Genomic DNA, 57,671 nt, shown 5'->3' with positions numbered 1-57,671 from the left:
AAGAAAAAAATTCTATTGACAAATTTAAAAAAAACTATTGAAAATTTTGTCGAAATGGTGTATAGTATAAATAGTTAATAAAAGTAGTATTTGTAAAATTAAAAAATAACATATGAAAAGGTAAACTTACTGAAAGGTAAGGACACAAAGCCATGAGTCTAAAGTGTGAATGCACCATGATCGTCAGGTTGCCAAATGTTAAACGTATATAACGTTTTATTTAGCTGTGGCAACTTTGTGTCACAGCTTTTATTTATTTAAGTTTATCCTTAAAAAACGTTCTTTACATAAATTTAACTAAAACTGCATAGAAGACTTAGTACTAACAACATAGTAGGTTTATAGTTATTATTTAATGTGGTTGGAGGTGGATTTAGGTGAACAAGCATACAAGACTTATTGATAAGGATGTATTACTTAAAAATGTTAATCTAGGTAATTTTGTAAAAATAAAGAGAAATTCTGTTTTAGAGGAAGTTGAAATTGGTGACTTTTCTCAAGCAGCAGAATATAGCAATATATATAATACAACAATTGGTAAACATTGTTCAATTTCACCCTTTGTTAATATAAATCCAGGTGATGAGCGTGTGGAGATTGGACATGATGTAAAAATAGGTTTGAATGTTTTAATTATGTCAGGAGTAAAAATTGGTAATGGTGCAATTATTGAATCAGGCAGCATTGTTACGGAAGATGTTGAAAGCTACAGTGTTGTAAGTGGAGAACCTGCTAGAAAAATAAGAATGAGATTTTCTGATGAAATGATTGCTGAGATAGAGAAATTGAAATGGTGGGATTGGGATTGCAACAAAATTATGTCAATGTTTAATACCTTTAGGAATTTTGATGAATTTGTAGGTAAGTATTCACATTCAGGATTCAAAAATGATATTGAAAAGGTAGCTTGTTTGCAATAGTAAGTAGTTATAAATTAATTAAGCAAAATTCTAATTCTAATAAAAAACTTTCCTAAATTCTATGTTATGTGTAAACCAAAAAAGGTATTTGCTATTTTAGCAAATACCTTTTTTGGTTTACACATATTAATTAAACACATTAATTAGAACGCAAGCATTTTTGCCAATGTGTGTGGTATTAACATATTTCCTAAAATGAGTTTTTTAGTTTATAAATGTTTTAAGCAGACTTTCCATACTTACCATCCATGGTTCATAGTGTGCTTAAAGATATACTTAAAACAAGAAATAATATAATCAACAGCAAACTGCTTAAATAGTACTCTCGTGAATATAATCTATGGATTGCTTCCGAAATAGTACTTCCGTGAAAATAATCTATGGCTTACTCCCGAAATAGTACTTCCCTGCAGATAATCTATGGCTTGCTTCCGAAATAGAACTTCCCTGCAGATAATCTATGGCTTACTCCCGAAATAGTACTTCCCTGCAGATGATCTATGGCTTGCTTCCGAAATAGAACTTCCCTGCAGATAATCTATGGCTTACTCCCGAAATAGTACTCCCCTGCAGATAATCTATGGCTTGCTTCCGAAATAGTACTTCCGTGAACATGACCTATGGCTTGCTCTGGAAATAGTACTTCCACGAATATGAACTAAGGCTTGCTCCCGACATTGAAACTGAAATATTCTCTATATTGTTTTTTTACATGTAAAACATGATATGCTTTATAAAAAGTCATATTTTTGATGATGTTGTATTGTTGATATAATTTCAACATTAAATTTATGTAATATAATAGTCGATTTTGTTGAGAGATTATTTACTTAATATTAGATGAAAGTAAAAAATCAAACTAAAATAATAAAAAATTAAACTATACAATATGAAATCAAACAAATTTAATAAGTAAACAAACCAATTCAATAAAACATCTTATTGTAAATATTGTACAAAGTGTATATAATGTGGTTACGGCTATATTTGATAAATTTTGACAAGGTATTTATATCTGTTTTTCAACAGACTGGTTATTTGAAAATTATTTTTACTCTAAATAAATAAACCATTATTCATTAACTTATGACCCATTGTACAGCTATTATCTTTTGTATTGCTGGTCTGATATATTACAATTTTCATGAAATAACTAACATATTATCTATCTTTAAAATACTTTATTAATTTTATTTGGTGAAGAGAGAAGGTAATGTGTTATTTTTTTAATGAAAGGAGGGAGTATAAACAAATTAAGACCAAAAGCTGTTTTAAATACGAGAATTTAAAATTCGTATTAAGACATGCTAGGATTTTGGTTAACCTCAAATCAAATGATATAATTAGATGATTTTTTGAAAAACAGGATAAGTAATGTTCCTTGCATAATAAAAATAATAGGAGTGTGCTAATAATGAGTATAATAGGCAAATTCAAAATGAAAAAGGCTATAAGCTTACTTTTAAGCGGTGCTATTGCGCTATCATTGCTGGTTTCCCCTATAGCCAATGTATCGGCAGAAAGCTTACAAGTCAATAATTATCAGTTTGATAACAGAATCAGATTGAATTCTATTGGATTTTTACCAGAACAAGTAAAGAAAGCAACAATTGCATCAAATTTTTCTGAATTTAAACTTGTAAAAGATAACGGTGAAGTAGTGTTTACAGGAAGACCAACTTCAATGAGAAATTCAGATACTAATGAGCAGGTGTATATTGCAGATTTCTCACCGGTTACACAGGAGGGCTCTTATATACTTATAGTTCCAGGTATAGGGAAAAGTACTACTTTTAAAATTGGAAAGGATATCTATTTAGAACCATATAAGGCATCCATGCTTGCAATGTACTTGGCACGCTGTGGAACATCAGTATCTGCAAATTATAATGGAAAAACATTTTCTCATGGCGCATGTCATACAAATGACGCATATTTAGATGCTATAACAGGACAGCATACAAGGGCGAACGGAACAAAAGGCTGGCATGATGCTGGAGACTACAACAAATATGTAGTTAACGCTGGTATTACTGTAGGTTCTATGCTTTTTGCATGGGAGCAGTTTGGTGACAGTCTTAAAGACATTAAACTTACAATGCCTGAGAATAATAATTCATTGCCAGATTTCTTAGATGAAATAAAGTATGAAATTGATTGGCTTTTTACTATGCAGTACCCAGATGGCAGCGGTAAGGTAAGTCATAAGCTAACAACTAAAGGCTTTGGCGGTTTTATTCCACCAGAACAAGAATCAGCTGAAAGATTTTTCACACCATGGGGAAGTGCTGCAACAGCGGATTTTGTAGCTATGATGGCAATGGCATCGAGAGCATTCAGACCATATGATGCACAGTATGCAGATAAATGTTTAAATGCTGCAAAAGTAAGTTATCAAGCTTTGAAAGCAAATCCTAATAATGTGAAACCTGAACAAAGTGCTTACGGCACTGGAGAATATGATTCAAATGACTCTGACGACAGACTTTGGGCAGCAGCAGAAATGTGGGAAGCTACAGGTGATAGTACTTATTTGAATGACTTTGAATCAAGGGCAAATTCATTCTCTCCTAAAATTGATGCGGATTTCGACTGGGCAAATGTTAATAACTTAGGAATGTTTACATACTTACTTTCAACAAGATCAGGTAAAAATGAATCCCTCTATAATAATATAAAGAACTCACTTTTATCATGTGCATATACAATATCTAAAACGGCTAGAGATCATGGATATGGAAGGACTCTTGGAAGCACTTACTATTGGGGCTGTAACGGTACAGTAGCTAGACAGACCATGATTTTGCAAATTGCAAATCAAATTTCTCCAGACGAGGATTATATAAATGCTTCACTTGATGCGCTGGGACACCTATTTGGAAGAAATTATTTCAATCGCTCTTTTGTAACAGGCTTAGGTATCAATCCTCCTAAAAATCCTCATCACAGACCTTCTGGAGCAGACTCTATAGCTGAACCATGGCCAGGTTATCTAATTGGCGGAGGTTGGCCAAGTGCAACAAGCTGGGTTGATAATCAAGACAGCTATGAAACAAATGAAGTTGCTATTAACTGGAATGGGGCACTTATATATGCATTAGCAGGTTTCGTAAATGGATATCCAACATCACAACAACTATATGGTGATGTTAATGGTGATAATACAGTTGATGCAATTGACTTTGCATTAATTAAGCAGTATCTCATGGGACAGATAAGCAATTTCCCTGGAAAAGACGGAATGAAATTAGCTGACGTAAACGGTGATAACAGTGTTGATGCACTTGATTTCGCAGTTATTAAGAAATATTTATTAGGTCAAGTAACAAAACTGCCGGTTTAAGTATTTAAAAGCGGTGAAGAACAAGTACTTTAGCCGACCGTATTACCAAGACATCCTGTCTTGGGCTAATACTCACAGTTACTTACTTCCGCTGTATCGGATGTAATACTTGTTCTTCACCTATTATATCTAACAACAATTATCAATTTCTTACCGAGCTTCGCAATAATATATATTACACTCACGTGCTATTTTATAGAAATAAGACTTCGGTATACAGAAAATGTTGTTTTTAGAAGTTTATTTTTGAACTACAAAGTATATAAATTTATTAAAAAACTCCAGTTGCGTAATATCAGCAGCTGGAGTTTTTTCGTAAAGAACAAACAAAATATGTCATTTTGCTTGTTCTAGAACTCTATTACCGTACATTGATGTAAAATGCTAGATTTAACTATATAAGATTATCAGATTTATACTTGTTACACATAATAATGTAAAAATAAAGAAGTTGTTCCTTAAAAACAAAGTAATGTATAATTATACAAAAAAACGGGGAGGAACACAAAATGAAAAAGTTAGTAAAATTATTAACCAGCATAACAATTATATTTATGCTACTATTGCCAACAAGTGTATTTGCAGATGCAAGATTAAGTATTACTGCTACACCAATTGCAGGTGAAAACTATATGAAGCTCAATTGGACAAACCTTGGAGCAGGTTATACTTATACTGTTTATGCAAAAGGGCAAGATGAAGAAATTTATCAAAGTATACCTGCAAAATGTGATGTAAAAGTATTGAATGTTTATCCAGATGTGGGTAATAACTTAAAAACATGGATGGAAACTAATGGGTATGGCAGAGGTCTTATTTCAGTTGATGAAGTTAGTATTACTAATTTCAATAATAATCCTGAAATATATATGAAGGATACTAATGGTAATTGGAAATATGATGTTATTTATTTCGGAGCATGGAATTGTAATAATGAAATAAATTTCAATGATTTGGCATTAATATATATAGAAGACTTTATTAAAACTGGAAGAGGAGTTTTAGCGGGACATGACACAATAGGTTATCATTGGAATAACTCAGGTCTGAACAAACTAAGAGCTTATTTTAATATCAAGGTGGGCAACTGGGAAAATAACTATTCAGGAATAGATGAAGGCTATAATTATTATGCTGGATTTGCTGGAACTGAAATTACAGTAAAAAAGAAAGGGTTATTAACAAATTATCCTTGGAATATAGGAGATGTGGGTACAAAGCTAACTGTTCCATTGTCACATTCTACATCAAATTTTGCTTTAGGTGATATATGGATGACTTATCCGGATGATTCGTTATATGTTTGGAATGCTCCAGAAAATCTAAAGAAATTTAGTAATTTTTATTTAACTACATGGAATAACTGTGCAATGATACAGACAGGTCATTCAAATGGAGAGGCAACAGAAGATGAACAAAAGTTAATAGCGAATACCTTATTCTATCTAGCTCAATTAACAAGTGAAAATTCTTGCGATGACCACAAGTCCCAAGATATTTCAAATCCTGATAAAGTAATAATTAACAAAATATCTGATGACAATAAAAATTTGACTGTAAATTATTCAAAAAGTAAGGATAATGGAACTGAGTATAAATACTATGTAAAGGCAACAAATTACATAGCTCCAGAAATAATTTCTGATACTGTTTCAGCTATAAACACATCTGGATTAGCAGGATATTCATATGTGATAGATAATATAGAAAATACTGAACCTGATAATGTGGTTGATACAACTGATTTATCAATATCAGTTCCACTTTCTGATTTAGATGTAAATAAGCCTATATACATTCATATCAAAGCTATAGACAAGGCTGGAAACTATTCAGAAACTACTCATAGTACATATATGTATTCGAGCAAAATAGAATTAGACCAAAATTCAATTGTTTTGGCGGAAGGCAGTACCGCTAAACTAAATGCAACAGTAACAAGCATTTCTTATACAAATTCAGATATCAAATGGACATCAAGCGACGAGCTAGTAGCAACAGTAGACAATGCTGGAAATGTAACAGCGCTTAAAACAGGAAAAGCAATAATAACAGCACAATTAGCTGATACAGATACTATTTCTACATGTGAAGTTAATGTAGTTAATGTAGGTATGAATAAAGAAAAAATAAACCTTGCAGTTGATGAAACTACCGCTCTTGAGGTAATTGCTTCATACCCTATAACAACAGGCATTGATTGGAAGTCGAGTGATGAATCAATAGCTACTGTGGATTCAGAAGGAAATGTAAAAGCAGTAGGAACGGGAAATGCAGTAATTTCAGCGCAAATACGCGGTACTGGCATTAAAGTGTATTGCAATGTAAGCATTTATAGCATTTCATTAGATAAAACAGAACTAAGTCTAATACAAGAAGAAACGCATCAGCTAATAGCTACAGCTTCCTCAAGCATAGTATGGAAGTCTAGTGATGAAACAATTGCAGTTGTTGATGTAGCCGGAAATGTAACAGCTATTGGTGTAGGTACAGCCATTATAACTGCTCAAATAGCAGGCACAGATATATCAGCTAATTGCTCAGTTAATGTTTCTGCTTTGCTGCCTGTCTTATACATAGAACCAGAATTAGAAAATGCAAAGCTAAATCATATTGTATCAGTAAACTTGATTATTGATAATATAAAAGAAATAGCAGCAGAGGATGTAATAATAAAATACGATAGTTCAAAGCTGCAGTTTATAAATGCAGAAGAAGTTGATGGTATTATGTTAATTAAAAATGATATTCAATCAGGAGAGTTAAGATTTATATTAGCAAGTAAAGGTCTAGAAAATATTATCAATACTAAAAAAACATTGTTAAAGCTGAACTTCAAAACAATAGAAGTAGGAGAAGCTTTAATTGATATAACCAAGGGTAGAGTATCCGATGGTATAGAAATGGAGAAAAGCCTGAAAGACTCAGAATGTGGACAAGCTACAATAATAATATTGGATCCTAAATTAGGAGACGTAAATAGAGATGGAGAATTCACTCTTTTGGATTTGGCAATTGTTGCAAGACATTATGGAGAAGATCCAGCTGCGCTTCCTCAATATAATACAGATATAGACATAAATCAAGCAATAGATAAAGGAGATCTGACTCAAATAGCAAGGTATATGCTAGCTAACCCAAATTATAAAGTATAGCATTAACAGTATATAAATATAAGTCACATATTGCCCCGAATATTTTAAGGTTATACTTACGTATAGCATCAAGACATATAAATAAAAAATGCCATTAAAATTTAAAGAGTGTTTTAATGGCATTTTATTATTAATATTTTTGCACTATTTAAACTACTCAGTTAACTAATAAAACAAGTTGACCTGTGAAATAGTAATTCTTTTAACGATCTAATTCGCCTTTACTCTTATTGTTGTATTCTGGATTGGATGGATTTTGCGTTATAGCTTGTTCTGACTTGTTTTGCGAATTTGGTTTTGAGGTTGTTTTGTTCTTTTTTCCTTTATTCATTAAAATTAACTCCTTTCACAAAAGCCGATTATTATTGGCTAAAGTCTCGTATTATAATATCATATCATTTCAAAATTAGAAGGATTTTATTCAAGTTATATTTTATAAACTTAATCTATTATAACAGCATTTATTAAAGGTTAATTTTGGGAGCAAGCCATTGACACATTATGCATTTTAATGCTGATTAAGAGGCTTGTTGTCGGAATATAATATTTCTTGCTTTCTCCAGCTTCTTTTCAGACTAATTATGCTTTTTAATGATATTAACTAGGGTTAGATAATTTTGATTTATGACTAACTACTAAAACAGGTCTATACAATGTTTTTTCTAGCAATAATAACTCACAAAGCATATTTTTTGAGTGTGTTGTTGGAATCTAACTATCGGTTGATATATCGGATATTTAAGTAATTGTTTTTGACTTTTGCAAAATATAAATCGATTTTTGCATTTTAATATAATAAGAGGGTGTTCAAATTAGAAAAATATGATACAATGATAATATGAATAAGGTATTTTGGCTAAACGTGTCAAAAAATAAAGAACTTTTTATAATTATATAAATTTAAAATTGCTTAATTAATTTTACTCAACCCTTATATGGAGGGAATTACAGAATGAAAAAACAGATACACAAAAATAAGAATAGCCATTTTGCTATGTATGCTTTTCTTATTATTCTTGCTTTTTGTGCATTGATTAGTGATTTTATATTACAACAGCAAAATTTGAATTTTTTCGTAACACTAAGCAGTATTTTTATTTTTATTATAATTGGTATAACAAGAAGTAATGTTGGCCTAATAATAATAACAATATTAAATTGTTTTTTTGTTGCAATAAACGGATTTAACATAATTACTCTTGTTAATATAGTTGAGATTTATTACGTTTGGATTCTATATAAAAATAATAAAAAAAATATAATATTAGAGGTTATTATATTTGGTTTGTGCCTTTATTTTCCAGTGATTTTGGCAACCAGCTATAATCATGGCAGCATTAGTGTAGAGTCTGTATTCAGTATAGTTATGATATTTTTGAATAGGGTATTTAATGCTTTAATTAGTAAAATGATTTTAGATTATATGCCTTTAGAAAAGATAATTGATTTTACATATGATCGTCCAAAATCTTTTACACTATCTAGTTTAGTTATACAAGTAAGTATAGCTAGTGTCGTAGTACCAATTCTTTTGCTTTCCATTGCAACTAATTCAAGTAACCAAGAGCAGATTACTAAAACTGCTATTAATGATTTGAAAAGTGCTTCTGAATATATAAACAAGAAGCTAAATACTTGGAGTGAGCAAGAAATAAGAGATTTAAAATTGTTAAAACCCATTGCGGTTTATGACTTGATTGATAATGTGAAAATATATGTATCAAGAGCAGACAATTCTGTTAATTTCCATTTAATAGATTTAGGTAATAAAGTAATAGCTAGTCAAAATACTGCTGACTATATGAAAGAAGGATTAGACTGGATAAAAAAAGGCAGCATTAAGGAGATTGAACCAAAAGTTTATAGATGGGTGGCACCTAAAGATGATAGATTTATCGTTAAAGATTACAGTCGAGATAAAGCTTTTTTCTATGAAACTTCAATAGATAAATTTAAAGTAATTGTTTCTGTATCAGAATCAGCATATAAAGATAAAACAATAAATTTCTATTTTAATTTACTAAAATTGATTTTGCCTATATCTTTATTTGTGGGTATTTTCTTTATCATTATGAAAAGATTTATGTTAAATTCAATATTTGAGTTAATAAGTATAACTAGTGGATTACCTCAAAAGCTGAAAAACAATGAAACAGTTGAGTTTGCAAGTAGTAATATATATGAAATTGATTCACTGACAACTAATTTTAAATTAATGGTAGATAATTTGAGCAGTATGATAAAAAATGTTGAAGCCACTAATAAGAAGCTTCAGGAATCTGAGCGTTTACTATTTGATCAAGCGCATTTTGATTCTTTGACAGGATTGCCAAATAGACCTTATTTTATTAAAAAAGTTGAAAGTGATATAACGAACTTTTATGTAGATGATCAATTTTCCAATAAACAAGGAATTGCATTCTTTTTTATAGATTTAGATAAATTTAAAGCAGTCAATGATACTTACGGACATTCAGCTGGAGACAAGCTTTTAAAGCTAGTGGCTTATAATATGGATAGTGTGCTTAAGAATTATGATAATAACAGTTCATTTATAGCTCGAATGGGTGGAGATGAGTTTGTTATTGAGTTTATATATGATAACAAGGATGATATACAAATTTTGGCTGAGGCACTAATTAGTACAATAAACAAGCCTAAGCAAATAGATAACATTGAATTAACTCCAGGCATAAGCATAGGCATATGTGTATTTCCCGAAGATGGAGAAGATATTGATAGTATTTTCTTAAAGTCTGATTCATCAATGTATAAAGCTAAAAACTCAGGTGGTAATAAATATTTCTTTTATTCTGAACTATAAAAACATAAAGGAGTTGTTGTGTCGTGAAAAATATTAAGGCTGTAATCTTATCTGTTGTTTTTGCTTGTATATCTCTTACTAGCTGCAGTACTAATGATAAAAATATTGATGTTGACAAAATTGTTACGCCAAGTGAAGCCAGTGTGAGTATAGAACTTATTGAGAATAAGGAAAGTATTGAAAATAATGATGAGGATGAGTTTGATTTTGTAGTATGGAATAACGCAATTATCGAACAATATTTAGAGAATGCGGTTCTTTCAAGATATCCAAAGGCTAATTTAAAAATTGTTAGTTTTGATGGGCCAGATTATGAGAAGGTAACTAAAGCATTAGCAGCAAATGAACCAATTGATATGATTACATATTACAGAGAGGGCTTTGGCAATTTTAACTCTTTAGATGGTTTTGAGGATTTATTGAAGCCTGATTATGATTTTAATAGTATAAAGTCAATTTTTAATGAGCGTGAGTTGGAACATTGCAAATCTTTTGATGATAGTAAACTTTTAGCATTACCTTTTCCAGAGTTTCCAATGGTAACATTTTATCGTGCTGATATATTAGAAAAGTATGGTTTTCCTACCGATCCTGAGGAACTAGGGAATTATATTTCAACTTTAGAGGGTTGGATGAAAATAGCTACGGAACTACAAAAAGATGGTATACATGTTCTCCAATGGAATGAAGAAATTTTTCAGCAAGCACTGAGAAACTATGGATTTTATGATGATAATATGAATTTAATTGTTAATAATGAAAAAGTTAGAGAGTCTCTTAAACTTACTATTCAAGCGCATAGACAGAGCTTAGCTAGTAAAGTTAATGTTTGGGGGCCAGATGGTCAAAAATTAATAAAAGAGGATAAGATTGCTATGATGTATATTAATAAATGGGGCGAATCGCATTTACAGGGTTTTGCACCTGAACAGGCTGGGAAATGGAGAGCAACCAGATTGCCTTTAGATATTTATGGATATCAAAGTTCATACTATGGCTCAATACCATCTACAAGTAAACATAAAAAACAAGCTTGGGATATACTGAAAACATATTTGGTAAATGATTATAAAAGCATAACTATACAAATAGATAAACAAAGTGAATATCTTGGTGGACAAAAATCAATGCAGTTGTATGATGAACTTATTAATAAAATTCCGCTTCGTTATCCTACTATGTTAGATAACAATAATTTTTCAATATTTATGGATATTTTATATAACAATATGGATAACAAAAGTGCTGATGATATTTTTAACTTATCTATATCAAAAATTAATGAATCAACATACCATGAACAAAAAGTATTAACTGAATATCTTAATGAACACAGAAAAAAATAAATTAATGGCAATACTAAAGTAAGTAAGTGTAACATATTTTTAGAACATTTTTAGAACTAAGAAAATAAAATGTATTTTCTAAATTTAAAATATAAACTACTAAAAAAATAACCCCGGTTGAGGGTTATTTTTTAGTAGAAAACTGATATGTAAAATGAAAAGTAAGGATTGATATTATTAATAAATTTATTTTTATACAATATTAGAAAAAAATGAAAAAACAAGAAAAAAAGAGCATAACTATGGATTCATTAGTAAAATCATGAAAATTATGTAATAAAAATATTACCAAACATTGACAATTGATAAAATACAATGTAATATAATGTAAAAACATATGATATATTGTAAGGGAGAGAAAAAATAATGAAATCAACAGGAATCGTAAGAAAAGTAGATGAACTTGGCAGAATAGTCTTGCCAATAGAATTAAGGAGAACTTTTGATATTGAGGAGAAGGATGCTTTAGAGATATATGTTGATGAAGCAACTATTATATTAAAGAAGTATGAGCCAGTATGTATTTTTTGTGCTGATGCAAGAAACATAATTAATTATAAGGGCAAAAATATCTGTCAAAATTGTTTGAAAGAGTTAAAAAATGCTTAATAATATTATGTCAAAAATTATCGAAAGCTTAACCTTAAGTAAATAAATTTAATTATAAAAAACCGCAATTCATTGGAATTAGCGGTTTTTTTATGCGTGTACCCAGTACATGGCTGCAATCTTGGATAAGATTTAAGTCAGTAATTAATTAAATTCAATTCTTCTATAAGTTTTTATATTGACCTATATCTTCAACCAGAAATAATACAAAGTTAAGTATATTTTTACTTCTTTATGTAATCTACATTATGTAACCTAGAATATAGTTTATTCATATCCTGTAAATAGAGATATGATTATTCTTAGTAAAGAAGGAGTAGTACAATGACTGATTTTAGAGTTCCATATGGCTTCCCATATAAGGATATGAGTGAAATGGAGATAACAAATGAAAAACTTGCAATGGAACAGCACAATAATGAAGACAATGATAAAGAGAGAGAAAAGTGTCCCAACATGGTATTAGCGATGGCATATGTCCTAAATCAAGAATGGGAAACACCATATGAAGCAAATGAAGCACTAAAAAGAGGTACTTTATTCCCAAGCCTTGATAAGCCATTCTTGGGGGGGAGGTAAAAAAGTATGAAGGCAAATATGAGTGAAAGAGAAATGCTAATGTGGAAAATGCAGGCTTATGATTTTGCCATGGATGAGGTTGCGCTTTTTTTGGATACTCATCCAAATGACAAGATAGCATTATCGTATTTTAAACAATATCGTGATTTAAAAAATCAGGCAGAGAGAGAATTCTCAAAAAAATATGGACCAGTTACAATTGATAATTACGATTTTGATTTATCATCATGGAAATGGATTGATAGTCCATGGCCGTGGGAAATTGGAAGTGAGGTATAGTATATGTGGATTTATGAAAAAAAGCTGCAGTATCCTGTAAAAATAAAAAACCCTAATCCTGCTCTTGCAAAAATAATTATAACTCAGTATGGCGGGCTGGATTTCACGTTTTATTAGTTAGCAATATATTAGCCCTTTTAACTATTTATGAAAAAGTTACATACCACAGGTGTTACATAACTAATCTGCAATCCATAAACTAAATTTAGCTTAAATAATGAAGTTAAAGTATATAGTTGTCAGATTAATTATAATTTGGAATATAAAAATTAACATAATATTTTTATATTAATCTTTTTTTATATAAATATCGACAAATGATGTAAAATAGGATATAATGGTGTAAAATGTAGTATACGGTGATAATATGTTGTCTAAAATTGTAAAAAAGTTAACGGAACAGATTGTATTAAATGTTCCCGGTATAACAGAAGAAAAAGCAGAGCAAATTGACTATGGATTATATACAGCTTTTTCTGATGTTTTAAAATTACTTGCAGTATTGATTACTGCACAAATTTTAGGCAAATTAGATTATGCCTTAGTTGCCGTTATTGTATTTGCGGTAAATAAGTCATATTTAGGCGGGGTTCATGCCAAAACACAGCTTGGATGCTTAATAACTCATTTTACAATTATTTTTGGCAGCATTTATTTATCGGAGATAATAAGTATCAGACATTTTAATGTGATTTTATTTCTTGTAGCAATTGTTTTGGCAATATTATATGCTCCTGCTGACTTGGTTACAAAGCCTATAATAACACTAAAGAGAAAAAAAGAATTGAAGATTAAGGGAATCATTGTATTATTAATTTACTTCTTTACTACATTTTTTACTCCTAGTATTTACTCAAATATTATTTCTATCATTACTTTAATATCGACTTTTAATGTTACTCCAATAATGTATAAATTAACAAAAAACAAGAGAGGTGGGATAGTATGAGGTTTAAAATTAAGTTGATGGTCTTATCTGTTCTGTCGTTATTAGGAATGTTTGCTGCTACTACATCTGCGAATGCTTGTTGGATATGGGCTTTTTATCAGAGGGAATGTCCTAAATCATTACTTAAGTAAAAAAAAGAGGCTGTCAAGCCTCTTTTGCTATGCTTAGAGCTTGTGAAAATACCATCGTTTCCTTGTCAAAGGATGTTGTGTGTATAATGTTTTTATATGAACTTAGTATTTTATTTGCTATTATAAGTCCATTTCCTCTGTCTTCTCCTTTTTTGGATTTCTTTAAATCTGGTTCAGCAATACATTCGTTGGAAATTTTTAGAACAATATCTTTGTCGGTAGTTTCTATTTGCATTTCAATTCTTAGCTTTCCATTATTTAATACTTCTTCTAAAGCATTATCTAAATAAATGCCAATAACCTCACATAGATCTGAGATTTTCACATTGGGAATTGAATCTACTACATCAAAAACTTTTAAGTCAAATTCAATTCCATTATTTTTCGCATAATTTACTTTTGTAGAAATTATACCGAAAAGACCTACATTTTTTATATCGTATATGGACATACTTCCAATGTTTTCAGTTATATGTAACATTTCTTTAAGATATGACTGAGCGGAATCATATTTTTTCATTTGGAGCATTGCATGTAATACAGACAAATGATTTACTTGATCATGCTTTATACGCTTTAAGTCCTGAAGTGTATTAGCAAGTGACTCATTATAGAAGGTTTGCTGATGCTGCTCCTCCTTTTGTATTTCATATTTATGGTAAATACTGATATACCAAACGGAAGATATAAAGAATATTAGAGATGATAAAAACAATACAATATAAGTAACTGGATCAAATTCAACTATATAGCCTATTGCCAGGTAGGATGTCATTATAGCAAGTGTGATAACTATTAAAAAACCAACTGGTGTTAAGTTTTTAATATTTTTAATTGTTTTTGCAAAAGGTGACAATATTACAAGAGCAAATGCTATAGCAAATATATATATGTTTAAAATAAAGAATAAGAAAAGATCGGTGTTTATTAAATCAGGTGTTACAGTAAATCCAAATAGATAAGTAATCAAAGGTATGGTAAAGTCTCCAATTCCTACAAATAATATAATAATGCAAAATGACAGCACTGATTTAATCCATTCCACATGTAAAAAATACTTTATTATTATGATATTTAGTATGAAAAGCAGTAAGGTCTTTATAAATTGCAAGTTGTATGGTATGGGAAGAACAGTCATCCATAACGTAGAAAGAACTCCATTTAATAGTCCATTTAAAACTAGAAATAAAAGTAAATAATTTCGTTCTAGTATAATACTAAAATTTGATTTTAAAAATAAATAAATCAGATATGCAGTAATCATTGCAAAGAGAGTATTAACTAAAATTTGACCTAATAATAACACCTAAATTCCCTCCATGCCTAAATATTATGTAATATTTAGGTTCTATCAATAAATTTGATTAAGTTATAAGTATATTTCTCTTAATATATATAATTAATTAAATTATTATATATTGCAACTTGAATTTAATATAAAAATTAAAGTTCAGTTCTTAAGAAGTATCTTTTTCTGATGCAGGCATTATTTAACTATTGATATTTTCCATTAAATCCTTTAGCTTAAGCAATTGGACATACTTTTCAAGTTCCTTTTTGCTTTGAGGACTAAGACTATCAATAGCAGCAATAAGAGAATTTTCAATACAGGATATTTGAACTTCTGTACGTCTATTATTTGTTCTGCCTAGTAAATAATCAGTACTCACATTATAGAAATCAGCAAGAGATTTAACAGTATGTGTGTCTGGCTCTCTTTTACCTTGCTCATAGTAACCATAAGCACTAGCAGTAATATTTAGCAAATTAGCTATATCCTTTTGCAATAATTTCTTCTCTTCTCGAAGTTCTCTCAGTCTAATTGAAAGTTTGCTCATATTTTTGTGCATATAAATTCTCCTATATGAATTATTATACAACTATATGTCAATTTCAATCAAAAAATACAACAAAAAATTGTAAAGTCAGTATATGCACAACAAAATGTTGATTTATTGTGGCGAATATTTTAATATATGACTTGGTTTTTTACTAATTGTCTCAGAACTAATTAAGTTTTTATGTGTTTAATAGAATAAAAAGTATTGTTTTAATTATTTATTGAACCTTTCAGGTAAGTTTAAAGTATAGTCTTATTGGTACTTTCGTACAAACTTACTTAAATGGTATACTACCAAGAAATTTGTTGAAATTGTAATGGTTGATTCATAGTTAATTATACTTCATTTCTATTTTTAGTGTCTATACCTCATTTTACGTTGTCATAATTAACTATTTTTATCTATTAATTCAAATAAATATCTTTAATTAAATATCCTATTTATCTAATTTGTACTTGTGTACCCAAATAAGCAATACGTAGTTTACCTGCAAACTTTGCTTAAAATATTAGCACAACGAGTAAATTCAATTCATAAGAATATTAGAGTTATCAATTCTAATTTTAAACTTTAATTGGCGAGATATCAAATTCTAATACTGGAATTTATTAATATAATTTTGCTAGCTTTTTCTATTCGTTTAGATATTAATGTAACATACATACAAATATATTCATAAAGTATATTGGCGATTATTAGCTCGAAAACATAGTATGTGCAAACATAGTGCTTTTTCGAGCTTCTATTGATAAGGAGATATTCTGATATTTTTCAAATATAGTTTCACTAAAATTTTATTCTAAAATAGAGGATGGAGGTTGGGTATGACCACTAAAAAAGATGTAATTGAAGAAGTCATTGAAATATTAATCAGAGAAGCGATGAAAAGCAATTCTTTATATTCTAATGAGAAGCTAAAAAATCAGCAAATAAAACAGAGGTCTCAGGCATAGATAAATATTATTTGAGGCAATTTGAAAGGAGTGAATGCACAATGGAGTATACTCCTCCAATTGTAAGTGGAAATAGGCTTGAGAAATATACTGATTATAGAAATACAAAAGGTGAAACAGGTTTAAATATTGGTGGTTACATACGAATATCTACTACCAAGGACAGTCAGAAAACCTCTATAGAAAATCAGAAAAAGTACATTACTGAGTGGGCTCAAATAAATAAATATAATATTGTGGATTTTTACATAGATATTAAAACTGGTGCTTATAGCTATATGAGAAACGAAATGATACGATTAAAAAATGATGTAGCTTCTAAAAAGGTTCAAGGTATTGTAACTAAAGAAATATCTAGAACTTCAAGGGATATTATGGATGTAATTGAACTGAAAAGAAGTCTTGCTGACAAGGGCGCTTTTTTTATTTCAATAAAAGAAGGGTATGATAGCAGGACAGATGATGATGAATTCCTTTTAATTATCCATGCTGGTCTAGCACAAAAGGAAAGAAAAGTTACCAGTTCAAGAGTAAAGATAACTCAACTCCTCAAGGCAAAAGAAGGCAAAGCAAATGTGCCATGTCCTGCACTTGGGTATATGTTGTCAGAAGATAAGCAGCGGCTTGTAATTAACCCTGATACTGCTTATATCTATAAGCTAATAGTTGATAAGTTTTTGCAGGGCTGGGGCAGACTTAAAATATGCAAGTATTTAAATTCAAATGGAATTACTACAAAAAGCGGTGGTAAATGGTGTACCAATTCAATTCGTGCTATCTTGACTAATCCTGTCTATTTAGGTGTGACAATATATAATGCAACAATTAGGATAAGAGACAGTAATGGAAAGGCTAAAAGAATGGTAAGACCGAGGGAGGATTGGATTGTAAAGGAAAATACGCATCCTGCTCTTATTACAAAAGAAAAATTTGATAGAATCCAGCAGATTATTCAAAAGAGAAAAGAAAATGATAGTAAGGAATGGAGCAGTACAAAGAAGTATTTACTTTCAGGATTACTATATTGTGCGTGTTGTGGGGGCAAAATTTATGGAATAAAACTCCCTAAGGCCTATGCGAAGGATATAAATAAACAGGACAGAAATGAAAATGATTACTATTATTACTATTTTGATAAAAAGTCTGATGGCAAATGTGGCAGTAAGCTTTCATATTATAGAATGGATGTAGTGGAAGAACTGGTAATGGATGAAATAAAGAAGCAAATAAAATCGTATGATATGCTTGATGATTTAGTTCGTAACAAACAATACATATATAACAATAAACTTGAAATTGAAAGAAAAGAATGTGAATCTTTAAAAGATAAGATAGAGGCTGTCAACGCAGCTATAATAAAACAGCAGACGGCATTTGAAGCTGATATAATAACTTTAGATGAATATAAGTGCAGAATGAACCAGCTACGAGAGCAAAAGCAAAATTACACCAGAAAACTTGAAATCTTGATTAATAGACTAAACATAGATGATAAGTTAAATTCCGCTGAAGTTAAATTCAATATAATAAGAGATAAAGTCAATGAATTATTAGATAATTTTAGTATTCTTGACTACGAAATTAAAGAAGAAATCATAAGAAAAATTGTTAAAAGAATATATATTAATGATGACTATTCTATGAAATTTGAGTTTAATTTTATTCAATAAACATTCCCTTTGCAGATATATTAATATATTTTAGCTCTGATGTATTTAATTACTTGCTGAAAGATACTAAGACAATTATAGCAGAACTATTTGAACCTACTAATTCAGTGCTTTTGCTGTCACACATTCACCATCCATGGATTATAGTGTGCTAAAACCAACATGGTGTCGTTTTTTTATAAAAATCTTTATTAAGAAAACATGAAAACCGGCGGTCCGGATGGTGAACTAGGTGCTTCATTGCGCTATTTAAGTCAAAGATATACTATGCCGTATAAAGAAGTTAAGGGGATTTTTTATTTTTGTATATTGATTTGTAAAGTTTTACGTTGTTTATTCTTTGGTCGTTATAAAATTTCTAATAGATTATAATAATACATGCGAAGCAAGTTTGATAGTGTTTCAAATATTAATTTTAGTGAATCTACTAATTAAACTAGTTGATTTACGACTTAGCATTATTTTTAACGGAATAAAGCTTATTCAGATATTAAGGAGGTACTTATGACTAAAAAAATGGATTGTATATTTGGAATAATTTTTGCAGTTGCTACTGTAGTATTTGTAATACTATTTTTAACAAATGATATATTCTTCAACTGGGCATTTGCTAGACACCATAATGTATTGAGTTGGTATATAAGACCTTTGTTTATTATTCCAATTATAGTATTTGCTTTTAAGAAAAGCTTAACTGGAATATTTGCAACAATATTTGCTCTGTTTACTAGTATGTTTTGGTTTCCTTCACCTGAAACAAGTAGTCCGCAGATAATGACATTTCTTGCCTATGAAATGGAATATTTAAAGGGAGAATGGACAACTCCTAAAATTATAATGAGTTTAACTGTTCCGATGTTTTTTATTGCACTTATATTAGCAGCCTGGAAAAGAAACTGGAGACTACTTCTAGGAGTTGTTATTGGGGCTGCTATATTAAAGATTGCGTGGAGTGTTATATTTAGTGGAGAAGCTGGAATGACCATATTAAAACCAGCTATTATCGGTTTAATATTTTGCATAGCCGGAATTTATATATATAAAAAAAGTCAAACTGCTAGTAAGAAGATATAAGTAAGACTGCCTCTACAAATAGATTAGTATTGAAAAAAAAGCACTTCATGCTATAATTTAGTAAAAAATACAGTATATACTTATTGTATAGAATGTAGTTATATAAAATGAAGCTTCACTTGTTTGACTAAGTAAATAATGACATTTTTTAGGTTTGAAGCACCTCCAATTTAATTGGCTATGCTGGAGGTTGTAATTAAAAATTGTATGTAAAATAATAGTGAGGTATTTATCTAATGGAATGGCATAAGCAAATTGGTGTTTTTAAATTTATAATCAAAATCAAGAGACAAATTAAGGATTTAAAAATAAGTTTAAGGATAGCTTTGTTTTATTTCATTGTCATGATTATCTCACTATTTATCAGCAGTCTGCTTTACAGGCAAATATATATGAATATTGCACACCAAAAGGTCAATGAGGCTTCAGTTCAGACCTTATATTCAATAAAATCAAATGTAGATTTATTTTTTGATAATGTAAACAATTATTCAAAAATGATTTTATCTGACCATGACCTTCAAACTATTTTGAGAACAGGAAATATATACTCCGATTTAAACGCTCAATCAAGAGTGGGAGGATACATATACAGCATGATTCAAACCATTCAAAGCATATCATCTGTTTATATATTTGACAATACAGAACACTATTATTTTGTAAGTGATCAGAATCCAATACAATTTACACTAAAAAATGTGAAAAAAGCCAAGTGGTATAAAGAAGTCCTTGATAAAAAAGGCGCATATATACTGAGTATAAATGGAGATGGTGCTTTTGAAATAGACCCAAACGGTAACTATATTTCTATGATTAGGTTAATAAGGGATATTGACAATACAAATAATTTAGGTGTGCTGGTAATTAATATTACAGATAAGGCATTTAAGGAATGCTATGCAAATATTGTGGATAACTATAATAACACCAGCATCACATTTTGGGATAAAAATAGACAATGTATTATACCCGTTAATCATACCAAAGAAGGTAATCAGCCAGTTGAGCCAATACTGGACGAGGTTGAAATTAAAAACCTTTTGAGCAAATTTGACGGCAGTGATCATGGATACATAACAAAAAAATTGAATAATACTGAATATCTTATATCATTCGTACTTGAGGAACGTCATAACTGGGCTATAATTAGTGCAATACCTTTTGCAGAGGTTTCGTATGAATCTGAAAAAATGGGGTTTGTAGGTTTTATTACTATCTTTTTAAACAGCATTATTCTGTTCATGGGAACTATAGTTATTTCAAGATGGATTACTGTACCCATTCGTAAGCTGTTAAAATCTATGAATGCAGTTAAGTGTGGTGAGTTCAAAGAAGTTAACATAAATGAGGGGAACAATGAAATAGGGCAGCTGCGAGATGGCTACAATATGATGATAAGAGAGATACAGAAACTGATTAAAAGAGTTATAGCAGAACAAAAGACAATCCGTAAAGCAGAACTCAATGTTTTGCAGGCGCAGATTAAGCCCCATTTTTTATACAATACACTTGACTCAATTAATTCTCTTGCTCTATCAGGCAGGATAAATGAGGTATGTGACCTTGTTGATGCATTAGGAGGCTATTACAGGCATAGCGTTAGTAAGGGTAGAGAAGTAATTACACTTGGTGAAGAACTTGATATTGTGAAAAACTATCTGAAGATTCAGAAAATTAGATACGAAGATATGTTTGAAGTTAATTATAATGTTGATGAAAGCTGTCTTGATACAAAAATTCTAAAGCTAGTTTTGCAGCCTCTTGTTGAAAATTCACTTTACCATGGTATACGTGCAAAGGGCATACCTGGAAGTATAAATATTGATATAAAGAAAGAAGCTCAGCAGGTTTGCATCTGTATAGAGGATGATGGAGTAGGAATGAGTGAGCATGAAATACAGAAGATATTGGACAGTAAGGTGGGAAGTGCTGAATCCAGCTTTGGACTTAGAGGAACCATCGAACGCTTGAAAATATACTGCAACAATGAAGCAGCCTTTCAATTGTACAGTGAAAAAGGTAAAGGGACGAAAATTGTTATCCTGCTGCCTTTGGCAATAGAAGGTGAAACATGTAATAAAAGTGAGCAAGACAATGGAGGTAATTATGTGCCAACCCTTGAAAGTTTTAATAGTAGATGATGAACGACTTATAAGAAATCTCCTGAAAATACGTATCAATTGGCAGGAACTTGGTATGGAAATTGCAGGAGAGGCGGCTAGTGCATTAGAAGCCTTAACTATGATAGAACAGATAGTACCGGATATTATATTTACTGATATTTGCTTGCCCTGTATGGACGGAATAGAATTTAGCAGAGTAGTTACTGAAAAATATCCGCACATAAGAATAGTAGTTATTACTGGTCATGATGAATTTGAATATGCAAAAAGCTGTGTAAAGCTTGGTATTTCTGACTTTGTTCTTAAACCCATAAATGTACAAGAGATTACGGGTATTGCGTTAAGATTGAAAAGCAAAATTCTTGAGGAACAGAATCACTTACAAGAATATGAATTATTGAAACAGAAAATAAAAGACAACCTTCCATATTTGAAAGAGAAATTTTTAAATGCATTGATATATGGTGAACTTAGCAAAGAAGAAATACAAGAAAAGATGGAGTATTTCGGAGTAAACAAGAATATCAGTTCTAATTTATTTCAGGTTGCAGTAATAGAGGTATGGGAAAAACTTAGGAATACAGCAGTTGAAAATAAAGAAGAAGCTCAGATACTTCTATCAATTAAATGTGTGGATTTAATTAAAAAGTTTTTCCAGAAGGATATATACAACCATGTATTTTTGGATAATAGCAGAAAGATTGTTATCATATTTAATGATCCATCGCTGGATATATATGAATGCTGTGAAATGTTTAAAATAATGCTAATGAACAACTTTAAATGTTTTTTAGGTATTGGTATAGGAACTGCTTATTATGGCGAGGAAAATATCAAATTAAGCTATAAGGAAGCATATGAAGCTCTAAACTATAAAATGGTCTTAGGTAATAATCAAGTTATTAGCTATCATGATATTGATTATGCAGCAGAAAATCATAGTAATAATAATCAAAAATTAATTGAAAAAATTGTATTTTCAATAAAAGCTGGAATAAGTGAAAAAGTTGAAGAATTCCTTGAAGAATTGTTTGGTCGTATTTCATATCAAGGAAACAGTACTATTGACAGAGTAAGATTGGATGCATTTGACTTGCTATCTGCATGTTTAAGAATAATTATGGATTTTGATATTGATATGACAGATATCTGGGAGCAAAAAAGCCAGCCATATAATGATATTGTCAAAATAGACAATTTACCGGAGTTTAAGGTGTATTTCAAACAATTGATTGACAATATAATAATCAAGTTAAAACGAATGAATGATACTAAAGCAGGTAAACAAGTAAGACAGATACAGGATTATATTTCAGATAATTTAAGCAATGCTGAACTTTCACTTGCAAGCATAGCAAAAGAGTTTTACATAAGTTCTAGCCATCTCAGCCGTATATTCAAGCAAGAAACTGGACAAACCCTTGTGGAATATATAACAAAACTAAGAATAGCCAAGGCCGAAAAGCTTCTTAAAGAAACAGAATTTAAGGGATATCAAATAGGTGAAATGATTGGAATACCAGACCCCCATTACTTTAGCATACTATTTAAAAAATACACGGGATTGTCTATTAACACATATCGCAAATGATGAATTTTTGAATGATAAATTTTTGAATGTTAATGCAATAATATTGAATTTAGTTTGAGCAATATCACTGCTATAATTGATGCGTTGTTTAAAAATTAACACGAAACTCAAGGAGGTTAAATTAATGAAAAAGTTATTACTTAAAGTGTTAGGTGTAACAACAGCCCTGTCTTTAGCATTAAGTATGGGCGCATGTGGTGATAGTTCTACAGAAAACACAGAAAGTAGTTCAGCACCAGCAAGCACAGCAGTTGAATCTGCAAAGCCAGTAAAATTAACAATGTGGCATCAATGGGTTGCAGAAACTGACCCAGCAACAAATTCTCTGAAGAACAATTTAAAAGTATGGAATGAACAGCATCCAGAAATAGAAATTGTAGCTGACGGAGTAACAGGTGAACAGTACAAGACTAAAATAAAAACAGCACTAGCTGCAAATGAAGCACCAGACATTTTCTATATGTGGGGTGGAAGCTTTGTAAGTCCTTACATAAAGAATGGAAATATTCTTCCTATTGATGAGTATTTAGATGATGCAACAAAAAGTAAGCTAGTTGATGGAACATTAGAAAGTTGTACATTTGATGGTAAAGTTTATAGTGTTCCAATGTTTACATTTATTGCAAACTTCTATTGCAACACAGAATTATTTGAAAAAGCAAATGCAAAAATACCAACAAATTATGATGAACTTATTGAAGCAGTTAGAGCTTTGCGTGCTGCTGGTATTACTCCTGCAATTATTGGTGAAAAGGATAGATGGCCTGGAATGTACTGGTTTGATATCATAGCTATGAGACAGGCAGGAAACCAAGCATGTATTGAAGCTATGAAAGACCCTAAAAAGTTTGATTCACCAGACTTTATTGAAGCTGCAGCTAAGCTTCAAAGGTTAGTAGATGAAAAAGCATTTAATGACAACATGTTTAGTACTAGCTTTGAAGATATGAGAAATTCCTTTACACAAGGAAAAGCTGCAATGCTATACCAAGGTGCTTGGGTTGACGTAGCAATAGAAGACAAAAACGCAGCAACTAAAGGAAAAGTAAAGGCAATACCATTCCCAGTATTTACTGATGGAAAAGGTGCGGTAACAGATTTCTACGGTGGCGGTATTGATAGTTTCTACATCAATGCAAAAACAGCAGCACCTAAGGAAGCAGCAGAATTCTTATTATTCATTAGTGAAGCAGCAGGTAAGGAAGGCTTCCTAAATGGTTCTGGTTTGCCAGCATGGAAGACAGATGGATTAGATACTTCTAAGCTTTCAGATCTATCAAAACAATCTGGAGCATTAATGGCAACAGGTAAGTCCTTTATTCCTTGGTGGGATACAGTTCTTCCAGCAACATCTTCTGAAACTCATAAGAACCTTATTGCAGAACTTTTAGCAAAGAAAATAACTCCAGAACAATTCTGTAAGGAAATGGCTAAGGTTGACCCAGCAGAAGAATAATGAAGTGTAAATACAGAACTTAATTATATTTTGAGGGGCTGTTGCAAAGCAAGAAATAATATAATCAATAGTTGTTTTGCAACAGCTACTTGCTTTTAAAGGTGGTATACTTTCATGGACTCAGTTCTTTCTAATAAAAAAGCTATTTGCATTTTTGTAATCCCAACATTAATTGTTTTTTGTGTAATAGTATTTCTTCCAATATTTATGTCAGCTTATTATAGTACATTGGACTGGGATGGGATTGGAAAGGGTACATTTATTGGAATTGATAATTATATAAAATTGTTTTCAGACGATGTTTTTCTTAAATCTATTCTTAATTCTTTTTTATTTGCTTTTGCGTCAATATTTATACAACTTAGTATTTCGCTAGTTCTGGCACTTATATTGGCAAATGGAGTAAAAGGAGAAAAGTTATATAGAACTATTTATTTTATTCCTGTAATAATTTCAACAATTGTTATTGGTCAGTTATGGACAAAAATTTATAATGCAGACTATGGTTTGCTGAACGCACTGCTTAAAAGTATAGGCTTGGAAAACTTAGCGTATGATTGGTTAGGAAAAGAAAATACAGCTTTAGTATGCTCATTCATTCCTACATTGTGGCAATATGTAGGATACCACATGTTGATTATGTATTCAGGGGCAAAATCAATTTCAGATGAAATATATGAAGCTGCTGAAATAGATGGTTCATCAAAAATTAATACGGCTTTTAAAATTACAATACCATTGTTGAAGCCTATTTTAAAGGTTTGCTTAATATTTTCACTGATAGGGTCACTTAAAGTATTTGACTTAATTTATGTTTTAACAAATGGCGGTCCTTTACATGCAACTGAAGTGCCAAGTACCCTGATGTATTCGTCTGTTTTTAATTCATATCAATATGGATATGGCAGCGCAATGGCTGTATTTATAATTATAGAATGTTTGGTATTTACTATTATTTTAGACAAGGTATTTAAAACAGAATAGGTTTTGGAGTGAGACTTTATGAATAATTTGATAAAAGGAAAGATGGCAAAGTTTTTTATACAGCTTTTTCTTATATTGTATGCTATTATACAGATATATCCTCTTATCTGGATGGTTCTGTTTTCCCTTAAAGATAATAATGAAATTTATGGAGGAAATGTTGCTGGTCTGCCTAATCCTCCTAAGTGGGAGAACTATACTAACGCAATTACTCAGGCAAGTGTACTTAAATACTTCTTTAACAGTGCGTTTGTAACTGGAGTTACTATTATTGCAGTAATTATTTTAGCATCCATGACTGCATATGCTATTAGTAGAATGAAATGGAAACTTAGCAATGCTACGATGATTGCTTTTTTACTAGGGATGATGGTTCCAGTACATGCAGCACTACTCCCTCTGTTTATTATTCTTAAAAATATTAATCTTTACAATACATATTTATCTCTTATTATTCCATATACAGCGTTTGGCCTTCCTATGGCCATTATATTATTTAGCAGCTTTATGAAAGGCATTCCTAGGGAGTTGGAAGAATCGGCAGCTATTGATGGATGTTCAATTTACCGTATTTTTTCTGTAATTGTAATTCCTCTTATAAGGCCAGCAATAGCAACGGTTGCTATTTTTACATATTTGGCTTCATGGAATGAACTGATGTTTGCTATTACATTTATTAGTAAAGATCAATTAAAAACAATTACAGTTGGTATTATGTCTATGGTTGGTACATATGTAACTGAATGGGGGCCTATCGGCGCCGGCCTTGTAATTGCTACATTACCGACGGTAATAATATATGTACTGCTTAGTGAACAGGTTCAAAAAAGTTTAGTAGCTGGTGCAGTGAAGGGATAGAGCTTTTATAGAAAAAAAGATTTGTCGCCGCTGATTGTAATAGTTCGAAAATAAAGTATGTGCGACCAAGGTGTATTATTAAGCCACTAAAACTACAAGTGTTTTTGGTGGTGCATATAACCAAAAAATTAATTTAATCTAGGCGTTTTAAAAGGCAAGCTTAAATTTATTCTACTTAGGAGGATTTGAGAGTATGAGGAATCTTAAAAAGTTAATTGCAGCAGTCTTAGCAATGTGTGTGCTTGTAACATTTTCGTTACCTGCATTTGCTGTTGATAATGTTAATACTGATGCACAATATTTGGAAAAGCTTAATATTATTAATGGCGATGGAAATGGTGTAAATGCAGAATATCTTGCAAAAGGAACTACAAGAATTCAAGCTGCAGTAATTTCTCTTAAATTGTATGGATTATTGGATGAAGCACTTAAATTTTCATCTGAAGAAAATTTTGTTGATGCTGATTCATTAGCTTGGAAAGAAGGAAGAAATGTTTTAGCATATTTGAAGGCTAATCCGCAGTTGGGTTGGAATGGTATAGGCGGAGACAAATTTGATCCTAATGGCCCAGCTACAGCCCAGATGATTTATAAAATAGTGCTTGAAGTATTGGGCTACAAAGCAGGGAAAGACTATATATATGCAGACACAATTAAGTTTGCAGCTGAAAAGGGTCTTACCAAGATTAGTACTGTAAAAGGTCAGATAAGCAATGCTAATTTGGTAACTGCGCTTATTGAAGCTCTTAATACTCCAGTGGCTGGAGGAACAAAGACTCTTGCGGAGGTGCTGGGCTATGATATGGCAAATATTGGAGAGCAAGAGATTCAAAGGGTTAAAGTAGATGCGAATGGTCTTGATGCCAGCGGAAGAGTTGTTGCTTACTATGGCGCACCAGATGATATTGACGGAGAAATTGAAGATGCTTGGAATGTTGCTGAGCCTGTAAAATTTACAAAGATATCTGGCAGTACTGATACGACAGCTACTTTGAGGGTATTGTGGGATGATTATGCTGTGTATTTTTTGGCTGAAGTAAAGGATGCTAACATTTCTGATGCTTCCGGAAATGTTTATGAAAAGGATAGCGTCGAATTTTTCCTAGACGAAGATAATAAGAGATGTGGTATATATGAAGGCGATGATAGTCAGTTTAGAATTAATTTCAAAAATGAGAGATCCGCTGACCATGGTGATTTAACCAATTTGTATTCAGCTGCAAAGGTAGTAGCAGACGGTTATGTAATTGAAGGCCGTGTTGCATTATCTGAGACTCCAGCTAATGGTAAGGTAATGGGGATGGAAGGTCAGATTAATGATGCAACAGGCAGCACAAGAATAGCAACGATTAATATATTTGATACTACTGGTACTGCTTACCAAGATACATCAAAGTTTGGCCAATTGATTTTAACTGGTAAAGGTCCTAATTCTATATCAAAACCAAACTATTATGATTTGAAATCATTAGTTATTAGTGCAAAGGATATAGAACTGCAACGTTATTCTAACGGTGATGTAGTTGATTCACTAATTAAAGAATCAGAAGCTGCCATTGCTGATAAAGCTTCAACACAGGCACAATTTGACCAATTGCTCATAAAATTACAGGCTGCTATTGATAACTTGGTACACAATGACTTATCCTTTGACGAAAAAGAGTGCAGAGATATACCAAAAGCATACAGGACGTCAGATCCAGAGAACATAAGAGGAACTATTGTAAGAGTTGACTACAAAACTAATACCTACGACCAAGAAGCAAAAGATTTAGACAAGTATATGCTTGTATATCTTCCTCACGGATATGATGCCAACGATAAAACCAAGAAATATGATATACTATACCTGATTCATGGTAATGCTGAGAGCCAGCACACTGCTTTTGGTGATGTTAATCAGAATACAGAACTTATGAGAGTAGTTGATAATTTGATTGCTGATGGTAAGATGAAGCCAACCATTATCGTTACTCCTACTTGGTATAATACAGCTCCATTTAGTCCTGAGAGACAGAATGAAGATGGAATGTTCCGTATTAAGAATTTCCATAATGAATTAGTGAAGGATATCATACCTACAATCGAAGGGAAATTTAATGTATATGCGGAGTCTACCAGTGAAAAAGACTTGATTGCAGCAAGAAATCACAGGGCTGTTGGCGGATTCTCAATGGGCTCTGCTTGCACATGGTTTAACTACATTTATAGTATAGATTATTTTAAATACTATATTCCAATTAGTTTATGGTGTTTTCAGGATATAGACTCAATAAAGAAAGAAGGATATAATTTCACAGGAACTGATGATGAGATTAGGGCTAAATATTTAGCTGAAATCGCTAAAAAGGCGGGTTACACAAAAGATGATATAAGAATTTTCTGTGCAACAGGTACTGCTGATTTGGCTTATAGTGGAATGAACGCTCAGGTTGATGAAATGAAGAAGCTTACTGATATATTTGTTTACTCAGCAGATTTGAGAAAGGGTAACTTCTATTACTTAACATTAAATGGCGGAGCTCACAACTGGACCTGCGTGAATCGTTACCTATACAATATCTTGCCAGATTTGTTCTTGGACAGCAAATGATTATGTTTTAGGGAAAAAGGCGAAGAGATTATAACGTAAAATTGCTTAAAATCTTTTTGTAAACACTCATAAAAAAATCTCTTCTCTAGTTAATACTTAAATTCTTAACAAAAAGGGTAGTTGTCAGACCCCAATACTTCTCTGATTGTAGCATGAACAAGAAATGGATGGAAAAATAACAGGAATGTTATTTTTTCATCCAAATTCCTCCATACTAATATATAGTATCAAAGGAGAATATATTTACTATGTTTCATTCTAAGAAATTTAGCTTTTATTGTAAACAAGGTATGGAAGCTAATCTTTCGGCCTCCATACCTTTAATTTTACAGAAAAACTTCACATACTCTCAACAAAACTTATTACAGCGTCCCCGTTCATTTTAGCATTAGATAATTAGTATGAACTATATCTTAAATTGATTAACTATCTTAATCAGAGATTCTGATTTATCATTTGACTTACTTGATAGGTTTACGACCTTTTCAACCATATTAACAATTACTGCTGTTTTCTGGGCAATATTTGTTGCTCCTACAGCCTCTTCATTGGCAGCTGTGGTTATCTGTGATATGGCTTTAATCATGTTCTGCGTGGATGCCAAAAGTTCCTCTGAGGTTGCGCTGAAATCAGTTACTATGTCGTTAATCACTATAGAGTGTTCATTATAACTCTCACTAGTTTTTACTAAGCCTTCATAATCATTGAGTACCTTTTTATCAATAAACTCCATAATTTCCATAGAACTTGAGGATAGATCATTTACTACTTCCAGAACTTCATTTGTAACTTCTTGAATTCGCGATACAGAAGCTTTTGAGTCTTCAGCTAACTTTCTGATTTCATCTGCTACCACTGCAAATCCCTTGCCGGCTTCTCCTGCCCTAGCGGCTTCAATAGCTGCATTCAAAGACAGCAAATTGGTTTGGGTTGTAACTTCCAGTATAGCATGAGATAATTCATTAATTTGATTGACTGCCTTGGCTTGTTCAATTGCACTTTGCAAATTGGCCTTTGTTCTGCTGAATATCTCCAGAGCTTCTTGTTTAGAAGCGATTGCCTTTACCTTCATTTGTTCACTCATTGTACTTACTTTGTTAACAGTTGTTGCACCTTCTTGGGCTTTTGTAGCAATTGACTCAATTGCTTTTTCTACATCTAAAGAAGTTGCATTCATTTCTTCACTTGAAGCAGCTGTTTCTTCTGTTCCTGCAGACAATTGTTCTGTAGTGGAGGAAATATCTTCGATGTTTTCATTCAAGCTTTGCATATCCTTGTTTATTTCGATTAGCATTTGACTGACATTAGAGGATTCATCAACAACTGCTTTCATCATGGTGCGTATTGAACTCTGCATCTTGTCAAGCGAATTGGCCAAACTACCTATTTCATCTTTCTTTGCTAGGAGCTTTTGAGAAATACTTACTGTAAAGTCTCCTGTAGATATATCATTTAGACATTTGGTGGCCTCTTTGATTGGTTTGGAGATACTGCGAGAAATCAATATAGTTATTATTAAGCTAAGCAATAGAAAGATAACAAATACCAGTAGCATTGACCTGGTTAAATTGCTTATATTAGCCATAACCACTGATTTTGGTGCTGTTATACCTAATGACCAATTTGTACCTTCAACAGGATAATATCCAGCGTATTTAGTTACACCATTAAGATCATATTCAGCTACACCTTTTTCACCAGCAGCCATTTTCATTTGAATATTATATAATCCTTCTATTGCTGGGTTAGCTTTATATTGTTCATTAATATTGAACAAGACACGGCTTGGATCTTTACTTGCTACCGTAGTGCCTTCATTGTTGATCATAAAGACTTCTTGCTCACCATACTGCATTTCAGAAGTAAAATTGCTTAACTCATTGCCATCTCGTCCAGCTATGAGTGCACCTTTCACTGAATTACCTTCTTTAATTGGAACTGCAAATGCTACAACTAGGCTTCCGTCTGTTTTGCTGGCTATGGGATCTGAAACAGCAGTACTTCCTGATAAAGCTTTAATAAAGTAATCCCTATCTTTAACATCAATAGTTTCTCCAGTTGTCAAGCGGGCAACACCATTAGTATCTGCAATCATTAAAGTTTTATATCCACTTCGATTTACTTCATCATTAAGATAGGACATTTTTTCGTCAATTGTAATATCATTACTTTTTATCCATGGACTATTTGCTATTGCTTCTAAGGCATTGAGTTGACTATTTACTTTTTCATTAATAATTTTTGCATCAGCTTGGGCTATTTCTAAGAGATTTTGGTCTACATTTATTTTTAGTGCATTGCTAGAAGTAATGTTGGAAATACCTCCTAAGCCTGCAGAGATTACAAACATTAAAATTCCAAATAATAAAGTAATTTGTTTTGTAATACTTTTAAATTTCATAAAGTCATCTCCAATTTTTATGATTTTGAGTTTGGCGTGAAATTACATATCTGTTTAATGTTATTGCATTAAAATTACATATTTGGTTGCTTCCCTATAAATTAATGCAGCCATAGCAAAAACCTCCTATAAATTAATGCAGTCATAGGAAAATATAGTTAAGATGTAATAATGTGGTAAAGCGTATAGATTGTATGTATTTTTTGTGATAGATACTATTTAATTATATCAAACAAAACCATAAAAATCAACAAAATTCGACAAAACGCATCGAGATTATATATTTATACAATGCTAACTATTTCTTATTAAAAACTCCAGTTAATAAAGCTACATTTTTTACTTGCCTGAATAGTATGTAGTGGAGGTTGAATTTATATGTTAACTGGGCGTCAACTATATTTATTAAGAGTGAGAGATAATGATTTGTCAGATGAACAATTGTCAGAACTTCTTAATATAAGAGTTAATGATATTATTACATATGAATATGGATTAAAACCCATTCCCGAAGAACTATATATCAAATGGGAGTCATTGGTCAATCAGAAATTGTTCCTGCAATAAATAAGCCCAAATATTTAATGTAAATATATTTGTTGTTATATTAAGTGATATAGGAGCTGAGCAGAAGTTTTATGAAATGTGTTGCTTATTGCAGAGTTTCAAGTGATAATCCTGAGCAAATGACAAGTCTGGAAAATCAAATTAGGCATTACACAGAATTGTTTAATAAAAAAGGCTTTGAAGGTGCAGATTGTGGAATGTACTATTGTAAGGATGGTAAAAAAGAATACACTAGATATATTAAATCAATATTTGCAGACGAAGGTATTTCAGGTACCAAATTAAAAAATAGAGGTGCATTTAAGTATATGCTTGAATGTGCATATAGAAAAGAGTTTGATGCAATATTGGTAAAGAATGTTCAGAGATGGGCTAGAAATGTTGAAGATGGAGCTGGAATTATTAAAAAGTTAAAAGTAATGGGCATTAAAGTTATTTTTGAAGATGGCTGGCTAGATAGTTCTAATCCTGCTAATGAAGCAACTATTAATATATTATTTGTAATGGCTCAAGAAGAAAGCAGAGCAAAGAGCACAGCAGTTCAATTTGGCATTAGAAAGGCTCAGGAAGCAGGGAAGTTTACAAGTGCTTGTCCGTATGGCTACAAATCTAAAAATGGATTTTTAGTACCCATTCCGGAACAAATTGAAGTGGTCAAAAAAATATTTGATTTGTACTTGGAAGGCTGGGGAAGTACTCGTATTGTAAAATATCTGAATAAAGAAAATATACCTACCCAAAAGGGACGAAAATGGTCAACACCTCAGATATATTATATTTTAGCTAATCAAATATATGTTGGAAGACAGATAACTCATACAGTGGTTAATACTGATATTAATATAGATAGATTTGAGCATAAAGGAAAAATATACAGAAGCCGTAAACCCATAGATGAAGGGAGTTGGATTATTACAGAAAGGGAGGATTTACGGGCTGTATCTGATGAAATATTTGACAAAGTTCAAAAACAAACTATAATTAGAAAAGAGATGTTTAGTAATAGCAATAGACCCAGTAATGCACATTTATTCAGTAATCTTTTATTTTGCCGGAATTGTGGAATGGCAATGCGGAGAAAGAAATTATGGGGCTGGAAGCGCAAAGATGGGACTAGAAATACTGGAATTGAGTGGGTTTGTATACAGCATGACAAGTATCATAATGATATTTGCAGGTATAGAAATTCATGGCATGAAGAAGTGCTGATTAAAAGGGTTAAAGAGGAAATTGAAAATTTAAGATTAAACAAAGAAAATCTGGACAAAATGTTTTCGCAATATATGCAATCCTACTTTAGTGCTGAGGAACTAACTGAAAAGATAAAGGAACTTCAGCATCAATTGGACGATATAAAAGCTCAGATGTCAGCTAATTTACGACTGTTTTCAAAAGATATTATTGGTGAAGAACAGTATAAGCAGCAAAATGATGAATTGCAAAGCAGTAAAAAAGCTATAAGCAAAGAGCTGACTAAATTGAAGAACATTGATGAGGAAAAGAAGCAAGCACTTCTTAAATATAATAATTATATTGATTTTCTCAATAATGTTGACATAGATAATCTTGACAATGCCCAATTAAAAAAAATAATTAATAGGATTGAAGCTTATACGATATTTGATGATGACGGAAAGGAACATAGGTATATTTACATTGTCTGGAATATGCTAGACAAGTCTTATGATGATATACTCTACAAAAGTGCAAAAAATTAAAACAAATTTAATAATTAACTTAGATTTGGGATGAAAAGTCCTTCCATATTTAAATTTACTTATGGTGGTTACCAAGTAAACCAAGTTATTTTATTTAATTAACTTTTCATTTTATAAGTTTAAACACTTAAATATCAACTGAAAGAGTAAATTGATAATATTAACTATTATAGTAACCTATATACATTTGTACAGAATAGCAAAAGGGGTTCTTACCGACATAGGTGTATCGTTATCGAAAAGATACATCTAATGTATTTCACTGACTTAACAAATATATGAACAAAACCATATGCTTTTTAGCTGGAAATTGATTTGGAGTAATTATTTAATAAATACAGCTGAAATTGGCTATTGATGCATACTTTAGGGCTGTTATTTTGTTGATATCCTTCTAAAAAAAGTGCTATTAATATTTTTTACGACAAAATATACGAAAATTGTTGACATATAGTAGGAGATATAGTAAAATAATGTCTAAGGAAATAAAATAATGAAAGGGAGACACACATTTATGAAATCGACAGGAATAGTAAGAAAAGTAGATGAATTAGGAAGAATAGTATTACCAATTGAGTTAAGAAGAACCTTTAATATTGAGGAAAAGGATGCTTTGGAAATATATGTAGATGAGTCAACAATTATATTGAAGAAGTACGAACCTGCATGCATTTTTTGCAATGATGCATCAAATGTAACCAATTACAAAGGTAAAAATATATGTCAATCATGCATGAATGAGTTGAAGAAGGACTAATAGATATAAATAGAGGATATTATTTTTTGAGAAAAATGATATTGAAACAGAAGTTCTATTTTTATCTGCTTAGTTGGGATTTACAAAAGTTAAGTATGCTAATGATGAATGGAAAGATATAAAAGGAGAAGATAAGCTTAATTAAAAAGCTTATCTTCTCTTTTTATATCTCCAAAATGTAAATACACCTAAAAATCTTAAACTATTAAATCCATACTAGTATTCAATTTACAGTATTGTTTATTTCAATAATTTTCAAGGTATACTTTTATTTTAATAGTAAAGGCTACAAAAGAATGAATGTATGTTATGAAAAATACTTAGTTTACATTTAAAGGAGGTGTTTAGTCCATGTCATTTATATTATGGTGATTAAGCCAAATGACAGGCATGGACATAAATATGTTTAAACATGATAAAGCTTTATTACACGAGGTTAAAGTTGATGGACCTAACATAATGTACGCAAGTATGATGCAGGAACAATTAGGAGGGCCGCATGGAGAATTAAAAGCTGCAATGCAGTATTTGTCTCAGAGTCTTCGCATTAAGGATCCAGAAATCAAGGATTTATTTTTGGATATTGCCTCAGAAGAATTGAGTCATATGGAAATGGTAGCTACTACTGTTAACTTACTAAATGGGCATGTGCTTGATGCAAAAGATGCAACAGTAGGAACTATTCAAGCTCATGTTTCTACTGGACTTACACCAGGTTTAACAAGTGCATCTGGACAATACTGGACAGCTGCATATATTGAAGAAACAGGCGATCTTGCTGCTGATATATTATCAAATATTGCTGCTGAACAGAGAGCAAAAGTAGTTTATCAATATCTATACAGACAGATAACTGATAAAGGTGTTAGAGAAACAATTGATTTTCTGCTCAATCGTGAAGAAGCACATAACACCATGTTCAGAGAAGCTTTTAACAGATTGCAGGATACTGGCTCTTTGAAGGATTGGGGAATAACAAAAGACTCTAAGCTATACTTTAATCTTTCAACCCCAGGAGATCAATTTTTTAATGCAAATAATCCTCAGCCACCTAGCTTTAATTCTCCAAATACTACGGGGACTAAAATGTAAAACTTAAAACTATATTTTAAATAGGGCTTTTAAAATAAGAAATAGTATTATAAGTAAAATTTTAAATAAGTACTCCCGTACAGTATATATTTATGGTTCACTCCCTAAATTGACGATGAAATAATTGAGGTGAAGAGCAAGCATAAGCAATTCCGCCGACTGTATGACCAAGAAATCTTGCTTTTGGTTAATACTCACAGCTGCTTAGTTCAGTTGTGTTGGCTGCAAGACTTGTTCTTCACCTGTTTTTTAGTATCAATTTATAACCAAACTTTGCATTAATATATTCTTGCTCTTCGTACTATTTTTAGTAATAAGCCATCTGTATATAGAAATTGTTATTTTGCAACAGACAATCATTATTGTGTCTCTTGCCACACTTAACGAAGGTTTTAATTGTTGTACAATAAAGGTACCGGTAGAGATGGTATAAGGGATTTGTACCAGTTCCTGTATATCTAATTCAAAGATGTGTTTTTAGGGCACTCCAAAAAACTAAATATATTTTAAAAATGTAAAATAAATAACAAATATAACTAAAATTTTACAATTTATGTTTTGGTTCATAAAAGTAGTGGTATTTATAATGTATTGAATAAAATACATGGTATATTTTTGTTACATGTTATTCAGATATAAAAAAGTTTGTGTTATATGAAAAATTTACCAATTGAAATTCTACATATTAAGGGGGTTATATTTATGAAATCAACAGAAAATATTGATTTCTAATTTGGTTTTTGCCCAAGTAATCGGCAGAAATGTGTTGTATCACTTGCGTTCTGGAAAGGTGATTGAATGTAAAGAGTCTTTTTCCTCTGTCTGCGATAATCTTCTGAAATTTGGGTGCTTTGTTAAAACACATCGCTCCTATATTGTTAATATGCAGTATGTGGATGCCATTGAAAAGCAGCAAATTGTACTGCAGACACTTTCAACTATCCCTGTTGCACAGGGCAAGGTGCGTGAAATTAAGCAGCAATATCTGAAATATCAAATGGAGGGAGTATAAGCAGATGATAGAAACTGTCATAGAATTCTCTCGTTACTATATTGCCCTGCTGTTTGGCACGGCAGTTGCGGTTAGTTTTGCTGGGCTGGTTCGTACATGGAAAAATCATTTAGCTGTCGGTTGCTTTACTGTCATATTATTTATTTTACAAATAATCTTCTTAGCTTCCTTTGGTATGGAAGTAACTCTTAAAATATATCCTCTGATTTCTCACTTGCCGGTTGCTATTTTTATTGCTCTTTACATAAAGCGCTCATGGCTTATTTCATTAACCAGTGTGTTTGTATCATTTCTATGCTGTCAACCTCCACGCTGGATTGGTGCTGTTATAGGAGAAATCTTTGACAGTGCATCTATGGATCATGTTGGATATATTGCCACCGCGTTTCTGATGTACTGGCTTTTGCATAGATATGTTGTGATGTCTGTTAGACATCTCATGGAACGCTCGGTGAAGTCCTGTCTGCTATTTGGTGCTATACCGGCCTTTTACTATCTATTTGACTATGCAACCATTGTTTACACCGATTTTTTATATAGTGGGGCTCGAGTAGCCGTACAGTTCATGCCCTTCGTGACATCTGCATTTTATTTTGTGTTTGTACTAATGTACTATTCAGAAACGCAGAAACAAACAAGAATACAAAGAGAGAGGGATATTTTGGATACCCAGTTTCGGCAGACCCAAACTGAATTTAATTCTCTGAAGCAGATGCAGCAGATTGCCGCATCCTATCGACATGACATGCGCCACCATTTCGCTTTATTACAGGGACTTGCAGCTAAGGGTCAAATAGAGGAGATTAAAAAATATCTACAGACTGCTCAGTCTGACATGGACGCTATTACGCCCGTACGCTATTGTCAAAACGAAACTGTCAATTTGATTTTGTCCAACTTTGCCACTAAAGCAAAACAGTCGAGAGTCCAGTTAGAGATAGATTTGAAGCTTACTGATTCGCTGCCCTTTAGCGACACCGAACTTTGTTCGCTATTGTCAAATGCCTTGGAAAACGCTATACAGGCCTCGGAACATATATTTGACAGCAATAAGCGCATTATACGGTTACGTATGTATTCCAAGAATAACAAGCTTTGTATTGATATCCGCAACAGATATCAGCTTGAGCCAATATTTCAAAATGGTATGCCTGTATCAAAGGAACAGGGGCATGGCTTTGGCACAAAAAGCATGGATTATATTGTGGAAAAGAATGGTGGTGTATACCAGTTTTCAGTTGAGGATGGCTGGTTTATCTTTCAAGCAACCACATAATATAATAACTTAACTTTTCAATTCAATAAATTTATAGATTTGATATTGTCTTCTGCCATATTTTTATTGTGTAAGGCTCTACGCAGCAACACCACATTTGCTTGTTACTTGGAAGGTCAGCTACAATTGCCAGTTCTATCAATTTAGTTGTGTCTTTTTTATAGAGTTGATTCCTGACTCCTGCCATATTTTTATTGTGTAAGGCTCTGCGCAGGAATACCAAATCTGCTTGTTACTTGGATTTCAGCTGCAATTGCCAGTTCTATCAATTTAGTTGTGTCTTTTTTATAGAGTTGATTTCTGACTTCTGCAATATTTTTATTGTGTAAGGCTCTGCGCAGGAATACCAAATCTGCTTGTTACTTGGAGGTAAGCTGCAATTGCCATTTCTATCAATTTAGTTGTGTCTTTTTTATAGAGTTGATTCCTGACTTCTGCAATATTTTTATTGTCTGTGCAGGAATACCAAATCTGCTTGTTACTTGGATTTCAGCTGCAATTGCCAGTTCTATCAATTTAGTTGTGTCTTTTTTATAGAGTTGATTTCTGACTTCTGCAATATTTTTATTGTGTAAGGCTCTACGCAGCAACACCACATTTGCTTGTTACTTGGAAGGTCAGCTACAATTGCCAGTTCTATCAATTTAGTTGTGTCTTTTTTATAGAGTTGATTCCTGACTTCTGCAATATTTTTATTGTCTGTGCAGGAATACCAAATCTGCTTGTTACTTGGAAGGTCAGCTGTAATTTCTATTTCCATCAATTTAGTTGTGTCTTTTTTATAGAGTTGATTCCTGACTTCTGCAATATTTTTATTGTCTGTGCAGGAATACCAAATCTGCTTGTTACTTGGAAGGTCAGCTGTAATTTCTATTTCTATCAATTTAGTTGTGTCTTTTTTATAGAGTTGATTCCTGACTTCTGCCATATTTTTATTGTGTAAGGCTCTGCGCAGGAATACCAAATCTGCTTGTTACTTGGAAGGTCAGCTGCAATTGCCATTTCTATCAATTTAGTTGTGTCTTTTTTATAGAGTTGATTCCTGACTTCTGCCATATTTTTATTGTGTAAGGCTCTGCGCAGCAACACCACATTTGCTTGTTTCTTGGAAGATCAGCTTCAATTTCTAACAATTCAGATGTATCTTTTTCAAGCGGATAAAATTATTATTGGTTTGAATAAGCCTTTGCATATGATTATTCTCTATTATCAAAATATTTTTCTATAGGAGTGCTACTAAATTGGGGCACTTTTTTTTATGGAGAATATTATATATTGGGGTGAAATCGGCATGCTTATAAAAAATGATAAAATTGAGTTAACTCCTGAGGAAAAAGAAATTTTTATAGGTCAGTTTAAATTGAGCATATTATATCAATTGCACAGTGAAAAATTGTTGACATATGAGCAAATTGATCAGATAATTAAAAACCATCAATTGATGCGTCGTTGAAAGCTGCTGAAATTAATGAGCAAGTTAATTTAGATTAATATATTTACATAAGATTTTCTAATAAATTAATTGCATTTAGTAAATAAAGATTTATTACACCTACAATTTTTAGCTTAGAATTTGAGCAAATATAATGGGCATTATTATGAGGTGCTAATCTATGAAAGTTAAAGTTGGTGCATATTGCAGGGTTTCAACAGATAAAGATGACCAAATAAATTCTCTTGAGAGTCAAAAAAAATATTTTAATGATTATATAAAAAGCAAAGGCGAATGGGAATTGGTTGACATATATGCAGACGAAGGCATTAGCGGCACCCAGGTGAAAAACAGAATTGAATTTCAAAGAATGATTGAGGATGCACGAAATAGGAGGCTGGATTTGATTTTAACTAAAGAAATATCTCGATTCGCGAGAAACACATTGGATAGTATAGAATATACTCGTATGCTAAGGAAATTGGGAATTGGTGTGATTTTTATAAATGATAATATAAATACTCTAGATGGTGATGGAGAATTAAGACTTACAATTATGGCAGGTATTGCACAGGATGAAAGCAGAAGAACTTCTGAAAGAGTAAAATGGGGACAAAAAAGAAGGATGGAGCAAGGGGTTGTATTTGGCAGAGAATTATTAGGATACTCGCTCAAAAAAGGTGTTTTAACAGTAAATGAAGAAGAGGCCCAAATTGTAAGAATGATTTTTCATAAATACGCAATTGAGGGGAAGGGTACTCACATTATTGCAAGAGAATTATATGAGGCTGGTATTAAATCTAAAAAGCATAGAAATAAATGGTCAAATGGAGCAATTCTAAAAATTTTAAAAAATGAAAAGTATGTTGGTGATTTATTACAGAAAAAAACAATAACACCTGACTATTTGGATCACAAAAAGAAGTACAATGAAGGTGAGGAGGAATTTGTTTACATAAAAAATCACCATTCACCAATTATTGAAAGAGACCTGTGGGAGAAAACTAAGCTGGAATTGCAAAAAAGAACTAGTTCAGGGGAGCAAAGAAGCAAGTATAGCAATAGATATTGGTGCTCAGGAAAAGTAATTTGCGGTGAATGCGGTAGTAAATTTATTTGTAAAAGTAAAAAGCTAAAAAATGGAGCACGCTACATAGCATGGATATGCCAACAAGCGAAAACACAAGGAAAAAGAAGAGTTGATGAAAATGGAAATACAATCGGATGTAACAATGAAAGTATTAATCATATTATAGTGAGCGATGCAGTTAATTATATCTTACAATTAATCAGCTATGATAAGGAGCAGATATTAGCAGAATTAATGACTGAAATTAAGAAATTAAAGCATGGCCAGAATATCAGAAGCCTTGAGCCATTATTAAGAAAAATTGACACACTAATTGAGAAAAAGCAGGATGTTATCAATTTGCAGATAGAGGGCAGCATATCAAAAGATGATATGATTTTAATGATTAAAAAGTATGACAAGGAAATTGAAAAATTAAAAAATGAAGTTGAGTCTATAGAGAAATATAATTTTAAAAGCAAAGAAGATAATTTGCAATTATATACTGATAGAATAAAGGCAATGTTAAACGGACTAAAGGGCAATGATTTTAACGAGATATATAAAAGAATGGTTGATAAAATCATCGTATTCAAAAACAAAACTTTAGAAATATATTTATCATATATGCCGGCTTCTATAAAAATTCATTATAATACGGTTGGCAGAGGAGAAAATTATAATGCAGTTTATGAACTTATTATTGAAATTTAATGATAAATTGATAGCCTTTAAACATTAAAAATTATTGATTCATAGCGGATTAAAATCACATTGTTTCGGTTTTTGGCTTAATGAATTATTAATCAATGGGGAGGAACGAGTTACAACCTTGTAAATAGATTACAGCCATAAAGAAAAAATTTACTAAACAATAAGGAGACACTGATTACAACTTTAAAATGGAATTTCAATCTTAAAGAACGGGTTCAGAATGTACCTTATCGATAACATAGTAGGTACAGAAGAATTGGGGCACTTGGAAATGGTTTCGACCATAGTTTATCAGCTTACACGCGGACTGACAATTGATGAAATTAAGGCAAGCGGTTTTGATACCTATTTTGTAGACCATACAACAGCATTATATCCTATTGCAGCGTCCGGTATGCCATTTACAGCAACAGTATTTCAATCAAAAGGAGATACAATAACTGATTTAACTGAAGATTTAGCTGCGGAACAAAAAGCCAGAACTACCTACGACAATATTCTCAGATTTGCAGATGACCCAGATGTAAGGGATCCAATCAAGTTCCTGCGTGAAAGAGAGATTGTACATTTCCAGCGTTTTGGTGAAGCACTGAGAGTTGCACAAGAAAAAATGGATTCTAAGAATTACTATGCTTATAATCCACAATTTGACAAGAAATAGGATTAGTAAATTATTTTCAGCAATTATTTTGTCAAAAGACCATTGATAAATCTACCGCATTATTAGATTTATGTGAAGCCTCTGTTATTGATTAAAGTCAGATAAATATTATTTTTTGTGGACAGACAATATTTACTTGCTTCTATCATAAACTAGAAAGGTACACTATTTTTGGAGTATTAATATAATACTCTCTGACATATATCATGCTTCATTATTGTAGGAGGTGCCTTGCTTGGTAGAAATGCTATTTCCAGCAATTGTTAGTGGGCTGCTAAACAACATTTTCCTCATGCTGGGTTACGTTTCAAATGTGAATTCCTTTCCTCAGCCATTAAGTCCTGAGGAGGAAATGTACTACGTTGAGGCATATAAAAATGGCAATGAGGAAGCAAGGAATGTTCTGATTGAGAGAAACTTAAGGCTTGTTGCACACATTGTAAAGAAATATGGCTCTTGTGGCAATGATAGCGATGACCTTATTTCTATAGGCACAATAGGATTAATTAAAGCAATATCAACCTTCAACATGGATAAGGGTACTCGTCTTGCAACTTATGCTGCTAGATGTATTGAAAATGAAATTTTAATGCAGATTAGAGCAACTAAAAAGATTCAAAATGAGGTTTCACTACAAGACCCAATTGGAGTGGATAAGGAAGGCAATGAAATTACGCTTATCGACCTGATTAGCAATGACTCTGAGTCAGTGGTGGATGAGGTCGAACTAAAAATGCAGGTTAAGAAGCTCTATAGCAAAATGAAAGCAACTCTTAAAAACAGAGAAAAGGTTGTACTGGAGTTAAGATACGGTTTGCAAAACGGAACAAGTAAAACTCAGAGAGAAATAGCAAAAATGCTTGGGATATCAAGATCATACGTATCAAGAATCGAAAAGAAGGCAATAAAGAAATTAAGCAAAGAACTGAAACCTGATGGCTACTAATAGGAAACATGATCCCCCTATCAAGCAAACGCAATAAAGTTTTAAGCGTGAAGCACCAATCGAAAAGGATTGGTGCTTTGCTAATTATGGGTTTTGACGTGTTGGGCTGGCTTTTTTACTGAATTTCAAACTGTAATTATCCTCTGGTATATTTTTCCTCAATGCTTTAAAGACATTTTTTCCATCTAGTAAAGGAGTACCATTAGCTATTTCCTGCTCAGCTTGTGCAAGATTTCTATATACATCAACCAGTGCAAGCTGGTGTTCATATGTTTCAATACTCATCACAACTAAATCGCCATATCCATTTTTTGTTATAAATATTGGCTCGTTATGCTTGTGACATAAATCAGATATTTCATTTGTATTTCTAGGTCTGTTATAGTTCGTATTTGTGGCATATTCTTTCACATAATTTTGAATTTGCATTATACCATATTTATAGCTTAATTATGTACAAATATATGCGCGAAAAATAATTATGAATATAAAAATTATTTGTGATGAAGTTTTGATAGTTATTTGAGATTAGAAATATTGATATCCTTATTCTGCTTACAATGACATTTATAATATCTGTTTTTGATTTTTTATATAAAACATAATAGATGGTTAGATTTTAGCTGTTCAAAACGAGGAATACAGATACTTGTAGCTGAGAAATCACACAATTTTGTATATTATTCTACGGATATTTTTTATCGGCACAAATATACAAAATAGGTAAAAAAATTAATAAATCGAAGGGTATTGAGAATGGGGTGTAGAATTAGAGGGGAAAGTGGTAATATAATGGTTAATATATATTAGGAAGTTTGTAGTTTTAATAATATATAAAAACTATAATAAAGTTTTTATGTATGTATATAAGAAATTTTTAATGTCTTCATGAAAGGAGAACTAAGTTAGAAAAATAATAAGTAATAGAGAGCATCTTTTAAGAGGCTACCAGTAAAAAAGGTATTGCGAAACCAAGCCTTTAGGCGTAACCGGAAACAATGCTCTAGAGGGGCTAATATTAAGCCCTCATTTGAATGGGGATAATACTATTGGGATGACAAATAAAAGAATAACATTAAATGTTTGGAGAACTATTTACGAAATGATTAATGACTTTTTTATTGAAATTGCTTTTCATAAAAAATGTTGAAATATTACTGAAAGGACTAGAGAGAACAAAAATTTTGATTAACTCAAAGTGAATTAATTTTTGCAGATAAAAACCTGAAAAGGATTTAAGATTTTGAGGTGGTTTAAATGATAATAGATGTAGAACAAATACATATACCTAAATCTGGTATATATAAAGAAGTTATATATGATATTCAAAGTTCTTGGAATTCACAAATTTGGACGTGGCTTAAATTTAGAAATGATGATTATGAGGAGTGGTGTGGAGAATTCCGAGGTGAATTTAGGAACTTTGCATATTCTGATAAGAATGAAAATATAGTGATTCTTACATCAGACTATATGTATCAAATAAGTAGAATAAATGGTAAGTTAATAGATTATATAGACAGGCCTGAATATATCGATGTGACTGCCTCACCAAATGGAGAATTCATTATATCAGACTACTACGGAGTATATGTAATCAATAATAATATAAGGGATACTAGCGAGATAACACTACCGATCCATTTAGACATGATTAAATTTTGTGGATGGAATAAAAATTCTTTGAGGATTGAAGCAGTTGAGCTTTGTAACTGGGATAATGTAGTGACAATAGACTTAAATATATGTACAAGAGAAATTACAGTTATAAATCAATCAAAGCAAGTGTAAAATGAGTGTGTTATGTAAATTAATCAACTAGGAAAGGCAGGAAGTGACGATTTCAAACTAAAGCAAAAATAGGTGATAAGTTGCTTTTGCTATTAAAGAAAAGTGATCTTCCAAATACTTATGCATCTGTTGCTTTTGAATATGGAATGTTTTTAATAGATGCCAAGGATAAAACATTGTCCTTATCAAAAAACATAGCAGTAACCAAATATGATAATATCGATAAGTCCATATTAATAAGAGATATTAAGAAAAGTAAAAAATAAATTTTTTAGTGTAATGGATTTTTGTAAACTCAAGTATATTATATTGAAAAACCAGATGTACCAGAATTAAAACCCGTATTGTAAAGGAACAAGTAAACTCAGAGAAAAAATTGCTAAAATGCTTGGGATTTCTAGAACATACATATCAAGAATTGAAGAAAACTACTTGATGGAAATATGATAAGATTGCACAATGTTATTGACGATGTAGTAGCAAATGACCCCAATACTGTAGGAGCAAAATAGTGGGAAATACACGAGAATCAAATTATATATAGCATGCCTACAGCTGGCACTGGCAACCCGACATAGTACCTACATAGACTAGATGGCGACCATGCTGGTAGCACAGCAAAAAACCTCCTGGCTTGCATTCACTGCAACAGGAGGTTTTTTGAGGCTTATTTGCTCAACAATAAATCACTTAGTTAATTAAAATTATGGTTTTACATATGTGACCATATCAGAAAAAGAATTACGGACACTAGCACTTGACACACTATCCACTTTATCATCTGACGATGAAGCTTTTCCAACCAGCAACGCCGCTACAAAGGTATGATCATCAGGTGTTCCCAAGAGCTTTTTGTATTCTGCCTGTTTGCTGCTATTGAGCGCAATTGTGGGAGAGGTAAGAATTTTTGAACCATATTCCAGCAATTGTGCTTCTGCAGCCATGTTCTGGCAAGCTAGTCCAGCATCGAATTGAGAGCCTTCCTTACAGGAAATAATAATAACCAGCGGTGCATCAGCTATACCTGCTTTTTTGACTCCTGACTTAGGCATCCCTGTACCTGGAGGTGGATTAGACGGAACTTTGTCTGCTTCACCCTGCGGAGGAGTTCCTTGTGGCTTAGATGCATCTTTTGGTGGAACAGCACCCTTCGGTGGAGCTCCACCTGGCATACCTCCACTCATATCTCCAGATATTTTTTCCAGCACATCCTTGTCTGTAACAACAGAAAAATGCCAGGGCTGTGTATTCATGGCACTTGGTGCATTGATGCCTGCTTTCAAGATTGCTTCAACATCTTCTGATGGAATTTGTTCTTCTGAAAAAGCCTGAGTTGTTTTTACACTAGTAAGTAATTCTGCAGCTGCACTGTATGCTTTTTGGGCTGTTTGCGAGGATACCTGATTTGTAGTAACTGACTGACCGCAGGCGGACAGCATAACAAGAAAAAAGATTGAGCATGTAAGTATTGATAGCTTTTTCATATTTTTCACCTCTGTTTTATTTTTATTTCTGCTATTTATGTATTTGTGAATCTATTTTACTATATTGTGTCACATATTGAAAGTTTTGTTTAATAATTTTCTGTGTCCTAAATTTTAGTATTTTTCTTCATAATTATTTGATATACTTAAGGAATATAATACCATAAAAAATAACATATTTACTTTTTGCCATATCTTATAACTACATAAATATCAGGAGAAGATTATGAGTATTTCCTTTGAAGAATTAATGCAAATAGGTAATAATCAATTTAATTTTGAAAAATTAGTTGAGCAGATGAAATCTCCATTAAACATCATTCCGTTTGTGGGTGCTGGAATGTCTTGCCCAATATATCCTTTATGGGAAACATTTCTTTTAAATATGGCGAAAGAAGTTGACAGATATAATGAGATTAGTGAAATGCTGAAAAAGGGATTATTTGAGGAAGCAGCCGGGGAACTGATTAATGATATGGGAAAGCGTGATTTTGATGATTTTATGGAGATGTCATTTGATAAGAAAAAGCTACAAAACGCTGCTCTCGATGGTGCTGTTTCATTATTGCCACGTTTAGCCTGTGGGCCAGTAATTACTACTAATTTTGACTGAAGGTTACATTTAAAGCAAAAGCACCAGGCCAAGCAAAAATTGATATTACAAATGGGCGAATTGCAGACAATTCAACACTTGAAGAAGATGTTAAAGAAGAAAATTGCGGTCAAAAGTTAATTCTGATAGAACCTATAATAAGCGATGTTAATCGTTCAGGAGAATATACACTTTTAGACCTTGCAATTGATGCTTGGTACTATGGATATGCTGCATCAGACACAGATACATCAAAGTATGACGCTGATCAAGATGGAAATGGAATAATTGATGATGTCGACTTGTCTATGATAGTTAGTGAAATACTTAGCAACACAAATTATCCTCTAAATAAATAGAGAATGATAAAGTAAAAAACAAATAATTGAAGGAATAATATTCCTATAAAGCAAATGTAATAAAGTTTTATATATAAGCACCAATTATAATGATTGGTGCTTTATATATATTTCATTTGTTATTGCAATAATTTTTGACTCTTACAATTGAATTTGTCGGAATATCATTTTTTCTATTTGCTACAGTTTCAATAATATCAATAATTTATTTAGATTCAAATAAAACAAAAAGTATTTTTCTAAAGGTATAGCGAAGCTGAAAACTTAGAAAAATACATTTCACTTTTATAGGGAATACAGCTTTATAGACTTAAATTTGTTATATAACTTTTAAAATGCTACAAATTAATTATAATCCAAGAGCCTTAAGGGTTTTAGAACCAATAACTCCATCGACCACTAATCCCTTTTCTTTTTGAAATGCTTTTATAGCAGCTTTTGTTTTATTTCCTATCACTCCATCAGCTTTACCGCAATCATATCCTAATTTATTCAACTTTTCCTGAATTTGAATGATTTTTGACTTTGTGAGGGATATAGATTTTTCAGCATTTGTAGATGTAGACTTTTTAGTATCTTTAGTTGTGACTGAATATGGACATTCACCATTTGTATGTAAATGAGGGCCATAACCATGATGGTAATGATATGAACCCAAACCAGACTTATTATTGTTATCTCTGTGGCCTCCAGAGGAATCAGTTCTGCCAGAATGTGCATTTGAAGCTAATGGTAAAAATAATACTAGTAAAGCCAATAGAATAGCTACTGCTTGTTTAAATTCTGTTATCAACCTTTTTTTCACTACTAATGAACTATCATTTTGAATTCTTTTATTCATCATTTCAACTCTCCTTTTGACTTTTATTTTTAATTATATCATAAAAAAACGGAAATATATAACATAATATGAGTTTGTTTCTATATATCTGTAATATGTTGCAATTTTTGTTATAATAAAAAATCAAGATTGACAGGTAAATGCATATGAACCTATCAAGGTCATTCTAATGTAGTAACCAGTGCGGTGTACAGCCCTGACTGCAAAAGGATACTCACTTATTCTTGGGATTGCAGAATAAAGGAATGGGATGCGTCGACTGGTGAATGTATAAATACCATAGATAATATTCCAGGGATATTGATTTCTGGTTATTCATTCAGAAGTTTGCATAATGATAGCGATATATCATTAGACGGCATGAAGATATTGAAACAATATGGTGCAAAAGATATAAGCATGACTCCTTCTGACTGTTTCCACAAGATATGGAAAATACATTCAAAGGCACAAAAGAAGTATGTCAAGAACCCTTTTCTATCTACTAATCATTCATAATTATACGTCTAAAAGAATAAATATTATAGGTGAAAAATTTAATTAGTGGAGGTATCTGTGGGATACTATGTTACTGTTGAAGCAAATGTGAATATCTATGTTGAGGATCTTAACCCAGGGGGAAATAGGACAATAATATTTCTGCATGGCTGGCCTGGGAGCAGCAATTTGTTTGAATATCAGTTTAACCAGCTTCCAAAGCAGGGTTACAGATGCATAGGAATAGACACAAGAGGATTCGGAAATTCAGATAGACCTTGGAATGGATATGATTATAACCGATTGGCAGACGATGTTCGATATGTGATTGATGCACTCAAATTAAAACATTTCACACTTGGTGGACATTCAACTGGAGGAGCTATTGCAATAAGATATATGGCTAGGCACAGCGGATATGGGGTATCAAAACTAGCTCTTTTTGCTGCGGCAGCTCCTAGTCTTATAAAACGTCCTAATTTTCCTTATGGTATAGACAAAGAAATAGTTTTAAAAATTATTCAGGGAACATATAATGATCGACCAAAAATGCTTCAGGATTTCGGCGATATATTTTTCTACCAGCGTATAAGCGAAGCATTATCAGATTGGTTCTTTCAAATAGGATTACAGGCAGCTGGGTGGTCAACAGCAGCTATTGCAAATACTTGGATAAATGAAGTATTATTCTCTGATTTAAATGCAATAAATGTTCCGACATTAATCATTCATGGCATTCATGACAAAGTCGTTCCATTTACACTAGGTGAAATACAAAACCAAACAATTAAAAACTCAAAGCTTATACCATTTAAATACAGCGGTCATGCCACTTTCTATGATGAACGCGATAAATTCAACGATGAATTGGTTAAATTTATAGAAGAATAAGGTTTTGCAATGTAAAGAGCTATAATAAAAAAGTTGAAAATTATTAATATAAAAATACCGAATTATTTGAACTTGAACTGACCTCCATATGTTAGACCTAAAAATTCTAATATTGTATAGGAGGTCGGTTTTTTTGAGTACAATTAAAAGAATGTTTTGTTGATTTCTAGTATTTGGCGAGGAAATTTTGACTGAATTATAAGCTATTTGTAGTGATATAATTACACTAAGGTATTCCGGTCTCGTAATAGTGTTGGCGAATTTGAAAACTTATTAAAAATATTCAATGACATTTTCACCATCTGAATCGTAAATATCAATTCCAGTGCATTCTAATGTCTTATAAGGCTTGATGTTACTTGGTTTAGTAGTATTATGCCGCGATATGTTTACAATGCTTCCAGCATTTAATTTACTGATTAACTCAATGGCTCGCTCATTTGTGTCAGAATAATTAACGCAAATAATATCTCCCTTTACAAGCGAATATTCACCTTCTGTTGATTTGCTGCCATCTAAAACTTCAACAATAATGGAATGCTCTGATTTAATTTCCGCAACCCTTACTTTATTAATAAGTAAATGCGCATTTCCTATATTTGTACCATTGTTTCCACTATTTTCATTTGGTTTTAGCACAGCTAAAATCACCCCCACCGAAATTAATAACAAAAAGAGAATAAATAATATAATTTTTTTGTTGTAAAATAACTTTTTACTGAGAATCATAATTACCTCCAAGTAATCAGAATGATATTATGGAGGATGTTCCAACAGAAAGAAGAGTGGAGACATCCTCGCTAAATGTTTGATTATTTATTTAAATGTCAATACTGTACTGTAAGTATCTTTGAAATATTGTGTATCACTTATACAAATATATCTTAATGTGCTATACCATCCATCTGCTATGTATATGTATTGATATAATTTATTGTTACTGTCTTTTGCTGAGCGATAACCAACAACTGAGACTGCATGTCCAACTCGTGTTCCGTCTGTGTATTCCACACCAGCTCCGAAAATCGAAGATTTACCAGCATCAACTGCATTCTTAAAAGTGGTATATGTTGGAGATGAACTATCAGAATAGGTACTGTAGAGACTTTAATAGCTATTGCAATAGTTTTATTTATATTTTATATAAAAGTAATTAAATGTCAATGATTGTATAGTTTTATATAATATTTTTTAAAGAAATCATTGAAAAAATTAAACACTCATAGACTAATCTAATTTAATAAGATGAATAGTATCTGTGAATTTATAGAAATCTATTTTTGTCATAAAAATTAACATAAATTTAGTGTACAAATTTAGGCTATTATGGTATAAATAATTACGGTTTCCCTCTCCAATAAAAAGTTAGAAGAGGGGAGTTATGTGCTTTAAGACATAATAGGGAATTATTGACAAAATCTTAGCTTGGTGTTCTTGTTTTTTGCCTAAAAACTGTAATGCTTGATTTAATTAAGTCTTTTCTGCAAATGAATTTTAATTCTTCTACTGCTGTAAGTCAAACGATATGGGCATAATAAGAATAATAACAAAGATGACTTTGCTGCAAGGCAATAACTTTACTGTCGACTCATATAAAATGGCCTTTGTTTATAAAATTAGGTTACAGGATACAATAGAGGGTAATAAAGCGTATTCTTATACACATAACAAGACACGCAAAGAAAAGCTTTTTGCAATATAATTTGAATGAGAAATTGATAATACGGGAGATTAAAAATGGAAATTTTGATGAATTTACTACTTATGTTAGGCGGAGTCGCTGTATTTATGTTTGGTATGAAGCAGATGAGCTCTGGTTTGGAACGAAGTGCAGGTTCAGGAATACGAAACCTTTTTAAAAAAATCAATAAAAACAGTATCTTTAATTATGGAATTGGAGTCGGAGCTACTGCACTGGTACAATCTTCTTCAGCTTCTTCCATTATGACAGTGGGACTTGCTCATGCCAATATTGTAACAGTTAAGCAAGGTTCAGGCTTTATCTTAGGAGCTAAAGTTGGTACCACGCTTACAGCATTTATATTTGCTCTTTCTGGAATAAGCAAAGGCGGCTTTAGCATTAGTTCTGTTTTTGCAGCGGTTGCGTTTGTTGGTGTCATCATCGTTTTTTCAACTAATAACGAAACTCTTAATAAAATTGCGCCATTTTTAATAGGATTTGGAATGTTGTTTATAGGTATGGAAGTAATGGGAACTGCAATTGGTGGGGCAGATTCAACACTGAGCATACAACTTTCTAAAGTGTTCAAATATGAAATTATGCAAAATCCTATCTTGCTGGTGATATTAGGAATTCTCTTTACAGGAATTATTCAGTCATCTACAGCAGCAACGGGTGTTTTTATAGCTTTTTTGGCTACAGGAGTTATCAATAATATAGATCAATCGTTTTTCTTAGTGATGGGAGCAAATATAGGAACCTGTAGCGATGGCATTATGGCATCTTTATCCACGAATGCTAACGGAAAGCGTATCGCATTATTCCATCTGCTTACTAGTGTAATTGGAGCAGTGAGTTTTTCTATTATTCTAGTTCTTTTTAGAACACCCATTATCAATATATTTGAAAGTTTATTCCCGCAAAACCCTCAGTTTAGCCTTGCAACATTTAACCTAATTTATAATACGATTTACACCTTGGTGTTACTGATATTTATAGACCCGTTAGTCAATTTAGTTACAAGGTTAGTTAAAGATAAGCAACAGAAGTTGGAAGAAGTATCGTATATTGATGAGCATTTCTTGCAAACTCCAGTGGTAGCTATTGAACAAGCATTAAAGGAAATGCATGATATGGCTATTCTCGCAAAGGAGAATATTGATCGTGCTTATGCATCATTAGTAAATGAAGATATGAGTCAAAGTAAATTAATTTCCGATGTTGAATATCGTATTGATTTCTTAACCAATAAGCTCACAAACTTTTTCATCAAAATTTCATTAGTGAATAAATTTGCTGAAGATGAAAAACTAATCGGAGGATTGCATCATGTAACAAATGATATTGAGAGGTTGGGTGATTATGCGGTACTTATGGTTAAAGAAACTAATTATATGAAAGAAAATAATGTAAAGTTTTTAGATCAGACCAAAGAAGAACTTGACCTAATCTACAGGAATATATGCGAAATGTTTAACTTAGGATTTGATGCGTTTTCAAAGCGTAGAACGGAGAATTTTAGGAAGATTTCAAATCTTCACAAGGAAATTAAAAAGCAGATAGCTTCTACCCGTGACGAACATGTGGTACGCCTAAGTTCTGGCATGTACCCAGTTGAGGTATCAAAAAGCATTTATTCCGTTTTGTTTTCATTGCAAAGGATATCGGACCATATTGTTAACATAGCTTACTCCATTCGATCCACCACAGGAAGTAAAACAGAAGCATTGCAAGCCATTGAAAATGAAAGAAAAAAAAAGGAGAATGCATATCGCTAGCATTTTATAGCGTCCAATATGAAGAGTAAAAAAATCTCAAAATTCATGTTTGGAATGCTCTATAAATGTTTTGTGAAATCTTGCTCAGCAAAATTTGCATATAGGAATGGGAATACCATAAATAATTGTGTAAAGCAGTCTAGATAATTTTGTTGGTTGTGTTGGTTGTCTAGGTATCAAATAACCACTTGAATCTAAGCTGTTTAGTTAACCTTGTTGGTTGTGCTAGGTAATTGGAGTTTTGCACTATTAATAGTATCAATTAGATATAAGATAATCACCTATGACATGAAAAGAACCACATTTCCATATTTTCTACAGAGATGTGGTTCTTAAATATAAATTACTCAGATTTCACAAATAAAAATCTATTGGTGTGGTAGAATTATCAATGGTTTGTTGCCAAAATAATTGCTTGAATTAGTAATGATTCACCTCAGTTTTTTTGCTGTCGCACACATTCACCATCCATGGTTCATAGTGTGCTAAAACCGACATCGTATCGGTTTTTCAGCAAAAGTACTTAGTGCTTGCTGAATTATTATAAACATAAACGAATAATGCTTATGTTAATTTCAAAAATACTAAATTATATTCATTCAGCAAGCTTTTCTCATACAACTAATTCATGCAATTATTTCTAACGCAACTTTCCATTGATAATGCTACCACACCTGATATTATTATAATTTAAGCTGTATATTCAAATATGAAGTTTGAGACAATTATAGTATAAAGTCATATTACATCTAAAAAAGCATATTATTACTTCACACTTTCATAGAATGTAATTGAAACACCATTACCACCCATACCTGGATCGGAACTTAAATATAACTTTTGATTTAAGTATGAATATTTACTATCTGCTCTAACCTCGAATGTAGGAACAAGAGAACCAAATTGTCCGCCATTTCTAACAATAATTATTTCACCGTCATTAGTTTCCCAAAGATATCTAGCATCAATTGTCATTGGATTGGATAGGTTCTGATAATCAGCACCAGCTGCAATTATTTTAGCTGTTAAATTTCCAGTTACAGTGCCGCCAGTTATTGGAATAACATTTCTGTTTCTGCCATTCTTAGTTGCTCCAACTGATTGACTTCCTCCTAAGGCAACCTGCTCTGTTATAAACACATTGCCTCTTCTTTCATTCGATGCTAATCTATAGTTCCATGGCTGATATGGCACATCAGTAGGTTTAGTTATTTTTACTGCATTTGCTGTGTCTAGAGAAATATTTGACACGTCATAAACACTTATTTTAATTGTATTAGTTGCTGTGTCTACAGTACGTCTTCCAACAAATTTGCCAGAGTTGAGCCAGTTTGATGAACTTGAGTTTGGAGCTTCAAAGTCATATACAATTCTCACATCATTTTGATTTATACCTGTTCCAGCACTTCTAAGATGTATGTAGCTTCCGTCATTTGCTCTAATCATTAACAATTGTTCGATTTCTATTACACCATTTGAAAGTTCTAACTGGAAGTCAAGACCTCCAGACATTACAGTACCGTTAAATTTTGAAGAGTTTATTGAACTATTTTGAATAACAAAAGCTTTTCTCTGTCCATATTGGGTTTTTCCTAAATTATAACTTTTATCAAGCTTCAGTGTAGCTTCAAAAACAAGTGTTCCTTTTTCTGGCTTTGGTATTCCAGAGGACATTCCACATGTCCATGATTCGTGTGGAATCAAAGTCTTGTCACTGTTATTATTATTTTGGCTAGCAGGAAACTCTGAAATAATTCCTAAAAGGTATTTTTTCATTTCAGCAAAATCAAGTGCATCAGCCGAACCGTCACCATTAACATCCGCAGCTTCTAAATTTGGCAAAGTATCTGTCTTTCCTAAGAGATAAGACTTTATTAGTGCTAAATCCACTGCATCAACTACATTATCCATATTGACATCTCCATAAATTGTACCTCCCACCGACTGCGTAGCAGCAGATGCTCCCATAATCATGAACGAAAAAAACAAAAGACCAATCAATATTGCTAAAAAAGAAACTTTTCTAAATGAGAAATTATACATATAAAGCCCTCCTTAAAATAAATAGGTTTTCACTATAGTTAATTTTCCCCCCAAAATTGCCATAGTTTCAACGTTAAAGAGCACAATAACATTATATACTGTATAAAAATAGAATTAAAGATTAGAATTTTAATATTTATTGATATTTAGGAATTAATAGGAAAAAAACCAAAAATAATATTGACTCTCTTAAAAATAACTAATATAATAAACATATGAACAAATACTCATATATTCACGTGATTATAATCGATGTTAGTATAAAAGTTTTAAAGTTAAATACATAGAAGTACTTAGGGTTAGTGCATATGCTATATAGAAAAATTATTTAACAGAAGTGCATAATGGTTTTCTTTATACTCCTAGGATTGAGGGCCTGTATATATGAAAATGATATTAAACAGCATGTTTACAGCATATTTAAAGTTAATTTTGACTAAAAAAGTTACGGTTTAAGTATTTATGACGATAAATATATTTAGACGCTATTTATTTACAAAGATGCTACATCGTTTTTTACGGCTAATTAAGCTTGTAAGTTATTTTGAATGCAGGTTGGAGTTTTTATTTGTCTTATGCCTTCTATGTTAACTTCTGCTGATGATGTAAAACTAGACCAGTATCATAGGATTTTTAGAAGATAAGTATTTGGCTTTAAGATATATTAATTTCAAAAAAGGGGATTAAAATGGTTAAAAAAGAGATTATATTAGAAGGATTAAATTGTGCTCAATGTGCTAATAAAATAGAACAGAAAGTATCGCGAATTTCTAATGTAAATTCTGCTTCTGTAAATTTTATTTCAAAGACATTAACAATAGAAACTGGACACATAGAAAAAATTGATGAAATACTAAAGCAGGCAAATGAAATTATATTAAGATTAGAGCCAAATGTTATCATAAAAGAAAAGGATACAGAAAAAATGTCACAAAAGGTTTTTAAGGTAATTGGCTTAGATTGTGCTAATTGTGCATCAAAAATTGAAAAAGAGATTAATAAAATTGATGGCATCAAGAACGCAACCATGAATTTTGCTACTAATAAATTAATTATAGAATTTAGTGAAAAGAATAGAATGAAGGAAGTGACAGAAGCTGCTATAAAAGCAGCAAAGAGATTGGAAGATGGGATAGAAATAATAGATGAGGATATGATTACAGAACGTGGAAATGGAAAAAATCAGGTTGAGAGGGATAATCATATAGAATTTAATAATAATATAAAGAAATTAGTTTGCTTCGGAATAAGTGTTGTTTTATTTAGTATTGCATTATTATTAAAAGTACCCTTTTGGATTGAATTTGCACTGTTTTTTATTGCATATCTATTTGTGGGCTTAGATGTCTTGATAAAAGCCATAAAAAATATAATAAGAGGGCAAGTATTTGATGAAAACTTTTTGATGGCAGTAGCTACCATAGGAGCATTTTCTATTAAAGAGTTTCCAGAAGGTGTAGCAGTTATGCTCTTTTATCAAGTTGGAGAATTTTTTCAGGATTATGCTGTAAACCGCTCAAGAAAATCAATTACAGCATTAATGGATATAAGACCGGATTTTGCTAATATAAAAGTTGGCAGTGAAATAAAAAGAGTAACTCCCGAAGAGGTTAAGGTTGGAAACATTATAATAATTAAGCCAGGGGAAAAAATTCCTCTTGATGGAAAAGTTATTGAAGGAAAATCAAGAGTTGATACATCAGCTTTAACAGGAGAATCAGTTCCGAGGGAACTTGCAGCAGGAGATGAGGCTTTAGCTGGCTTTATAAATAACAGTGGTGTTTTAACTATTGAAGTTACAAAAGAATTTGGTGAAACCACAGTGTCTAAAATTCTTGATCTAGTTCAGAATGCTAGCAGCAAAAAGGCTCCAACTGAGAATTTTATTACTAAATTTGCAAAGTATTATACACCAATAGTAGTTTTATCTGCTGTAGTAATAGCTTTATTACCACCTCTGATTATTCAGGATGCTACTTTTGGAGAGTGGATTTATAGAGCATTAGTATTTCTAGTTGTATCATGTCCTTGTGCACTGGTTGTATCAATACCATTAAGCTTTTTTGGAGGTATAGGCGGAGCCTCAAGAAACGGTATACTTGTTAAGGGCAGCAATTATCTTGAAGCACTTAATAATGTTGATACAGTTGTATTTGATAAGACCGGAACTTTAACAAAAGGAACCTTTAATGTTACTGAGATTAATGCCGAGGGTAAAATTAGTAAAGAAGAACTTTTAGAACTTGCTGCTTTATCAGAATCATACTCTAACCATCCAATTGCATTGTCAATAATAAGAGCCTATGGGAAAGAGTTAAATAAGGATGCTATAAAAGATTATAATGAAATATCAGGATATGGAATTAATGCAGTTATTGAAAATAAGAAGGTTTCTGTTGGCAACATCAGATTAATGAAAAAAGAAAATATTGATGTGGCTGATAGACCTGTAATAGGTTCAGTTGTATATATTTCAGTAGATGGAGAATATGCAGGACATATAGTGATTTCTGATGAAATCAAAGATGATGCAAAAAATGCTGTTACTTCTCTTAAAGAAATAGGAATTAAAAATATAACAATGCTAACTGGAGATAATGACTCTGTTGGAAAAGCTATTGCAAACAAATTAGGAATAGAAAAGGTATATACTGAATTATTGCCAGACCAAAAGGTTGAAAAATTGGAGAAAATAATTGAACATAAGACTACAAAAGACAAGGTAGTTTTTGTTGGAGATGGTATAAATGATGCACCAGTATTGGCAAGAGCCGATGTAGGAGTTGCTATGGTAGGATTAGGCTCCGA

46 protein-coding genes, 4 pseudogenes and 1 riboswitch (1 of these 51 cut by a window edge) are annotated in these 57,671 nt (G+C 31.7%); of the genes and pseudogenes, 39 read left to right on the top strand and 11 right to left on the bottom strand.

The genetic code is table 11. The annotated features are described in order from the left end of the window. Positions 1-109: 109 nt before the first annotated feature. Positions 110-196: riboswitch (cyclic di-GMP riboswitch) on the top strand. 181 nt (positions 197-377) lie between these two features. The 3 genes from EHE19_RS12860 to EHE19_RS19785 all read left to right on the top strand — a co-directional run bounded on the left by EHE19_RS12860 (position 378) and on the right by EHE19_RS19785 (position 7,418). Then, positions 378-920 carry an LbetaH domain-containing protein gene (locus tag EHE19_RS12860; protein WP_137697838.1) on the top strand — a complete coding sequence of 181 codons (543 nt, stop codon included), beginning with the start codon at positions 378-380 and terminating at the stop codon, positions 918-920. 1,414 nt (positions 921-2,334) lie between these two features. Further along, positions 2,335-4,263, top strand: a complete 1,929-nt coding sequence (locus tag EHE19_RS12855) for a glycoside hydrolase family 9 protein (RefSeq protein WP_137697839.1) — start codon at positions 2,335-2,337, stop codon at positions 4,261-4,263. Positions 4,264-4,772: 509 nt separating this feature from the next. Then, on the top strand, positions 4,773-7,418 hold the full coding sequence (locus tag EHE19_RS19785) for an Ig-like domain-containing protein (RefSeq protein ID WP_137697840.1): 2,646 nt from the start codon (positions 4,773-4,775) through the stop codon (positions 7,416-7,418). Between the two features lie 202 nt (positions 7,419-7,620). Here EHE19_RS19785 and EHE19_RS19960 read toward each other — a convergent pair whose 3' ends face one another. Beyond that, positions 7,621-7,749 (bottom strand): hypothetical protein, encoded by a 129-nt coding sequence (locus EHE19_RS19960; protein WP_280513944.1) that lies wholly within the window; start codon positions 7,747-7,749, stop codon positions 7,621-7,623. A 621-nt stretch (positions 7,750-8,370) separates the two neighbouring features. Between EHE19_RS19960 and EHE19_RS12835 the strand changes: the two genes are divergently transcribed. The 8 genes and pseudogenes from EHE19_RS12835 (at position 8,371) to EHE19_RS12800 (ending at position 14,135) form a co-directional block, all read left to right on the top strand. Next, positions 8,371-10,242 carry a GGDEF domain-containing protein gene (locus tag EHE19_RS12835; RefSeq protein ID WP_137697841.1) on the top strand — a complete coding sequence of 624 codons (1,872 nt, stop codon included), beginning with the start codon at positions 8,371-8,373 and terminating at the stop codon, positions 10,240-10,242. A 23-nt stretch (positions 10,243-10,265) separates the two neighbouring features. Then, positions 10,266-11,588: an ABC transporter substrate-binding protein gene (locus EHE19_RS12830; protein WP_137697842.1), complete on the top strand. Its 1,323-nt coding sequence runs from the start codon at positions 10,266-10,268 to the stop codon at positions 11,586-11,588. A gap of 366 nt (positions 11,589-11,954) precedes the next feature. Then, positions 11,955-12,197, top strand: a complete 243-nt coding sequence (locus EHE19_RS12825; RefSeq protein ID WP_137697843.1) for an AbrB/MazE/SpoVT family DNA-binding domain-containing protein — start codon at positions 11,955-11,957, stop codon at positions 12,195-12,197. Positions 12,198-12,521: 324 nt separating this feature from the next. Then, positions 12,522-12,776: a spore coat associated protein CotJA gene (locus EHE19_RS12820; RefSeq protein ID WP_342343324.1), complete on the top strand. Its 255-nt coding sequence runs from the start codon at positions 12,522-12,524 to the stop codon at positions 12,774-12,776. Between the two features lie 6 nt (positions 12,777-12,782). Further along, on the top strand, positions 12,783-13,055 hold the full coding sequence (locus EHE19_RS12815) for a spore coat protein CotJB (protein WP_137697844.1): 273 nt from the start codon (positions 12,783-12,785) through the stop codon (positions 13,053-13,055). Between the two features lie 3 nt (positions 13,056-13,058). After that, positions 13,059-13,157 (top strand): annotated as a pseudogene (locus EHE19_RS12810) (manganese catalase family protein); the annotation flags it as partial. Positions 13,158-13,422: 265 nt separating this feature from the next. Further along, positions 13,423-14,004 carry an accessory gene regulator ArgB-like protein gene (locus tag EHE19_RS12805; RefSeq protein WP_137697846.1) on the top strand — a complete coding sequence of 194 codons (582 nt, stop codon included), beginning with the start codon at positions 13,423-13,425 and terminating at the stop codon, positions 14,002-14,004. Continuing rightward, positions 14,001-14,135 carry an AgrD family cyclic lactone autoinducer peptide gene (locus tag EHE19_RS12800; protein WP_137697847.1) on the top strand — a complete coding sequence of 45 codons (135 nt, stop codon included), beginning with the start codon at positions 14,001-14,003 and terminating at the stop codon, positions 14,133-14,135. The genes EHE19_RS12805 and EHE19_RS12800 overlap by 4 nt, the downstream gene beginning before the upstream one ends. A gap of 13 nt (positions 14,136-14,148) precedes the next feature. Here the strand turns inward: EHE19_RS12800 and EHE19_RS12795 are convergent, their stop codons facing one another. Then, on the bottom strand, positions 14,149-15,441 hold the full coding sequence (locus EHE19_RS12795; protein ID WP_137697848.1) for a sensor histidine kinase: 1,293 nt from the start codon (positions 15,439-15,441) through the stop codon (positions 14,149-14,151). A 184-nt stretch (positions 15,442-15,625) separates the two neighbouring features. Continuing rightward, positions 15,626-15,985: a helix-turn-helix domain-containing protein gene (locus EHE19_RS12790; RefSeq protein ID WP_171003586.1), complete on the bottom strand. Its 360-nt coding sequence runs from the start codon at positions 15,983-15,985 to the stop codon at positions 15,626-15,628. 815 nt (positions 15,986-16,800) lie between these two features. Here EHE19_RS12790 and EHE19_RS19955 point away from each other — a divergent pair. The 10 genes and pseudogenes from EHE19_RS19955 to EHE19_RS12750 all read left to right on the top strand — a co-directional run bounded on the left by EHE19_RS19955 (position 16,801) and on the right by EHE19_RS12750 (position 29,281). Continuing rightward, complete coding sequence (locus tag EHE19_RS19955; protein WP_280513943.1) at positions 16,801-16,929, top strand: hypothetical protein; 129 nt, start codon at positions 16,801-16,803, stop codon at positions 16,927-16,929. Between the two features lie 41 nt (positions 16,930-16,970). Next, on the top strand, positions 16,971-18,599 hold the full coding sequence (locus EHE19_RS12785; protein ID WP_137697849.1) for a recombinase family protein: 1,629 nt from the start codon (positions 16,971-16,973) through the stop codon (positions 18,597-18,599). Positions 18,600-18,800: 201 nt separating this feature from the next. Continuing rightward, positions 18,801-18,893, top strand: a pseudogene (locus EHE19_RS19780) (manganese catalase family protein); the annotation flags it as partial. Positions 18,894-19,103: 210 nt separating this feature from the next. Then, positions 19,104-19,673 (top strand): hypothetical protein, encoded by a 570-nt coding sequence (locus EHE19_RS12780; RefSeq protein ID WP_137697850.1) that lies wholly within the window; start codon positions 19,104-19,106, stop codon positions 19,671-19,673. Between the two features lie 236 nt (positions 19,674-19,909). Next, entirely contained in the window at positions 19,910-21,817 is a 1,908-nt protein-coding gene (locus EHE19_RS12775) for a sensor histidine kinase (RefSeq protein ID WP_137697851.1), read from the top strand. Further along, positions 21,783-23,390 (top strand): response regulator, encoded by a 1,608-nt coding sequence (locus EHE19_RS12770; RefSeq protein WP_171003587.1) that lies wholly within the window; start codon positions 21,783-21,785, stop codon positions 23,388-23,390. The genes EHE19_RS12775 and EHE19_RS12770 overlap by 35 nt, the downstream gene beginning before the upstream one ends. A gap of 124 nt (positions 23,391-23,514) precedes the next feature. After that, the gene (locus EHE19_RS12765; RefSeq protein WP_137697853.1) at positions 23,515-24,846 is read left to right on the top strand and encodes an ABC transporter substrate-binding protein; all 1,332 of its coding nucleotides are present in this window, start codon (positions 23,515-23,517) and stop codon (positions 24,844-24,846) included. A gap of 114 nt (positions 24,847-24,960) precedes the next feature. Then, positions 24,961-25,830 (top strand): carbohydrate ABC transporter permease, encoded by an 870-nt coding sequence (locus tag EHE19_RS12760; protein WP_137697854.1) that lies wholly within the window; start codon positions 24,961-24,963, stop codon positions 25,828-25,830. 18 nt (positions 25,831-25,848) lie between these two features. Next, positions 25,849-26,688: a carbohydrate ABC transporter permease gene (locus EHE19_RS12755; protein WP_137697855.1), complete on the top strand. Its 840-nt coding sequence runs from the start codon at positions 25,849-25,851 to the stop codon at positions 26,686-26,688. A gap of 193 nt (positions 26,689-26,881) precedes the next feature. Further along, positions 26,882-29,281: a sugar-binding protein gene (locus EHE19_RS12750; protein ID WP_137697856.1), complete on the top strand. Its 2,400-nt coding sequence runs from the start codon at positions 26,882-26,884 to the stop codon at positions 29,279-29,281. Between the two features lie 406 nt (positions 29,282-29,687). Here EHE19_RS12750 and EHE19_RS12745 read toward each other — a convergent pair whose 3' ends face one another. Beyond that, entirely contained in the window at positions 29,688-31,682 is a 1,995-nt protein-coding gene (locus EHE19_RS12745) for a methyl-accepting chemotaxis protein (RefSeq protein WP_137697857.1), read from the bottom strand. A 378-nt stretch (positions 31,683-32,060) separates the two neighbouring features. On the opposite strand from EHE19_RS12745, the gene EHE19_RS12740 reads away from it, so the two are divergent. The 6 genes from EHE19_RS12740 to EHE19_RS12715 all read left to right on the top strand — a co-directional run bounded on the left by EHE19_RS12740 (position 32,061) and on the right by EHE19_RS12715 (position 38,104). Then, entirely contained in the window at positions 32,061-32,249 is a 189-nt protein-coding gene (locus EHE19_RS12740; RefSeq protein WP_137697858.1) for a hypothetical protein, read from the top strand. 71 nt (positions 32,250-32,320) lie between these two features. Next, positions 32,321-33,967, top strand: a complete 1,647-nt coding sequence (locus tag EHE19_RS12735; RefSeq protein ID WP_137697859.1) for a recombinase family protein — start codon at positions 32,321-32,323, stop codon at positions 33,965-33,967. A gap of 514 nt (positions 33,968-34,481) precedes the next feature. Next, positions 34,482-34,724: an AbrB/MazE/SpoVT family DNA-binding domain-containing protein gene (locus tag EHE19_RS12730; protein ID WP_137697860.1), complete on the top strand. Its 243-nt coding sequence runs from the start codon at positions 34,482-34,484 to the stop codon at positions 34,722-34,724. A gap of 402 nt (positions 34,725-35,126) precedes the next feature. Then, complete coding sequence (locus tag EHE19_RS12725; RefSeq protein WP_137697861.1) at positions 35,127-35,816, top strand: manganese catalase family protein; 690 nt, start codon at positions 35,127-35,129, stop codon at positions 35,814-35,816. A 775-nt stretch (positions 35,817-36,591) separates the two neighbouring features. Beyond that, positions 36,592-36,828: a LytTR family DNA-binding domain-containing protein gene (locus tag EHE19_RS12720; RefSeq protein WP_244648231.1), complete on the top strand. Its 237-nt coding sequence runs from the start codon at positions 36,592-36,594 to the stop codon at positions 36,826-36,828. A 4-nt stretch (positions 36,829-36,832) separates the two neighbouring features. Next, positions 36,833-38,104 (top strand): sensor histidine kinase, encoded by a 1,272-nt coding sequence (locus tag EHE19_RS12715; RefSeq protein ID WP_137697863.1) that lies wholly within the window; start codon positions 36,833-36,835, stop codon positions 38,102-38,104. Positions 38,105-38,615: 511 nt separating this feature from the next. On the opposite strand, the gene EHE19_RS12705 is transcribed toward EHE19_RS12715, so the two are convergent. Beyond that, a complete protein-coding gene (locus tag EHE19_RS12705; protein WP_137697864.1) occupies positions 38,616-39,032 on the bottom strand; it encodes a hypothetical protein in 417 nt (138 codons plus the stop codon). Positions 39,033-39,362: 330 nt separating this feature from the next. Here EHE19_RS12705 and EHE19_RS12695 point away from each other — a divergent pair, with 330 nt between their 5' ends. The 4 genes from EHE19_RS12695 to sigK all read left to right on the top strand — a co-directional run bounded on the left by EHE19_RS12695 (position 39,363) and on the right by sigK (position 42,926). Next, entirely contained in the window at positions 39,363-39,557 is a 195-nt protein-coding gene (locus EHE19_RS12695; protein ID WP_137697865.1) for a hypothetical protein, read from the top strand. Between the two features lie 160 nt (positions 39,558-39,717). Beyond that, entirely contained in the window at positions 39,718-41,319 is a 1,602-nt protein-coding gene (locus EHE19_RS12690) for a recombinase family protein (protein ID WP_137697866.1), read from the top strand. A 220-nt stretch (positions 41,320-41,539) separates the two neighbouring features. Beyond that, on the top strand, positions 41,540-41,980 hold the full coding sequence (locus tag EHE19_RS12685; protein ID WP_137697867.1) for a manganese catalase family protein: 441 nt from the start codon (positions 41,540-41,542) through the stop codon (positions 41,978-41,980). A gap of 244 nt (positions 41,981-42,224) precedes the next feature. After that, positions 42,225-42,926: an RNA polymerase sporulation sigma factor SigK gene (sigK, locus tag EHE19_RS12680; RefSeq protein WP_137697953.1), complete on the top strand. Its 702-nt coding sequence runs from the start codon at positions 42,225-42,227 to the stop codon at positions 42,924-42,926. 84 nt (positions 42,927-43,010) lie between these two features. Here sigK and EHE19_RS12675 read toward each other — a convergent pair whose 3' ends face one another. Further along, entirely contained in the window at positions 43,011-43,355 is a 345-nt protein-coding gene (locus EHE19_RS12675) for a type II toxin-antitoxin system Phd/YefM family antitoxin (RefSeq protein ID WP_342343323.1), read from the bottom strand. 828 nt (positions 43,356-44,183) lie between these two features. Here EHE19_RS12675 and EHE19_RS12670 point away from each other — a divergent pair. From EHE19_RS12670 to EHE19_RS20155, 3 genes and pseudogenes are all read left to right on the top strand, one after another. Continuing rightward, the gene (locus tag EHE19_RS12670; RefSeq protein WP_137697868.1) at positions 44,184-44,717 is read left to right on the top strand and encodes a hypothetical protein; all 534 of its coding nucleotides are present in this window, start codon (positions 44,184-44,186) and stop codon (positions 44,715-44,717) included. Between the two features lie 86 nt (positions 44,718-44,803). Further along, positions 44,804-44,983 carry a hypothetical protein gene (locus EHE19_RS12665; protein ID WP_137697869.1) on the top strand — a complete coding sequence of 60 codons (180 nt, stop codon included), beginning with the start codon at positions 44,804-44,806 and terminating at the stop codon, positions 44,981-44,983. 106 nt (positions 44,984-45,089) lie between these two features. Beyond that, positions 45,090-45,164: pseudogene (locus EHE19_RS20155) on the top strand (helix-turn-helix domain-containing protein); the annotation flags it as partial. A gap of 257 nt (positions 45,165-45,421) precedes the next feature. Here the strand turns inward: EHE19_RS20155 and EHE19_RS12655 are convergent. Continuing rightward, the gene (locus EHE19_RS12655) at positions 45,422-46,201 is read right to left on the bottom strand and encodes a nitroreductase family protein (RefSeq protein ID WP_137697870.1); all 780 of its coding nucleotides are present in this window, start codon (positions 46,199-46,201) and stop codon (positions 45,422-45,424) included. Between the two features lie 226 nt (positions 46,202-46,427). On the opposite strand from EHE19_RS12655, the gene EHE19_RS12650 reads away from it, so the two are divergent. After that, entirely contained in the window at positions 46,428-46,814 is a 387-nt protein-coding gene (locus EHE19_RS12650; RefSeq protein ID WP_137697871.1) for an SIR2 family protein, read from the top strand. A 687-nt stretch (positions 46,815-47,501) separates the two neighbouring features. On the opposite strand, the gene EHE19_RS12645 is transcribed toward EHE19_RS12650, so the two are convergent. After that, positions 47,502-47,996 (bottom strand): peptidoglycan-binding protein, encoded by a 495-nt coding sequence (locus tag EHE19_RS12645; RefSeq protein WP_244648230.1) that lies wholly within the window; start codon positions 47,994-47,996, stop codon positions 47,502-47,504. Positions 47,997-48,155: 159 nt separating this feature from the next. Between EHE19_RS12645 and EHE19_RS12640 the strand changes: the two are divergent. After that, positions 48,156-48,491, top strand: a pseudogene (locus tag EHE19_RS12640) (hypothetical protein); the annotation flags it as partial. A gap of 57 nt (positions 48,492-48,548) precedes the next feature. Then, positions 48,549-49,361, top strand: a complete 813-nt coding sequence (locus EHE19_RS12635; RefSeq protein ID WP_137697873.1) for an alpha/beta fold hydrolase — start codon at positions 48,549-48,551, stop codon at positions 49,359-49,361. Positions 49,362-49,634: 273 nt separating this feature from the next. Here the strand turns inward: EHE19_RS12635 and EHE19_RS12630 are convergent, their stop codons facing one another. Then, positions 49,635-50,000 carry a hypothetical protein gene (locus EHE19_RS12630; protein ID WP_137697874.1) on the bottom strand — a complete coding sequence of 122 codons (366 nt, stop codon included), beginning with the start codon at positions 49,998-50,000 and terminating at the stop codon, positions 49,635-49,637. 177 nt (positions 50,001-50,177) lie between these two features. Next, entirely contained in the window at positions 50,178-50,372 is a 195-nt protein-coding gene (locus tag EHE19_RS12625) for a hypothetical protein (protein ID WP_137697875.1), read from the bottom strand. Positions 50,373-51,098: 726 nt separating this feature from the next. Here EHE19_RS12625 and EHE19_RS12615 point away from each other — a divergent pair. Beyond that, positions 51,099-52,820 carry a Na/Pi cotransporter family protein gene (locus EHE19_RS12615; RefSeq protein WP_137697876.1) on the top strand — a complete coding sequence of 574 codons (1,722 nt, stop codon included), beginning with the start codon at positions 51,099-51,101 and terminating at the stop codon, positions 52,818-52,820. A 765-nt stretch (positions 52,821-53,585) separates the two neighbouring features. On the opposite strand, the gene EHE19_RS12610 is transcribed toward EHE19_RS12615, so the two are convergent. Further along, on the bottom strand, positions 53,586-54,863 hold the full coding sequence (locus tag EHE19_RS12610; RefSeq protein WP_137697877.1) for a DUF3237 family protein: 1,278 nt from the start codon (positions 54,861-54,863) through the stop codon (positions 53,586-53,588). Between the two features lie 688 nt (positions 54,864-55,551). Here EHE19_RS12610 and EHE19_RS12605 point away from each other — a divergent pair. After that, positions 55,552-57,671: the 5' portion of a heavy metal translocating P-type ATPase gene (locus tag EHE19_RS12605; protein ID WP_137697878.1), read on the top strand. Its footprint extends 253 nt past the window's final position; the window shows 2,120 of its 2,373 coding nt (coding positions 1-2,120); it begins with the start codon at positions 55,552-55,554; the stop codon falls past the right edge of the window.

Source organism: Ruminiclostridium herbifermentans, assembly GCF_005473905.2.
GTDB lineage: Bacteria > Bacillota > Clostridia > Acetivibrionales > DSM-1351 > Ruminiclostridium > Ruminiclostridium herbifermentans.
This window is presented reverse-complemented; position numbering and strand designations above follow the sequence as displayed.

Excerpts from the sequence above, each read along its gene's own strand:
- EHE19_RS12755 (WP_137697855.1), top strand. The coding sequence starts at position 25,849 with ATGAATAATTTGATAAAAGGAAAGATGGCAAAGTTTTTTATACAGCTT.
- EHE19_RS12655 (WP_137697870.1), bottom strand. The coding sequence starts at position 46,201 with ATGAAAAAGCTATCAATACTTACATGCTCAATCTTTTTTCTTGTTATG.
- EHE19_RS12815 (WP_137697844.1), top strand. The coding sequence starts at position 12,783 with ATGAAGGCAAATATGAGTGAAAGAGAAATGCTAATGTGGAAAATGCAG.
- EHE19_RS19955 (WP_280513943.1), top strand. The coding sequence starts at position 16,801 with ATGACCACTAAAAAAGATGTAATTGAAGAAGTCATTGAAATATTAATC.
- sigK (WP_137697953.1), top strand. The coding sequence starts at position 42,225 with ATGCTATTTCCAGCAATTGTTAGTGGGCTGCTAAACAACATTTTCCTC.
- EHE19_RS12785 (WP_137697849.1), top strand. The coding sequence starts at position 16,971 with ATGGAGTATACTCCTCCAATTGTAAGTGGAAATAGGCTTGAGAAATAT.
- EHE19_RS12735 (WP_137697859.1), top strand. The coding sequence starts at position 32,321 with ATGAAATGTGTTGCTTATTGCAGAGTTTCAAGTGATAATCCTGAGCAA.
- EHE19_RS12835 (WP_137697841.1), top strand. The coding sequence starts at position 8,371 with ATGAAAAAACAGATACACAAAAATAAGAATAGCCATTTTGCTATGTAT.
- EHE19_RS12695 (WP_137697865.1), top strand. The coding sequence starts at position 39,363 with ATGGAGAATATTATATATTGGGGTGAAATCGGCATGCTTATAAAAAAT.
- EHE19_RS12745 (WP_137697857.1), bottom strand. The coding sequence starts at position 31,682 with ATGAAATTTAAAAGTATTACAAAACAAATTACTTTATTATTTGGAATT.
- EHE19_RS12645 (WP_244648230.1), bottom strand. The coding sequence starts at position 47,996 with ATGATGAATAAAAGAATTCAAAATGATAGTTCATTAGTAGTGAAAAAA.
- EHE19_RS12760 (WP_137697854.1), top strand. The coding sequence starts at position 24,961 with ATGGACTCAGTTCTTTCTAATAAAAAAGCTATTTGCATTTTTGTAATC.
- EHE19_RS12685 (WP_137697867.1), top strand. The coding sequence starts at position 41,540 with ATGTACCTTATCGATAACATAGTAGGTACAGAAGAATTGGGGCACTTG.
- EHE19_RS12855 (WP_137697839.1), top strand. The coding sequence starts at position 2,335 with ATGAGTATAATAGGCAAATTCAAAATGAAAAAGGCTATAAGCTTACTT.
- EHE19_RS12675 (WP_342343323.1), bottom strand. The coding sequence starts at position 43,355 with ATGCAAATTCAAAATTATGTGAAAGAATATGCCACAAATACGAACTAT.
- EHE19_RS12825 (WP_137697843.1), top strand. The coding sequence starts at position 11,955 with ATGAAATCAACAGGAATCGTAAGAAAAGTAGATGAACTTGGCAGAATA.
- EHE19_RS19785 (WP_137697840.1), top strand. The coding sequence starts at position 4,773 with ATGAAAAAGTTAGTAAAATTATTAACCAGCATAACAATTATATTTATG.
- EHE19_RS12730 (WP_137697860.1), top strand. The coding sequence starts at position 34,482 with ATGAAATCGACAGGAATAGTAAGAAAAGTAGATGAATTAGGAAGAATA.
- EHE19_RS12765 (WP_137697853.1), top strand. The coding sequence starts at position 23,515 with ATGAAAAAGTTATTACTTAAAGTGTTAGGTGTAACAACAGCCCTGTCT.
- EHE19_RS12780 (WP_137697850.1), top strand. The coding sequence starts at position 19,104 with ATGACTAAAAAAATGGATTGTATATTTGGAATAATTTTTGCAGTTGCT.
- EHE19_RS12705 (WP_137697864.1), bottom strand. The coding sequence starts at position 39,032 with ATGGCAGAAGTCAGGAATCAACTCTATAAAAAAGACACAACTAAATTG.
- EHE19_RS12610 (WP_137697877.1), bottom strand. The coding sequence starts at position 54,863 with ATGTATAATTTCTCATTTAGAAAAGTTTCTTTTTTAGCAATATTGATT.
- EHE19_RS12770 (WP_171003587.1), top strand. The coding sequence starts at position 21,783 with ATGTGCCAACCCTTGAAAGTTTTAATAGTAGATGATGAACGACTTATA.
- EHE19_RS19960 (WP_280513944.1), bottom strand. The coding sequence starts at position 7,749 with ATGAATAAAGGAAAAAAGAACAAAACAACCTCAAAACCAAATTCGCAA.
- EHE19_RS12790 (WP_171003586.1), bottom strand. The coding sequence starts at position 15,985 with ATGCACAAAAATATGAGCAAACTTTCAATTAGACTGAGAGAACTTCGA.
- EHE19_RS12690 (WP_137697866.1), top strand. The coding sequence starts at position 39,718 with ATGAAAGTTAAAGTTGGTGCATATTGCAGGGTTTCAACAGATAAAGAT.
- EHE19_RS12800 (WP_137697847.1), top strand. The coding sequence starts at position 14,001 with ATGAGGTTTAAAATTAAGTTGATGGTCTTATCTGTTCTGTCGTTATTA.
- EHE19_RS12750 (WP_137697856.1), top strand. The coding sequence starts at position 26,882 with ATGAGGAATCTTAAAAAGTTAATTGCAGCAGTCTTAGCAATGTGTGTG.
- EHE19_RS12615 (WP_137697876.1), top strand. The coding sequence starts at position 51,099 with ATGGAAATTTTGATGAATTTACTACTTATGTTAGGCGGAGTCGCTGTA.
- EHE19_RS12725 (WP_137697861.1), top strand. The coding sequence starts at position 35,127 with ATGTTTAAACATGATAAAGCTTTATTACACGAGGTTAAAGTTGATGGA.
- EHE19_RS12715 (WP_137697863.1), top strand. The coding sequence starts at position 36,833 with ATGATAGAAACTGTCATAGAATTCTCTCGTTACTATATTGCCCTGCTG.
- EHE19_RS12740 (WP_137697858.1), top strand. The coding sequence starts at position 32,061 with ATGTTAACTGGGCGTCAACTATATTTATTAAGAGTGAGAGATAATGAT.
- EHE19_RS12775 (WP_137697851.1), top strand. The coding sequence starts at position 19,910 with ATGGAATGGCATAAGCAAATTGGTGTTTTTAAATTTATAATCAAAATC.
- EHE19_RS12650 (WP_137697871.1), top strand. The coding sequence starts at position 46,428 with ATGAGTATTTCCTTTGAAGAATTAATGCAAATAGGTAATAATCAATTT.
- EHE19_RS12820 (WP_342343324.1), top strand. The coding sequence starts at position 12,522 with ATGACTGATTTTAGAGTTCCATATGGCTTCCCATATAAGGATATGAGT.
- EHE19_RS12670 (WP_137697868.1), top strand. The coding sequence starts at position 44,184 with ATGATAATAGATGTAGAACAAATACATATACCTAAATCTGGTATATAT.
- EHE19_RS12805 (WP_137697846.1), top strand. The coding sequence starts at position 13,423 with ATGTTGTCTAAAATTGTAAAAAAGTTAACGGAACAGATTGTATTAAAT.